This window comes from Aeromonas sp. S12(2024) (genome assembly GCF_041402305.1).
Classification (GTDB): Bacteria; Pseudomonadota; Gammaproteobacteria; order Enterobacterales; family Aeromonadaceae; genus Aeromonas; species Aeromonas veronii.
This window is the reverse complement of the sequence record NZ_JBGLRB010000003.1, coordinates 286,274-336,425: the sequence shown is the minus strand read 5'-3', so window position 1 is coordinate 336,425 and position 50,152 is coordinate 286,274. Positions and strand designations below refer to the sequence as shown.

The window sequence follows — 50,152 nt, the reverse complement described above, 5'->3', positions numbered from 1 at the left end:
GATTGCCACCCACCGCCTCGGTCCCCGCCGGCAGGTTGTCGAAGGTGTATACCAGGCTGGTCCAGGTCTCTGACCCGTCGCCATCGCTGATACTCACTGTGTTGGTCAGCAGCACCTGTACCGTGCCATCCGTTTCGGTCGCACCCGCATTCAGCGCCTCGACGTTGAAGTCGATGTCATGGTCGGCATTGATAGTTACGGTGAAGGGCTTGTTGTCTGCCCCACCCTCGTCCGTGGTCCCCGCCACGTTGCCACTCACGACCCCGCTCCAGTCCGCCGGCAAGCTAAAGCCCGGCACTCCCGCTGTGCTCGCACCGCTCCAGCTGTAGCTACCCGCCACCGCGCCAGCCACCCAGCCTGCCCCCATCAACGCACCTGCCGGCACACCGCTCAGGGTCACCGTCACGCCGGTCACCTGCTCCGAACCATCCGCGTCGGTCGCATTGACACTCAGCTGCGCCGCCAGCGATACCACTATCGGGTCGTCTGTTTCAGCTTCCACCAGGTCAGTCGCGCTGACGCTGATATCCCCTTCCACATTGATGGTGATGCTGCCACTGCTGCTCGCGCTACCTTCGTTGGTGGTCGCCACCACGGTGTAACTGATGGGCGCACCGGTGTTGTTCGCACTGCCCGACACCCCGGCCGTCGAATAGTCTGCAGGGAACACCAGCCCGAACGCAGGCAATACCCCGTTGACGGCCGTTACTGTCAGCACGTTACCCACCAGATTGCCACCCACCGCCTCGGTCCCCGCCGGCAGGTTGTCGAAGGTGTATACCAGGCTGGTCCAGGTCTCTGACCCGTCGCCATCGCTGATACTCACTGTGTTGGTCAGCAACACCTCCAACAGTGCATCGGTCTCGCTGGTCACCACGCTCAGTGCCTCAGCGTTGAAATCGATGTCACCTTGTGGAGTCACTATCAGCGTCAAGGTTGACGTGACGATATCAGTGCCATCGGTAACCACATAACTCACGGTAGGTACGGCTCCGGAATAATCAGGAGCCGGGGTAAAGGTGAAAGAACCATCACTATTGATGATCAGCGTGCCAATTCCTGTCAGAGTCGACGACACGCCGGCAGGTACGTCTATGTTGCTCCCCCAGCTGTAACTGATGATAGAGGCAGCCTGCGGACCATCGGGGTTGGAACTGTTTGCCAGTAGATTACCGCTTGTAGAGCTATCTTCATCAAGCGAAATGACCTCGCTTTCATCTAGCAGGATATTCTCCAGCGGCTCTGGCTCCAGCAGCGGTTCAGCTGCTTGTTCAGTGTTGATAAACGGCTCGGACTGATAGGTGGTATCAAACCCTGCAGCCGCTATCGTGGCATCACCAGTTCGATCAATTGTGACGAAACCACCATTACCACTGGTCCCCGCAACCCCACCAATACCGCCACCACCACCGGCCGCTGGTGCCCCACCAGCAGCAGAAGCCTCAAAGTTTTGAGTCGGGTCAACACCCTGCAGAATCGATTCTTGCAATGCGGCAATATCTGAAGGTGCGCCTTCCTGGCTGGCCGCCACTTGCGGTTGAGCAGGTTCAGCGGACTCGGAACCTGCCGGAACATCCGATGCTGGAGTATCGTCATAGGGGGAAAGAGCCAGCTTGGCGTCATCAGCTATGGCCAATTTGGCTCCGGGTTGGAGAATTTCCCCTTTTTGCAGAGGGCGGCTGCTTCCATCAGCCAGCACAATCTCCACATTGCCTTCGATAGCTGAGACAACCACGGACTTGTCGATGATTTGGGTACGCATATCCATTGCTCCAAGGTGACAGATCTTGATGTCTACACCGTAGAAGGAGATAGCGTGCTGTTCCGTTGCAAAAAAGCGTACGTTCGAGAGGAATTCAACAAATGGACGGAAAAAAATCGAAGAGTTGGAATTTCTTAATACAAATCAGAACCCTAGACACAGCCCCATTCAAGGCTGACCTTGAGTTGGTTATAGAAAAATGGCGAAAAGAGAAGTGACTGGTATAAAAAAGGCCCCTATCGGGGCCATTTTCAGCATTTAGTTCAAGACAATGGGAAGGCAGGATGAACAAATCCCTGGTAACCATCGATATGCAACTTGGAAAGCAGTTCCACTTGATGTTGATCCTCGACACGGGTCGCAATGGTGGTCACACCGGCATTGTGTGCGGCGCGACACACTGCAGCCAGGAATGAGGTGTCAGCCCCCGGCTCCATGACCTGACTGGTATAACCGTGATCGACCTTGACATAAGCCGGCGACAGCTCCTCCAGATAGCCCAGAGACTGGAAGTGACGACCATAGTGGTCAACCCCCCACTGGAAGCCATGAGCTTGCAAGGTGCCAACCAACGCAGCCACGTTGTCTTTATGTTTCATGATGGCAGCTTCAGGTATTTCAAATAACAACCGCTCTTTGAGCTCTGCATGCTCGGTCAGATAGCGCGTCAGCCAGGTTAAAAATTCATCCGAGCAGAGCGAGCCAGCAGTGATGTTGATCGCCAGTACCAGATCAGACTGTTTTTGCAGTAATGGAACGCAAGCATCAAGCACCGCTTGGTCAAACTCGCCACCCAATTTGAACTGTTCAATCGCGGGCAAGAACTGACCTGCAAAATAATCAGTGCCATCCCGAGAGATAGAAGCAAACAGCTCGGCATGCAACCTTGCTCCATTATCAAACCGGCAAGCTGGTTGGGCTTTGAAGCGCCAAAGTTGTCGTGAAATGGCATCTTGTACCAGATCTCGCCAGGCCAAACGCCCCATCAAACCTTGCTCGGCCCCCCCTTCCATCACCACAGCACCACGGCGTTCATTGCGCGCCTTGCCAAGCGCATTATCGGCTTTGGTCAACAAGGCAGAGAGATCATCATTACCATCACGACCGGCAATACCGATGACGGAGAGCGCATCCCCTTCGCCCATTGGATTCACCACCAGATCGGCAATGCGGCTATTAATCACTTCAGCCAGCTCTTTTAGCTGCGTCAGATCGTCAGTTGGACAGAGCAGCGCATATTCCGTCGCGGATATCCGTGCCAAGGCTGCGCCATCCCACCCTTTTAATTGCTCTTTCAAAGCCTGAGCTATCGATTTGACCATGTTGTCACGGGCAGCAAAGCCTTCATCGCGATAGATATCATCCAGCATGTCGACCGCAACCAGCATGACGCCACCTTGGCCAGCCTCCGCTATCCATGCGTTTACCTGACCCACAAAATAGGCTCGGTTGCCAAGCCCCGACACGGCATCGACATAAACCCGCTCACGCAATTTCTCGGCCTCATCGGCTTGCTCTTTGAACTGCAACGCCAACTTGCTTGAAAGGGTGTTGATCGCCTGAACGACCTGCTTCAATTCATGGGTTTTAGGCTCCGGGATCGTATGGCCGAAATGGTGCAGCTCAATCTCGACGGCTTGATCACAGATCTGTTTGAGTGGCTTGAGCAAGTAATTAAGTGCTCTCATCAACAAAATGGTGGTAATCAAGAAACCGACCAGAAACCAGCTCGCCAGTTCGCTCATTCCGCGCCACAACTCGTAATAAGCCTGGCCCGGATGGCCAACCACTTTTAATTTTCCAAGCTGCAGCCAGCCAGACGTCAGAATTGACTCGTTGGATACCTCTGGAAACAGCCCCAAATTGATAAACCACTGCGGCACACCCTGAATGGTGTTGGTATTTTCCTGCTCGATAACATCCTTTGATGCCAGCAGATCCAGGCGAACCAGTCGATAATAGCCACCATCAAAAATGGCCTGGATCACCGACTCGGCACCGACCTTGTCACCGTTTTCCAGATAGGGGGTGAGCGCAAGCCCCAGCGAGGTTGCCGTATTGATGACCGTTGTTTCCTGTTGCTGCGCCAGATAAGTGCGGGTTGAATTGAATTGCACCCAGTATGTGGCCGCAAATAACAATCCAAACAGCAGCAGCATGGTGGCTAATAACTGTCGATAGAGCGTCATAGGTTAATCATCCAAATTCACCACTGGCCGAGCCAATCGCCCCGAGGTCATGCGATTGCGTAAATCATTCCATAATCCCAAGCGGGATGATTGACCAGCCAGTTCCCCTTGGCCCCGTGCCTTCATCAACCACAAGTGACTACCGTTAAAACTGTAAATAGGCACCAGATCACGCCGCTGTGTGGCTGGGCGAATCGAGCCTATCAAATTATCCAAAATAACCGGAACGGAAGAGGGTGTCTCATAATATGCCACCACCATGTGAAACTGGTTGTAATCAAGAGCCTTAACGTACACCATCCGCATTTTATCATCCGGGATCCCAAGCTCGAGCAGCGTAGAGTATTTGGCGATACTGAAATCTTCACAGTCTCCCCCGGCGGCTCCCAAAAATTCTAGCGGGGTTGCCCAATAATCCTTTTTGCGCCACAACTTGATATCGTCAATAAAACGCATCCGATTGAAAAAATTATTTACCCGCTCAAGCTTTTTTTCTTCGCTTAGGGCCCTGCCCTTCGTCTCCATGACCAGCATACGCCAACTGGTTACACGCTTGCCGGCTCTGGCGCCATAGGTCTGCTCCGCTCGCTTGATCAAGTTGAGATCTTCCTGTGGCAGAGGCTGACTGGCACAGAGCAGAAGTGAGAAGGGTAACAGCAGGATCCATAAGGAGTGGCGAAGAGCGCGTAAGGATCGGTATCTCCATTCATTAAGAAGATAACCCCATCTGCCGCCGGTTCCGCGCTGGAGTGTCACGTCATATTCCTGCTGCATTATTGCTGCTGCACTCCTCAAAGCCCTTGCAACCATCTGCTTTAGCCAAACATGGTGACTGCCAGCAGCTGTCACCATGTTGGCGTTCATGATCCCTGCGGGATCATGAACAAACGGTTATTGCCTGGCCTGCCATTCAGCGGGTTGTTTGACGCTAAATGCATTGAGCAGACTGCCTGTCGCGTTGAGAATGCGATAGTCCGCCAGCAGTGCATCATACTCGGCAGTGATATAGCTGCGACGCGCCTCGAACAGTTCGTTCTCGGTGTTCAATACGTCCAGCAATGTCCGTTGACCCAACCCAAACTGCTTCTTGTACGCCTGTACGGTGTCATAGCTGGCGTCAACATGCTCTTTCAGGAAGGTCTTTTGCTTGGCCAGCGACTCTTTCGCGTTCCAGGCCAGACGAGTGCCTTCCTCTACTTGGCGGAACGCATTCAAATGAATGTCTTTCGCCTGAGAGTAGAGCGCCGATGTTGCATTGCTCTCTGCCACATCAGAACCGCCACGGAACAGGTTGTAACGCATGCGCACCATTGCGGTCAGATCATCGTTGCGCCCTTTGACCGCATCGATATCCTCATTCCAGTTCTGATCGACCTCGAATGTTACATTGGGGTAGAAACCGGATTTGGCACCTTCATGCTGATACTTGGCCGCTTCGATATCCTGCAAGGAGGAAAGCAGGGTCGGGTGGACTTCGGTCGCTGTTTTCAGCGCACTATCGAGGCTGGTCGGGATAAGCTCGGTATTGGGAACCGGCTGTACCAGATCTTTGGGAACCTCGTTCACGACACGAATAAATTCACTCTCTGCGTCGCGATAGTTGTTTTCAGCAGCGGCCTGATTTGAATAGGCCCGGGCAACACGACCTTCAATCTGGGTCTGATCCGCAGTAGAACCAAGCCCTGAATCAGTCCGCTTGCTGATGTCGCTGCGGATTTGTTCGTGGGTTTCCAGGTTCTGTTTGGAGAGTTCCAAAATCTCCTGCTGACGCAGCATATTGAGGTAGACCTCAGCTACTCGCAGCGCGGTATTTTCAGCTTCGGAGATCATCGCCAGACGCTGGGCATTGGCTTCAGCTTCGGTTCTGGAGACGTTGTTGCTGACATCAAAGCCATCAAACAACATTTGCCGCAGACTGAGTCCAGCCTCTTTGCGAGTCATGGAATCATCAATATTGCTGTTGGCGCTGGCAGCGCGGGTAGAAGGGCTGTCAGTTTTTTCATAGCCTACGCCGCCACGCAGATCGATCGTAGGATAATAGCCACCCTTGGCTCCATCATGCTGATAGAGTCGTGCCTGATACAGATCAAACGCTTCCTTTATCTTGGGATGCGTAGCAAGTGTCTGTGCCACCGAATCTTCCAGAGTCTGGGCCTGACCCAAACTCGGGATCAGGATGCAGCCACTGACCAGCATGGCAACAATCGTTTTTTTCATGTTATCTCCAGTCATGTTTTGTTTTTAGATTGTTGGCTTATCGTTCTCTCAGTGCCGACTGCTTTGCCCGTAAAATCGGCTTAAGCAAATAGTCTAGGACACTTTTTTTACCAGTAATGATATCAGCACTGGCTAACATACCGGGGATGATGGGAAGTGCGTTAAGCTCATCGCCCAAGTAACTCTTCTCTGTTCGAACCCGAACCAGATAAAAGGAGTTCCCCTCCTCATCCTGGATCGAATCCGCACTTATCTGTTCAACCTTGCCATGCAATCCTCCATAGATTGTAAAGTCGTAGGCAGTAATTTTGACGATGGCGTCCAGCCCCGGTCGCAGGAAGGCGATATCTTTCGGTGACACCTTGGCTTCTACCAGCAAGGTATCCTCCAGCGGCACAATCTCCATCAAATCCATGCCGGGCTGAACCACGCCGCCCAAGGTGTTGATCTTGAGTTTCTTGATGGTGCCCTTGAGCGGAGCAATCACGCTGGTCCGGTCAACCCTGTCTCGCAAGCCAACCTGCCCTTCTGACAACTGGCCAAGCCGCCCCTGTTTCTCATTCAGTTCAGTCTGGGAGTCTGCTCTGAACTTCAGCGCAATATCATTACGCTTGGAGATGGTCTCACGCAGTACCGAATTGAGTTTTGGTATCAGCAGACGGTTGCTCTCCAGCTCCCCCTGCATCTCGTTGACCTGCCGCTCAAGCTTGATTAGCTCCACTTGAGGCACTATACCCTCTTTCGCCAGCGGACGGCTAATATTCAGTTCCTGTCTGGCCAGATCCACACTGCGATTCACGGTGCGAATTTTGGCATTCAGTTCAATCAGCTCCTGCTCTTTCTGTTCGATTTGCTGACCAAGAATATAGAGCTGGTTCTTCAGGTTATTGAGGCGATCCCGCTGTACAGACCGCTCACGGTGTGCGTATTCGGCAAAGACGGTTTCATAACCATCGGGGAACTGGATTGGCGCTTCTCCTACCACAACCTGCTCACGCCACCCCAGTGCCGGGTCGTTTTTCACCTCGACGCTGGCCATCTCAGCGCGCAGACGGGCCACATCCCCCTTGAGGGTGACCACCTCTTGCTCCCGTTCTCTAAAGTCGGAGCGGAAACGGGTGTCATCAATGCGCAGCAGCGGCTGCCCCTTTTCAACGATATCCCCCTCTTTGACGAAGATCTCTTTGACGATCCCCCCTTCCAGGTTCTGGATCACCTGCAGCTGACGGGACGGAATAACTTTGCCCTGACCCACGGTGACTTCATCCAGTTCGGCCCAGGCCGCCCAGACGATGGCACTCATGAAAAAGAGGAAACAGCACCACAACAGGATGCGAGCTCCGGTCGGCGTGGTCAGCAGTACAGCTGCCGCGCCGTCATCGACAAACTCCAGATGCTCGGGTGCTGGCAATACCTCGCCTGAAGGCGTCTTTTTGCTGCGCTTGAACCAGTCCATGAGCCCCTTAACCATGGGACACCTCCTGCACGCGCACCTTGCCTTCCTTCAACTGCTGCAACACCACCTCTTTGGGGCCATCAGCAACGATCTGCCCCTGCTCGATAACGATCACTCGCGATGCCACATCCAGCATTGAGGTTTTGTGAGTGATGAGGATCAATGTGGTTTCCGGGCCCAGTCTGGCGAGCTCTTGCTTAACCTGCATCTCGGACTGGTTGTCCATGTTGGAGGTCGGCTCATCCATCACCAGAATGGGGGGATCATTGAGCAGGGCGCGTGCCAGCAGGATCGACTGACGCTGGCCACCGGAGAGCTGACGGCCACCCTCGCCTATCTGCCGATCCAGCCCGTTGGGATCCCGGTTGGTAAAGTTGGTGACACCCGCCCGCTTGGCGGCGCGTAAGACTCTCACATCATCCACCAGCGGATTACCCAGCATGATGTTGTCCCGCACCGAGCCAAAGAAAAGAATGACATCTTGTGGGACACAACCAATATTACGGCGGATCACCGCAGGGGGCAGTTGATCGAGTTCAAAACCGTCGATACGTACCGAGCCATCGGTCGGTCGATACAACCCCATCAACAGCTTCTCGAGGGTCGTTTTACCCGCCCCAATCCGGCCGATAATCGCCACCTTTTCGCCCGGCTGAATGCGCAAATTGATATTGTGCAGGGTGCTGGTTTCCATTCCCGGATATTTGAAGGAGACATTTTCAAATTCAATGCGACCGGCAATCACCGGATGATGGATATATTGCTTGCCCTCCTCCTGCTCTCCCGGGGTTTGCATGATTTTTTCCAGAATATCCAGTGCTGATTTGGCCTGGTTATAACGGGTCGACAACACGGAGAGTTGCACCATAGGCGCAATGGCGCGGCTGGAGAGCATCACGGCAGCAATCATCCCCCCCATGGTAACCAAACCTTCGGAGATCTGGTAAACACCGACGATCACCAGACCGACCGTCACCACCTGCTGGATATAACTGGCCAGTGAGGACATGGAGTTGGTAATGCGGCGGGTCTGTACGCCCCAGGTGGAAATATGGGAGACGGCCTGTTCCCAGCGATGCTGGAACATGCTCTCGGCGCCGAAAATCTTGACGGTTTCCAGCCCGGAAATACTTTCAATCAGGTTGGCGTTCTTCTGGGACGCAAGGCGTGACCCCTCTTCGATGGACTGCTTGAGAGGCTCCTGAATATAGAAGCTGTAGGCGATGAGGATCAGCATGGCGACGATGGGAACCACCACCATTACGCCTGCAAACATCCAGATAATAAAAAGGAAGAAGACCGCAAAGGGGAGATCGATAAGAGTAGAAACCGTTGCGGAGGTGAAAAACTCCCGCACCGATTCAAATTCCTGCAGATGTTTGGCAAACGCGCCGGTGGAAGCGGGACGAGACTCCATCCGCATGCCCATCACCTTGGCGAAGATCTTGGCGGACAGTAGCACATCAGACTTTTTGCCAGCGATATCGATAAAGTAACTGCGCAACTGCCGCATCACAAAATCGAAGGTAAAGACCACCATAGCCCCGACCGCCAACACCCAGAGTGAATCAAACGCCAGATTGGGCACAATCTTGTCATAGACGTTCATGGTGAAAAGAGGGCTGGCGATGGCAAACAGGTTGATCAGAATGGAGGCGATCAGCACATCGCGATAGATACCGCGGGATTCGAACAAGGTGCTCCAGAACCAGTGTCCATCACGGGTTTCCAGCACCTTGGGAGAGCGCTCGTCAAACTTGAACTGCTTCTTTACATAGAAGAGGCGCCCCAGATACTCATCACCCAACTGGGCTGCGGTCAGCCATTGCGCGGCATCACCAGCCTGCGGGAAAATCACTTTCCCCTGGCTGCGATCTTCGTTCCACTCCAGCAAAATGCAGGCGCCACCACTGCGCATCTGCAATACACAAGGCAGCAGCAAGGGAGAAATATCGGCCAGTGGCTGGATCACTTCACGGGCGGATAACCCGCCCCGCTCGGCAGCACGGCAAAAGAGTGCGGTTGTCAGGCGTCCGGAGACCAGTGGCAACCCGGTCGTCAGGGCATCCTGACTGTTGGGCACACCATAAAAACGGGTCAAGAAGACCAGGCACTCCAATAACTCATCAATACGACTTGTTTCTGCTTGCATAGCATCCTGTCACTGCATAAATGAGGTAGATAAGAGCGTTCATCGCTCATATTTCCCTGCTATAGCCACGCTAAAACCGAGTGGCCTTCCCGCTGATGAGACTGATCAGGGGATAAACCTGTCCAGATAGATCGCGACACTCATCCCCAATTTCCCGGCACAGCAGCAATGGCGGCATGATTCGTTATTGGTAAAAATAATCGGCTCATCAACACCATGCTAACACTGCAATCAGGGTGAATGTCGGAGTTAATTGATAATGACATTTATTATGGCGCACCACTATATCAACCGGCACGTACCAAAACTATAGTTTAGGGTATGAAGTTTTTTATATAACCCTATGTTTTACGTGAAAATAATAATCTGGCGCTCAATTATAGGTCAGGAAGTATGAAGGGTCTGCCCAACGCGTGACCTTGCGGGCCGCTCAATGAGAGTGCTTTGGCAATATCCGCCATGGCCGTCCAGCGATTTTCACACCAGGCTGGCGCCAACAGAGTTGGACGGCGCGCGGAGGCCGAAATCCGGTGATACACCACCTCGGGCGGCGTGTGCTGGATCATGGCAACGGCAGCTTCCACATACTGCTCCAGCGTCAATACCTCAAGGCGACCCGCCTGCCACGCTTTGCCGAGAGTACTGCCCTCTACCACATGAAGCGGATGCAGCTTGATCCCCTCAACACCGGTCTCAACGATGCGATGCAGGGTATCGAGGCTGTCCATCGGCACCTCCCCCGGCAGGCCGACGATCAGATGAGCACATACCTTGATGCCGCGCTGATGAGCACGTCTTACCGCATCCTCATAGGCGGCATAACTGTGGCCGCGGTTGATCCGTTGCAGGGTCTTGTCATTGGCACTTTGCAGCCCGAGCTCCAGCCACACCTCGTAACCCCGGGCCTGATAGCCCGCCAACAGATCCAGCACCGCATCCGGCACGCAATCGGGGCGAGTGCCCACACAGAGCCCCACCATATCGCTCACTGACAGCGCCTCTTCATACATCCGCTGCAGATATTCGACCTCGGCATAGGTACTGGTATAGGCCTGAAAGTAGGCAAGATAGCGCTTGGCACGGGTGACTTCGTCCCGGCGAGCCAGCAGTTGTTGCACCACTGAGAGTTGCTGAGCCGACTCGTCAGCAAAAGAGGATACGTTGCAGAAGGTGCAGCCACCACGGCCCAGGGTGCCGTCACGGTTCGGGCAGGTGAAGGCCCCGTGGATGGAGAGTTTGTGGATCTTCTGACCATGACGCTGCTTGAGATCCTGACCGAATGTATTGACGAGTTCGTGTAACTGCATGACACCTCCGCTAAAGGAGCGCCATTGTACGAGCTTGCGCAAAACAGGGGCTGAGCTGGATCAAGCTAGCGGAGAGGGTAAAACATATAAATACCCGACCAACTTTGAATAAATATAGAGAAAAAGCGCAAAAAAAGGATTTTTACAGTTCTTTGATGATTCAAACAGTAAACATCCATATGAAAATGAGACCTGATAACCCACTGTTGAACAATGAAAAATTCAAAAAGACCCGACAGCACACAATTGCAAGCATGGGATATTGAAAATGTGATCACTTCCGCTCTCGGTAGCATAGGGTTGGTAAAATTACTACATTCGCCCATCGTCGCCGAGCACACCATTGAGCCCGCCAATGGCGATATATTTAACCAACAAAATCAAACCACACAGAATAAAAACTCCATAACTGCGAGCGAATCCCCCTAACCCGACATTTTGTTATGCGAATGTAACCATGAAGACAAACCTGACCTGCGATTGACCTCGCCAGAAAATCCCATTAGTTTGGAGATTCGCCACGTCAGGCAGACGGAACCACAAGAGCCAATCGCAATTTATGCAGTCAGGTGATGACTGTGCGATACAAGGCCGAGCAAGGGAGAAATGCAATGTCACTATATGATCCAAAGCTGGAGAGGGATAACTGTGGCTTCGGCCTGTTGGCCCACATGGAAGGGGAAGCCAGCCACAAGCTTGTCCGTCTCGCGATGTCAGCATTGGCTCGCATGCAGCACCGCGGCGGGATCTCCGCCGATGGCAAGACCGGCGATGGTTGCGGTCTGCTGCTGCAAAAACCGGACAGCTTCTTCAGAGCTGTCGCCGAGGAGAAGGGATGGCACCTTGGCCGCAACTATGCGGTCGGCATGCTGTTTCTCAACCCTGACCCCGTATTGGCCCAGCAGACCCGCGACATCATCGACGAAGAGCTGGAAAAAGAGACCCTGAGTCTGGTCGGCTGGCGCAAGGTGCCCGTCGATACCAACGTACTCGGTACCATCGCCAAAGCCTCCCTGCCCAGCATTGAACAGGTCTTTGTCAACGCCCCGCCCGGCTGGGTCGACAAGGATCTCGAGCGCCGTCTCTATATCGTGCGCCGCCGCATCGAAAAGCGCGTCAACGACGACTACTTCTATGTGGTCAGCCTCTCCAACCTGGTCACCGTCTATAAAGGGCTGTGCATGCCGGTGGACTTGCCGCGCTTCTATCTGGATCTCGCCGACATCCGTATGCAGGCGGCCATCTGCGTCTTCCACCAGCGTTTCTCCACCAACACCAGCCCGCGCTGGCCGCTGGCCCAGCCGTTCCGCTATCTGGCCCACAACGGCGAGATCAACACCATCGCCGGCAACCGCCAGTGGGCCAAGGCACGCAGTTACAAGTTTGCGACGCCGCTCATTCCCGATTTGCAGGAAGCGGCTCCCTTCGTCAACACCACGGGGTCGGATTCCTCCAGTCTCGACAACATGCTGGATCTCTTCCTCGCCGGTGGCATGGACCTGTTCCGCGCCATGCGCCTGTTGATCCCGCCAGCATGGCAAAAACATCCGAACATGGATGACGACCTGCGCGCCTTCTACGACTTCAACTCCATGCACATGGAGCCGTGGGACGGCCCCGCCGGTATCGTCATGACCGACGGCCGCTACGCCACCTGCGCACTAGATCGCAACGGCCTGCGTCCGGCCCGCTACGTCATCACCAAGGACAAGTTCATCACCCTCGCCTCCGAAGTTGGCACCTGGGACTACACCCCGGACGAAGTGCTGGAGAAGGGCCGGGTCGGCCCGGGCGAGCTGTTCGTGGTGGATACCAGCAACGGCAAGGTGTGGACCAGCTTCGAGATCGATGACGATCTCAAGACCCGCCACACCTACAAACAGTGGATGGACAAACATTGCCGCCGACTGGTCCCCTTCGAGCAGATGGACGACAGCCAGACCGGTAGCCGCGAGTTCTCCGATGACCAGCTGAAAACCTATCAGAAGTTGTTTGGCTACTCCTTCGAGGAGCTGGATCAGATCATCCGGGTTCTCGGTGAAAATGGTCAGGAAGCGGTGGGCTCCATGGGGGATGATACCCCGATGGCGGTGCTCTCCTCCGGCCCGCGTACCCTCTATGACTACTTCCGCCAGATGTTTGCCCAGGTGACCAACCCGCCCATCGATCCGCTGCGGGAAAACCACGTGATGTCACTGGCCACCTGTATCGGTCGCGAGCAGAACGTCTTCAACGAGACCTTCGGCCACGCCCACCGGGTGCTGTTCCAGTCACCGATCCTGCTCTACTCCGATTTCCACCAGCTGCTGGCACTGGAGGGAGAGTACTACCGGCACAAGGTGATCAGCCTCAACTTCAAGCCCGAAGAGGGGCTGGAAGCGGCCATCGTGCGCATCTGCGAGGAGGCAAAAACCGCCGCAAAGAGTGGCACCGTGCTGCTGGTGCTGTCTGATCGCGATATCAGCGCCGACACCCTGCCGATCCCGGCCGCCATGGCGGTGGGTGCGGTGCAGCGTACTCTGGTGGACAACAACCTGCGCTGCGACGCCAACATTCTGGTGGAGACTGCAAGCTGCCGCGATCCGCACCACTTCTCGGTGCTGCTGGGCTTTGGCGCGACCGCCATCTACCCCTATCTCGCCTACGAAACCCTGGCCAAACAGGTTGAAGAGAGCGTGCTCACCATGTCCCTGCGCCAGGCCATGGTCAACTACCGCAACGGCATCAACAAGGGGCTCTACAAGGTGATGTCCAAGATGGGCATCAGCACGGTCGCCAGCTACCGCTGCTCCCAACTGTTCGAAGCGGTGGGTCTTGCCAAAGCCGTGGTCGATACCTGCTTCCGCGGCGTATCGAGCCGTATTCAGGGTGCCGATTTTGCCGATATCCAGCAGGATCAGCACAATCTGGCCCGTCAGGCCTGGCTGGTGCGCAAGCCCCTCCCCCATGGCGGCCTGCTCAAGTTCGTCCACGGCGGCGAGTACCACACCTACAACCCGGACGTGGTACAGACCCTGCAAACCGCGGTGCGCTCCGGCAACTATGCCGATTACAAAGAGTACGCCCGCCTGGTGAACGAGCGCCCGGTTGCCACCCTGCGCGATCTGCTTGCCCTGAAGAAGGTCGACAATCCGGTCGCGCTGGATCAGGTTGAGCCAGCCGACAAGCTGTTCCCCCGCTTCGACTCCGCCGCCATGTCCATCGGCGCCCTCGGCCCTGAGGCCCACGAGGCGCTGGCTGTTGCCATGAACCGCCTCGGCGGTCAAAGCAACTCCGGCGAAGGCGGCGAAGATCCCAAGCGCTTCGGTACCGAGAAAAACTCCCGTATCAAGCAGGTGGCTTCCGGCCGATTCGGTGTCACCCCCCACTACCTGATGAACGCCGATGTAGTGCAGATCAAGGTGGCGCAGGGTGCCAAGCCCGGCGAAGGTGGCCAACTGCCCGGTGACAAGGTCACCGCCCAGATCGCCCAGCTGCGTTATTCCGTGCCCGGCGTGACCCTGATCTCGCCGCCGCCGCACCACGACATCTACTCCATCGAGGATCTGGCCCAGCTCATCTTCGACATCAAGCAGATCAACCCGAGCTGTCTGGTGTCGGTGAAACTGGTCTCCGAGCCCGGCGTGGGCACCATCGCCTGCGGCGTGGCCAAGGCCTATGCCGACTTCATCACCATCTCCGGTTATGACGGCGGCACTGGCGCGAGCCCCCTCACCTCGGTCAAATATGCCGGCTCCCCGTGGGAACTGGGTCTGGCTGAAACCCAGCAGGCGCTGGTCGCCAACGGTCTGCGCCACAAGGTGCGGCTGCAGGTGGATGGCGGTCTCAAAACCGGCCTCGACATCATCAAGGCGGCCATCCTCGGCGCCGAGAGCTTCGGCTTTGGCACCGGCCCCATGGTGGCGCTCGGTTGCAAATACCTGCGTATTTGCCACCTGAACAACTGCGCCACCGGCGTTGCCACTCAGGATGAGAAGCTGCGTCGCGAGCACTTCACCGGCCTGCCGGAGATGGTGATGAACTACTTCAAGTTCATCGCCGAAGAGACCCGCGAGCTGATGGCCCAGCTCGGCGTCACCCAGCTGACCGACCTGATTGGCCGCACCGATCTGCTGGAAGCCCTGCCCGGCCTCACCGCCCGTCAGGCCAAGCTGGATCTCTCCGGTATTCTGGCCCGTCCGGTAGCACCGGCAGGCTCCAGCCTGTTCAGCCAGCAGCACAACCCCACCTTCGACAAGGGACCGCTCAACCTGAAAATGGTGGAAGATCTGCTGGAGGCGGTGGAAACCTCAAGCGGCGGCGAGTTCCGCTACGACATTCGCAACACCGACCGCTCGGTGGGTGCGCGCCTCTCGGGCGAGATCGTCAAACGTCACGGCAATCAGGGGATGGCGGCGGATCCGGTCAAGGTGCACTTCAACGGCACCGCAGGCCAGAGCTTCGGCGTCTGGAACGCCGGTGGCCTTGAGATGATCCTCACTGGCGATGCCAACGACTATGTGGGCAAGGGGATGACCGGCGGCAAGCTGGTGATCAAGCCCCATGTCGGTGTGGCGTTCAAATCCCATGAAGCGGCCATCATCGGCAACACCTGCCTCTACGGCGCCACCGGCGGCAAACTCTACGCCGCAGGCACTGCCGGCGAGCGTTTCGCGGTGCGCAATTCCGGCGCCCTGGCGGTAGTCGAGGGGATTGGCGACAACGGTTGTGAATACATGACCGGCGGCATCGTCACCGTGCTCGGTCAGACCGGCGTCAACTTCGCGGCGGGCATGACCGGCGGCTTTGCCTACGTGCTCGACGAATGCGGCAACTTCGCCAAGCGCACCAACCCCGAGCTGGTGGAACTGCTGGACGTGGCGGATCTCGCCATCCATCAGGAGCACCTGCGCGGCATCATCACGGCGCACCTCAATGAGACCGGCAGCTCGCGCGCCGAGGAGATCCTGGCCAACTTCGACTCCTATGTGCCCAAGTTCAGGCTGATCAAACCCAAGTCCAGCGACGTGAAATCGCTGCTGGGTCACACCAGCCGTTCCAGTGCAGAACTCAGAATCCAGGCGCAATAAGGAGGGAACCCTATGAGCCAGAACGTATTTCAGTTTATCGATGTCCAGCGGGTTGACCCGCCCAAGAAGCCGCTCAAGATCCGCAAAATCCAGTTTGTGGAGATCTACGAGTCCTTCAATCAGCCGCAGGTACAGATGCAGGCGGATCGCTGCCTCGAGTGCGGCAACCCCTACTGCGAGTGGAAGTGTCCGGTCCACAACTACATCCCCAACTGGCTGAAGCTGGCCAAAGAGGGGCGCATTCTGGAGGCGGTTGAGCTCTCCCACCAGACCAACAGCCTGCCGGAGGTGTGTGGCCGGGTCTGCCCGCAGGATCGCCTCTGTGAGGGCTCCTGCACCCTCAACGATCGCTTCGGCGCGGTGACCATCGGCAACATCGAAAAATACATCACCGACAAGGCGTTCGAGATGGGCTGGAAGCCCGATCTCTCGAACGTGGTCAAGACCGGCAAGCGGGTTGCCGTCATCGGCGCCGGCCCTGCGGGTCTTGCCTGCGCCGACGTGCTGGCACGCAATGGCGTTACCCCGGTGGTGTTTGACAAATATCCGGAGATCGGTGGCCTGCTCACCTTCGGCATCCCCTCCTTCAAGCTGGAAAAAGAGGTGATGCAGCGTCGCCGCGAGATCTTCCAGGGGATGGGCGTGGAGTTTCGTCTCGAAACCGAGGTGGGCAAGGACATCACTTTCGCCGATCTGCTCGGCGAGTTCGATGCGGTCTTCCTCGGGGTCGGCACTTACAAGTACATGAAGGGCGGCTTTGCCAACGAAGAGGCGCCGGGCGTCTATGACGCTCTGCCCTACCTCATCGCCAACGCCAACCGCTTGCTGGGGTTCGAGAAGGCGCAAGCCGACTATATCGACTTCGCTGGCAAGCAGGTGGTGGTGCTGGGCGGTGGTGATACCGCCATGGACTGCGTGCGTACCGCCATCCGTCAGGGGGCCGCCAAGGTGATCTGTGCCTATCGCCGCGACGAGGAGAACATGCCGGGCTCCAAGCGGGAGGTGAAAAACGCCCGCGAGGAGGGGGTTGAGTTCATGTTCAACCTGCAACCGGTGGCAGTCGAACTGGATGCCAACGGTCGCACCGTCGGCATCAAGGTGGTGAGCACCGAGCTGGGTGAACCCGATGCCAATGGTCGCCGCAATCCGGTGGTCATCGAGGGCTCCGAGCAGGTGCTGGCTGCCGATGCGGTGGTGATGGCGTTTGGCTTCCAGCCCAACCCCCAGCCCTGGATGGCGGAGTTCGGCATCGAGCTCGACAACCGGGATCGCATCAAGGCCCGCGAGCAGGCGGAGTATGCCTTCCAGACCAGCAACCCCAAGGTGTTCGCCGGTGGCGACGCGGTACGTGGCTCCGATCTGGTGGTGACCGCCATCTACGAAGGGCGCAAGGCGGCCGAAGGGATCATGGACTATCTGGCGGTCTGATCCGACCGGCCAAGACCGTGATGCACTTTCACTATCAGCCCCGCCAATGCGGGGCTGATTTTTTGTAGCTCCTCCCCCTACAAACGCACCACCAGCCACTCCCCCTTGCCGACCGGCACCAGCGAGGTGGCAAAGGCCGGATCCTGCCCGACCTCGTTCATCCACTCCACCATCTCGCTGCGATGGGAGATGGCGTTGTCGACCACCAGCAGGCCACGGGGTGCCAGCAGGCGGCGGATCTGCGGCCACCATGCCCGGTAGTGCTGACGCTCCGAATCGAGGAAGATGAGCTGATAGCCGGCTTGCGGCAAGGTCGGTAACAGCTCACTCGCATCCCCTGCCAGCAAGGTTACCCAGGGGGCCAACCCTGACCTCTGAAAGTTGTCATGGGCCAGCACGCGCTTATCCTCATCCCGCTCAATGGTGGTCACGTGCCCCTCCAGCCGACGCACCGCTTCTGCCAGCCAGAGTGTGGAGTAACCATTTGACGTGCCGATCTCCAGCACCGCCTGCGCCCCACGGGTCTGCACCAGCACTGACAGCAACTCCCCCGTGTCGCGGGTGATATTGAGCAGCTTGCGGTGTCGAGCCTGCTGCATGCTGTCATTGCGCTCGCCAAGCTGCTCCAGCTGGCGTTTTAACTGTTCCAGTTCCATCGATATCCCTTTCGTCCTTGTCCAAATCCGTTCACCCACTGCTCTTGGCTTGGTCTTTGGGAGTCAAATGATTGCTTTCAACCACCATTCACACCACAAAGGATGAGAAAAGGACAACCATTTGAGGCAGAATTTGTGACGTCTATCTGTTACACTTCGCGCCCGCCATTTTCCGGCTCACTCTCTGACTTGATGTCAGGCGCAGCCGTCGGTGGTTACAACCTCCGTCTCGCTCATGCCGAGCTAACCAAGCCAAACACAGCCCAGCTGGAACACAGGAACCCATTATGAGATTTGAATCGTTCGATTTTGCCCCCGAGATTTTGCGTGCTGTCTCAGATTGCGGTTATCAGGAGATGACCCCTGTGCAGCAACAGGCGATCCCGGCCATTCGCCGTGGCCGCGATGTGCTGGCCAGCGCCCAGACCGGTACCGGCAAGACCGCCGCCTTCGCCCTGCCCATCTTGCAACGTCTGGTAGACAATCCGGCGCCGGTCCAGCCTTCCAACGCCCGTGTGCTGATCCTGACCCCGACCCGCGAGCTGGCGGCTCAGGTGGCGAGCAACATCAATGACTTCGCCAAGTATCTCGATATCACCACCATCACCATCGTCGGCGGTGGCAAGCAGGACGTGCAGGCCAAGAAGCTCAAAGCGGGCGCTCACATCATTGTGGCCACCCCGGGCCGTCTGTTGGAGCACCTCACCGCCTGCAACCTCAGCCTCTCTGGCGTCGAGTGTCTGGTGATGGATGAAGCGGATCGCATCCTCGACATGGGCTTCAGTGCCGATGTGCAGAAGATCCTGCAAGCGGTCAACAAGACCCGTCAAAACCTGCTCTTCTCCGCCACCTTCTCCGATGCGGTGAAGAAGCTGGCCAACCTGATGCTGGACAGACCGCAGATCGTCAGCGTCAACAAGCAGAACTCCACCGCCGACACCGTCAGCCACACCGTCTATCCGGTCGAGCAGAAGCGCAAGCGCGAGCTGCTCTCAGAGCTGATTGGCAAGCAGAACTGGCAGCAGGTGCTGGTGTTCGCCAGTACCCGCGAGAGCTGTGATGTGCTGGTCGAGGAGCTGAACCTCGACGGCATCAAGTCCGCCGTTGTCCATGGCGAGAAGGCCCAGGGCAACCGTCGCCGCGCCCTGCGCGAATTCATGGAAGGCAAAGTACGGGTACTGGTCGCCACCGAAGTGGCCGCCCGTGGTCTGGACATTCCGGATCTGGAATACGTGGTCAACTATGATCTGCCGTTCCTGGCGGAAGATTACGTGCACCGCATCGGCCGTACCGGTCGTGCCGGCAAGCGCGGCATGGCCATCTCCTTCGTCAGCCGTGAAGAGGAGCGCACCCTGCTGGAGATCGAGGCCCTGATCGGCCAGAAGATCCGCCGCATCATGGTGCCTGGCTATGAGGTGAGCAGCCGTGACGAGCTGATCAAACAGCTGCAGGAGCGTCGCCGCTTCGGCAAGCGCCCGCAGCGTGAAGATAATGCCGTAGCCCAGGTGATGGCCGAAGCCAAGCTGCAGGGTCAGCGCCTCAAGCGTCTGGCCGCCGCCAAGAAGCCCCGTCAGCCGAAATAAGGCGGGCAGTTGCTCTATTGAACCGCAAAGGCGCCACTGGCGCCTTTGCCATCTCTGTCATCGGTGTTGGCCCCTGGTGGTCAACTCAAGGATTGCTTATGACCTCTCCGACCTACAATCAGGCCCTGCTCGAGATGGCCACCCAGAGCCTGGCCGAACTGGCCCGCACCGCCGAGCAAAAGGCGGGCAAGCGCACTCCGGCACAAGAGAGCCACTTTCTCTGCACCTGGATGGCCGACTCCCTAAAGGAGAAGCGCTTCTCCCGTCTGGTGATGGAAGATTTGAAAGCTTGGGTGCAGCTTGGCCGCACTCTGGGTGCGGGCGCCGATCTCAAGGGATTGCTGGAGCGCATCGCCTTCCAGTACCAGTGCGCCATGACCAACCCGCAACAACTGGGGTCCAAGCTGGCTGCCCTGCTGGAGGAGCTCTCAGCGGCAGGCTGGCTGGTGCTGACCGAGAGCGAAGTGAACGCCAAGCTGCGCCTGCAATCGGGCGGTCAGCCGAGTCTGGTGATCAGCCACTGCGAATATGAAGGGAATATTGAAGGCGGTGAGCTTGTCAAACCCCTCACCCTCTATGTGCGCGGTGACGAGAAGGTGCTGGCCGAGGCGGCCTTCAAGCACGGTCTGCTGCTGAGCCAGGGCAACAAGAAGACCACCCTGGTCAAACACCACAAGGCCTACCGGCTGATGCCAGACAACGCCCAACCGGCGCTGGCACTGCTGAGCGAGGCCCGCCAAGGCGCCTGATCCCGCCTGTTTTCAACAATAAAAACGGCAGACCCTCATTTAAAGCAGGGCCTGCCGTTTTTTATTGTTCGATGTTTGGTGATGAGATCTGGTAGTCGTTTAGCGGATCTTGATGCCAATCTGGCCCGCGTCACACCACTCGAACATCACCTCCTCGCTCTTGCCGCAGCAACTGCCACCACAGACCCGACTCTCGCGCTTGATGACCCGCCCCTTGCGCATCCAGACGCCGAGCATGGCCTCCACCGCATCTTCCGAGGTTTGGAAGTGGCGAGCCAGATCACGCCGGCTCACCTTCTGCTGCGCGGCGAGGTAATCCCCCAGCTCGCGCAGGATCATAAGGTCACCACCTTGCGGGCGACGATGTCACCGTGACGGCGCCCGGCCCACCAGAGCAGTACCAGAGAGAGGCCGTAGCTGACGATCCAGAACAGGCTCTGTTCCGGATGAGCGGCAAAGGTCGCGACCTGATAGAAGAGGGTCGCGCACATAAAGGCCATATAGTTGCACCATACCGCCGTCATCAGCGCCCACTGACGACCGGTTTCCCGCACCAGCGCGCCCATGGCGGCGGCGCAAGGCATGTAGAGCAGCACGAACAAGAGGTAGGCAAAGGCACCGGCCGCCCCGTCGAAGTGGGTCTGCATATTGCCGTAGGTGGAGACATCTACCTCCTGCGCCTCGGCGGCAGCTTTCTGGTCGTCAAGGTTGCCAACATCAAGCCCCATGGGGTCACTCGGGTTGATCTCCGCCAGATTGGCCGCCACGGCATCGATCGCCTCGTGGAAGCTGGCCACCAGCGAGAACTCGCTCTCCTCCTCTGCATCGCCACCACCGGCGTAGAGGCTGTTGAGGGTACCGACCACCGCCTCTTTGGCGAAGATACCGGTGACGATACCGACCGTGGCCTGCCAGTTGTCATCGCGTACACCGATGGGGTGCAGCACCGGGGTCACCGCCTGGCTGATCTTGCTCAGCACCGAACTCTCCTGCTCCTGATGGCCAAAGCTGCCATCGGTACCCAGCGAGTTAAGCACGCTCAGTACGGCGACCACCAGTACGATGGTTTTACCGGCGCCAAAGACGAAGGATTTGAGCTTCTGCCAGGTCTTGATGGCAACGTTGACCGGACGCGGCCACTCGTAATCCGGCATCTCCATCAGCATGGAGTCACTCTTGCCCGGCAGCAGGGTATTGCGCAGCAGCAGGCCAGTGAGCACCGCCACCAGAATGCCGATGAGGTAGAGACCGAACACCAGGTTCTGGCCTGACTCGGGGAAGAAAGCCACCGCAAACAGGGCGTAAACCGGCAGACGGGCACCGCACGACATGAAGGGGGCCATGGCGGAGGTCATCAACCGCTCCCGCTCGGAGTTGAGGGTACGGGTCGCCATCACTGAGGGGACGGTACAACCAAAGCCCATCAGCATCGGCACGAACGCCTTGCCCGGCAAGCCGAGGCGGCGCATCAGGGCATCCACCACGAAGGCGGCGCGGGCCAGATAGCCGGAGCTCTCCAGTACCGCGAGGAACAGATAGAGGCAACCAATCACCGGAATAAAGGTGGCCACGGTCTGCAAACCAACCCCGAAGCCGTCAGCCAGAATGGCGCCCAACCATTCGGGGGCATTGATCAGCCCCAGCAGGTGGTGCACCCCATCGACAAACAGGGCGCCGCCCATGATGTCGAAGAAGTCGATAAAGGCGCTGCCGACGTTGATGGCAAACATGAACATCAGGTACATGACAAACAGGAAGAAGGGGATGCCAATCCAGCGATTGAGCAGCACCCGATCCAGCCACTCACTCTGGGCCTCGGTGAGCTTGCCCTTCTGCTGGCGAGCCTGTTGTACCCACTGGTGGATATGGCCGTAGCGAATATCCGCCAGTTGCAGGTCGATATCCTGTCCTTGATGAGCGCGAGCTACCACATTGGCGGCGGCCGCCTGCTGACCGGGCAGCAGGGTCTCCTGCATCACCGCATCCTCTTCCAGCAGGCGCAGGGCGCGACCACGGGTAGTGAGGTGATGCGGGGCGAGCAGGGTCTCCAGCTCCGCCAGATCGGTTTCAAGCTCGTGACCGTAATCGAGCTGCAAGGCGGCTTGCGGCTGACCGATAAACTGCCGGATCTGCTGCTTGAAGGCGGCAACCTGCTTACTGTTGTGGGCAGAGAGGGCCACCACCGGGCAACCGAGGGATTTGCCGAGCTTGCTCTCGTCGATGACGATGCGGCGCTTTTGCAGGATATCCAGCTTGTTGAGCACCACCACCATGGGCAGGCCCAGTTCGCGCAGTTGCAGCGTGAGGTAGAGGGAGCGCTCCAGATTGGCGGCGTCGATGACGTTGAGCAGCAGGTCGGGTTGTTGGCCCTGGGCAAAGCGGCTGGCGATCTGCTCGTCCAGACTGCCATCCTGACCCGCCAGGCTATAGATGCCGGGCAGATCCATCAGCTTGAAGTGATGCTCACCCGCGCTGAACTCACCCATCTTCTTGTCGACGGTGACGCCACTCCAGTTGCCTACCTGCTGGCGGGCGCCGGTCAGGGCGTTGAACAGGGAGGTCTTGCCGCTATTGGGGTTACCTACCGTTACCAGGGAATAATTCATACCAGCTCTACCTCTATTTTCTTCTGAACCCGCCGCGTGCGTGTGGCAAGCTGCTTTGCAGGTTCGACTTCTTGTCTCTGAACCGCTCCCGGTGACTTTCTTGACCTGAGCGGCAGCCGAGCAGCGGGTTATACCGGCTCGACTTCTATTTGCTGGGCCAGACTCTTTTGCATGGAGAGACAGATCCCCTGGCACTGGATCTGGAGCGGGTCCCCCAGGGGGGCGGAGCGCAGATAGATGACTTCAGTCTGGGGCAACAGGCCCATCACCATCAGTTTGCGGCGCAGCGGCCGGGCGAGCTGATTCATATTCTTGATGCGAGCACTCTGTCCCGGTGACAACTGCGTGAGTACCATGACTGACTCCTGAAGTTAAACAATAATAATTCGCTTTTACTTGGGGCATTATAAGCTGTGTCTTCAACTTTTATTTGAGTAAAATCAAACTCCGCTTAGCTAACCCATAAAGTATTGCCATGAGTCACGACAACAACAGCCGCCTCGTTTACAGCACAGATGGCGGCATGATCAAGGAGCAGAGCGCTCCCCAATCCGCCTCCCCCTTCCCCACCGACGGCACCGTGCGCATTCGCCGCGAGACCAAGGGGCGCAAGGGTGCCGGGGTGATCACCATTCATGGCGTACCCGCCGATCAGCAAAAATCCCTGGCCACCCTGCTCAAGAAAAAGTGCGGCACCGGAGGCGGTATCAAGGAGGGAGTGATCGAGATCCAGGGGGATAAACGGGACCTGATCAAAACCGAGCTGGAGAAAGCCGGTTTCAGCGTCAAGCTGGTGGGTGGCTGATCCCCTTGTCACTCATGCGGTTTTTCCCTAGAATGCCCGCTCCCATCGAGGGGGAGTAGTCTCGCACACCGGTGCCATCCCATTGCATGAATACCGGTTTGCGACCCTGATCAACATACTTGGTGCCAAATCACCATGGTCAGGGTGATCCATGCCAGCCATGGATTTGACAAGACCTTTGACGGGCCAGTGCCAATACCGGGGACGGATGGCGCAGGCTTGTCTTTGGTTTATAACAATTCCGTCCCCCGGTCATTTTTATGGAAGCCTTGTTAACCTCAACCCTCAGCGTCGCTATTGCCGAGATCGGCGATAAAACCCAGCTGTTGGCGTTGCTGCTCATCTGCCGTTTTCGCAAGCCCTGGCCCATCATCGCCGGCATGCTGGCGGCTACCCTGCTCAACCATGCGGGAGCCGCCTGGATTGGCGAGTTCATCAGCCGCTGGCTCGATCCCAAGATAATGACCTGGCTGGTCGCCATCGCCTTTATCGCCATGGCTATCTGGATTTTGGTGCCGGACAAGATGGATGACGAGGAGAGCCCGCTGGATAAATACGGCCCCTTTATGGCCACCTTCGTGCTCTTCTTCATCGCCGAGATTGGTGACAAGACCCAGATCGCCACCGTATTGCTGGCCGCCAAGTATGACTCGCTGGTACAGGTCATTACCGGGACCACCCTCGGCATGATGCTGGCCAACGTGCCGGTGGTGCTGATCGGCAAGCTGGGGGCAGACAAGCTGCCGCTCAAGGGGATCCGCATCGCCTGCGCCATCCTCTTCGTCGGCCTTGGGGTGAGCACTCTGATCTTTGCCTGATCGCCTTTTCCGCTGACCAAGCCCTCCCCTGTGGAGGGCTTTTTTGTTTGCTGCTTTGTCTAGTGCGTAACCCGCTGTCGCAACCACCAGGCACAGAGCCAAGGGGCAGTGCACGGTTGCGGGTGCCTCATGCCATAATGGGGCAAACCTCGTGGAGTCCCCCCATGCACAACGTATCAAGAGAGACGCTTCTCGAATGGGTCAAACAGGGACGGCTGGCGCCAGAGAAGCTGGCGGACGCCCTGACCCTCGCCGATCTTCCTCCCCATCCGGCGCGCTGGCAGTGGCTGTTTGACCGGCTGCTGCTCTGGCTCGGCGCCCTCTGTATCGGGGCTGGCCTTATTTTCTTCGTCGCCTTCAACTGGCAAGAGCTGGGCCGGGTCTCCCGCCTCGCCCTGCTGGAGGCGCCGCTGCTCGCCATGCTGCTTCTGCTGTGGCGCAAACCACTGGGGGATACGCCCCGTCAGGCGCTGCTGCTCGCTATCGCCCTCAATATCGGCGCCCTGCTGGCGCTGGTGGGTCAGACCTACCAGACCGGCGCCGATCCCTGGCAGCTGTTCGCCACCTGGGCGCTGATGCTGGTTCCACTGGCGGTATTTGGCCAAAGTCCCCTGCTCTGGACCTTAAGCTGGCTGCTCGGCCAGCTGGCGCTGGTGCTCTACTGGCGGCTCGGTTTGTTCACGTTCTTCTTTACCTTCGATGAAGAGGGATTGGGCTGGTGCCTTACCCTGCTCAACGCCGCCCTCTGGGGTCTGCTTCTGCTGGCGCCAAACCGCTGGCGCCTGATGCCAAGCTGGCTGGCGGGCCTGGCCGCGGGTTTGGGGGCCACCCTGCTCACCCTGCTGGCGCTGTTTGATGCCGCCTCTACGCTGGTGTGGCCGCTCTGGCTTGGCTGGCTGGCCGCCGCCTATGCCCTTTGGCACCACAGATTTATCGCCGGACTCGCCATGGGGTGCCTCAGTCTGATTGCCGTCATCCTCGCGGCGCTGGGCAAGTGGATGGAGCCCGACATCAACGGCTTCTTGCTGCTGAGCCTGATCGCCATCGGCCTTTCTGTCACCGCCGCCCGCTGGCTGCAACAGCAACGGAGGTCTCATGAATAATCAAACCCTTTGGCACCCAGCGCAGGCTGATCTCGGACGCCATCCTCTCCGCATCTTGGTCACCACCGGTCGTGGGCTGCAACAACAACGGAGGTCTCATGAGTGATCTGACCCTTTGGCAAGCACTGCAACAGGCCAATCTGGTGGAAGGGGAGATGCCCCGTGATACCCAACCCCACTGGTCGAGCCGCTTTCTGCTGGGGCTGGTGGGCTGGATTGCCGCCCTGTTCCTGCTCTTTTTCCTGTTTCTCACCTTCGAGCAGCTGACCCGCGAGGCCAACAGCGCCCTGCTGCTGGGGGCCGTGTTGCTGGCGGGGGCCTACGCCCTTAATCGCAGCCAAAGCGGCGATCTCTGGGATCAGTTCGTGCTGGCCCTCACCCTGGCGGCCGATGCATGGCTGCTCTATGGCCTGCTCGATCAGCTTGATCTCCATCACGCCCTGCTCTGGTTTGGGTTGTGCCTGCTCTCCCTTGTCATCGCCGTGCTGTTCGATCACTGGCTGGTGCGGCTGTTTCACAGCGTGGCGGCGGCCCTGCTGCTCACCCTTGGTCTCGCCTGCCTCGGGTTGCAACTGCTGGCCCTGCCGCTGGTGATGGCGGCCATCACCTTCTGCTGGCTGCGGGCAGATAGGGATCCAGAGCGCCACCAGCTCTACCACTCCATCACGTTGGGGCTGGCCCTCTCGCTGCTGGTGCTGGGCCGTCTGCACCACCCGCTGTGGGATGGCGGCAGCAGCGTGCTGGACGAACTGGGGCTGTCTCGCCTGCCGATCTGGCTCAATCCCCTGATCTGCGCCGCCCTGCTGCTGGCGGTGATGGTGAAGCTGAGGCTCCCCCTGCTGTTTGGCCTGCCGCTGGTGCAGATCAGCGCCATCATCCCCGGCATGGGGGCGGGCGCACTGGTGCTGATCCTCGGCTTCTATGCCGGCAGTCTGGGGCTGATGACCCTCTCGGCCCTGCTGCTGCTCGGTTATGGCTCGCTCTATTACTACGATCTGGGGCTCACCCTGATGACCAAATCCTGGCTGCTGCTGGGCTCCGGTATCCTGCTGCTGGGTGCCCGCCAGCTGCTCACCACCTTCGCGGCAAGGAGCGATTCATGAAACCTGTGACCCGACAGCTCGCCCTGTTGCTGAGCGGCCTCGCCATCCTGGCGGGCATCAATGCCACCGTCTGGCGCTATGAGCACGCCATGAGCAGCGGCGAAGTGGTGCTGCTGCGGCTCGCCCCGGTCGATCCCCGCTCCCTGATGCAGGGGGATTACATGCGCCTCAACTACGAGATTGCCCGCGAGCTGACCAGCCACGACGCCCGTACTACTCAAAACAAGGGCAGCGACACCCTGGTGATCCGCCTCGATGCCCATCAGGTAGCCACTCTGGTGGCCGATGGCAAACCGGATCGGCTCGCCAGCGATGAGCGGCTACTGCAGGTGCGCCAGAGCGAGCGGCAGTGGCAGATCGGCCCCGATGCCTACTTCTTTGAAGAGGGCACCGGGGAGCAGTACGAAGCGGCCCGCTACGGCGAGTTCCGGCTGCAAGCGGATGGCAAGACCCTGCTGGTGGGGCTGCGGGACGAGGCCTACCAGCCCATCGGGCAGATCCGCGCCCGCTGGTAACGGCCGTGAGTGGCTATTTACTCTGTTCATGGTCACACTCAAGGGAAGGTTGATCGCTAAGGATGTTCCCAATGAGGATATGGCTGATCTGTCATCTGTTGCTGCTCTGCTGGGCCTCGACGGCCCGGGCTGATCTGGGCAAGCTCGAGTACCTCACCGAAGAGTACCCCCCCTACAACTTCAGCGATCCGCAAGGCCAGCCCACCGGCCTTGCGGTCGATCTGCTGCAGATGATCTGGCAACACAGCGGCGTGACGCCCCAGCCGGTGCGCATCCTGCCCTGGGCGCGAGGTTATTACTTGCTAACCCAGAAGCCCAACGTGGTGCTCTTCTCCACCGCCCGCACCCAGGCGCGGGAGGATCTCTTCAAGTGGGTCTGCCCCATCGGCTACTCGGAGTACATACTGCTGGGCCGCAAAGCGCAAAACATCACCCTGACCGCCTTCGATCAGATGAGCCAGTACAAGATCAGCGCGGTGCGCTCGGATGCCGCCGAGCAGCTGCTGCTCAACAACGGCATGGATGACAACAACATCATCCCGGCCAACCGCCTGTCGCAGGGGTTGAAGATGTTGCTCTCCGGCCGCGCCGACCTGCTAGCCACCAGCAAGCTGGCGGGATATGACGCCATCCGCGAATTGAAGCTGAGCAGCGACGACTTCAACGTGGCCATGGTGCTGAGCGCAGAGCAGCTCTGCTACGCCTTCAGCCGTCAGGTGCCCGACAGCGAGATCACCCTCTTTCAGCAGGGCCTGACCCGCGCCCTCGCCTCGGAAGAGTTTCGCAAATTGCAGGCCAAATACCTGCCGGTGCGCTGAGTACTCACTCACCCGCTGGGCAGCAGTTCGCTGCCCATTTTATTGATGAAAGATGCAATAGAGGTGGCTAGCTATTCCCGCCGCAAGCAGTCAAACTGGGCTACATTGTTGATTGCGAAGGATCTTTCCCGTGCGGACATGGCACCTACCTCATCTGCTACTGCTCTTGTGGGCCACCTTCGCGCAGGCCGATCCGGGCAAGCTCGAGTATCTGAGCGAAATCTCTCCCCCGTTTAATTTCAGCGACCAACAAGGGATGCCGACCGGATTGTCGGTGGAGCTGATGCAGCTTATCTGGAAAGCGCGAGGCGTGTCGCCCCAGCCCATCCGCATTCTGCCCTGGGCCCGGGGCTACAACCTGCTGCAACAAAAACCCAATGTGGTGCTGTTTGCCACCGCCCGCACCCCGCAGCGGGAAGCGCTCTTCAAGTGGGCCTGCCCCATCGATCACTCGGAGTTTGTGCTGCTGGGGCGCAAGGCGGACAACATCACTCTCGGCTCGGTGGCCGAGATCAGCCGCTACAAGGTCGGCGTGGTGCGCTCTACCGTCTCCAAACAGCTGCTGCTCGAACGCGGTATCGATGAGCGCCAGCTGATGCTGGCCAATCGCCTCACCCAGGCGGCCAAAATGCTCACCTCAGGTCGCGCCGATCTCTTTGCGACCAACAAGCTGGCGGGCTATCAAACCCTGCAACAACTGGGCTTCAAGCCGGATGACTTTCATGTCGCCTTCGTGCTGGATGCCAGACCGCTCTGCTACGCCTTCAGCCGTCAGGTGCCCGACAGCGAGGTCGCCCTCTTTCAGCAGGCGCTGACCCAGGTCGTCGCCTCGGCGGATTTCTCGGCCCTGCAAGCCAAATACCTGCCGCTGCGCTAACACCCTGATCGCTGCCGACATAGGGCGCGGGATGGCGGCAGCCCCTCGCGCTTTTTTGCCAAACATGCTCCGTCGCCTTGGCGAAATCGGCCAGCTTGGTCACACTTGAGCAGATATTCCCTTGATCAGGATGGCAAAAATGAAACCATGGATTGGATTGGCCGGGGCGCTGCTGGCCACCCTCGCACAGGCGAGTCCTGAGCTCGGCAAACTGCACTACATCACCGAAGAGTACAAACCCTACAACTACGCCGATGCCAGCGGCGCCCCCACCGGCCTCGCGGTCGAGCTGCTGCAACTGGTGTGGAAAAAGACCAACACGCCGGCGCAGCCCATCACCATCATGCCGTGGGCGCGCGGTTACTACCTGCTGACCCAAAAGCCCAATGCGGTGCTCTTCTCCACCGCCCGCACCCAGGCACGGGATCCCCTGTTCAAGTGGGCCTGCCCCATCGGGTATGCCGAGATCGTGCTGGTGGGGCTGGCCGATCGCAATATCACCATCACCAAGCTCGACGATGCCAAGGCGTTCAATATCGGGGCGGTGCGGGCCGATGTGGGGGAGCAACTGCTGCTCAACAACGGCTTCGACGAGACCAAACTGATGGCCGCCAACCGACTGGCACAGGCGCTCAAGATGCTCACCTCAGGCCGGGTCGATCTGGTCTCCACCAACAAGACCACCATGGAGCAGCTGATCGTCGAACAAAAACTCGATCCCGCCCGCTTCAAGGAGCAGTGGGTGCTGAGCTCGGAGCAGTTCTGCTTCGCCTTCAGCCATCCGGTGAGCGACGAGCTGGTCAAGGAGTTCCAGACCGGCTTGACCCAGGTGCTGGCGAGCAGCGAATACCCGTTGCTGCACAGCAAATACTTCCCAACCCCCGCCGCCAAATAGCGGCGCCGCGTCGAGCGCCAACAACAAGGGGCCCACCGCGGGCCCCTTCGCTTTTCACCGTTTGCACTCCTCTCGCGGCGTCACCCCACCGCCCTGCCACTGCCAAGCCCCGACAATCATTAACTAATCGCTAATTAATAAAAGTTTGTGCCAGCGCAAAAAATCACTCTTTTCTGATAGTTAGCTCATCAAAACCATAGATAAGACCACTCTGGCTCCGTAATATGGCGACGGGCGTCTGTTGACCCCTTTTCCGAGATCAATGGTCAACGGCGCAATCTGGTAGCGACAGTCAGGGGCGGTAGCGACTTTAGCGTAGGGTCGATTAGCGAAGCGTAATCGTCCGCGGTAACCGTCCCCTCTCCCCTTGCGGGAGAGGGCTAGGGTGAGGGGTCGGTAACGTCTCTGCCCTGCAACAGGGTATTGGCATGGCTTCGCCAGTAGGGTCGATTAGCGAAGCGTAATCGTCCGCGGTAACAGTCCCCTCTCCCCTTGCGGGAGAGGGCTAGGGTGAGGGGTTGGGTAACGTCTCTGCCCTGCAACAGGGTATTGGCACGGCTTCGCCAGTAGGGTCGATTAGCAAAGCGTAATCGTCCGCGGTAACCGTCCCCTCTCCCCTTGCGGGAGAGGGCTAGGGTGAGGGTCGGTAACGTCATTACATGGCGGAATATCGCCCCCCTAATTGGCATGGCTTCGCCATGCAGGACACGAGGACTCCGTCCTCGACGGGGTTTCGCCGCCGCTGCGCGGCTTGGCGAGTGACTTTGGAAAGACCCGCTCTCTTTAGCAAATAACACCAAAAGTCTTCTCCCCCACTTGTTCGCCCTCCTGCGTCGGGTTCCCTCGGTTCACCCGTTTGTCCCACGGCACGCGCCGATGGGCTTTGACCTCCACCATCCATGGTGTCGGCCAAAGTCCGCTGCGGACATCCATGTCCTTGCGCCAAACCGGGCCGAGCGTTGCTCGTCCAATACCGGTTTGGCCCATGACCCAGCGGCGCTCGCTCGGCGTCCTGCCTCGCGGCCTGGACAAACGGACTCACCTCGGCGAACAACAGGGGGCAACAGCCAACCCGCCGCACCGAGGTTGGTTAACAGCATCCGGTGTATTCGAGGCTGTGATCGGGAGAGACGTTATCTCTGATCCGGCCCCTCGCCCACCCCATGGCGAGATCAGATTGTCGCGCCTATGCAACAAGCACCATCAACATGGCTGCATAGGTGAAAAAATCATGGTGAGTAAAACAGCAAGCGGCAGATATACCTATCGGGAAATGGTTGTATATCGAAACCCCGATAATTTTCCGTAGTTATAATCTCCATTGAATCCAGATTATATATTACTAATAAAGCTCACTTTATAATTTTATTGATCTATAACGGTTATTCTCAAATGAAAAAAACAGGAAAGCATAAAAATAAAACCAAAAAAAACAAATCAATTATATGCCGGAGTATTAAAGCTCCATGCCCACTATGTAATGACATTTTATCTGGTGACCTGATATTTTTGATAAAGCACTTCAAAAACATTCATGCGCGAATGCCAACCCTAGGAGAGGCTAATAGATTTAGAGCTTTTACAAAAAAAGATTCCAGGAAAAGTAATTACACAATATCATTTTTTAAAGACCGTCGGGAAATTAGTGGTGGTCTACCTAGCTTAGGAAAGAAAAAATAATAAAACTATTAAGCCAATTTAGTATGTTCACGAGCAACTACCGATTAGTATAACTTTAAATAAACTAGATTTATCTGTGGGTTAAACTTAGGTAACTAGCTCATTATTTTAAATCGTCATTGAATATAAGTAATAGTAAATTTCATCATTCAAACTCTCTTTTAAATACATATGAGGAATAGAAAGGCATGAGTGGAGGACAAACCAAGAACGCTGCCTTAACAACAGCTTTAGCCTTTCATTACCAAGTACTGATTGGTTTAGATAAATGCTTTTCACTTGAAGAAAGTCAGTCAGTTTGGTTCGAGAAAGATGGGGATGTTAGTCTAATTACATCAGATGCTTTAGCATCTACTCAAACCGAAGTGAAAGACTACAGTTCACCACTCACTGACCACCATGAAAATCTGTGGAAAACTCTTAAGAACTGGTTAGCTCCCGAGTTTGACCATACACAATACGGTAGTTTAATATTGCACACCACCCAAAAATTTGGCGCAACAACTCGGCTGAATGACTGGAATACGAAAAACACAGAACAACGTTTGGCTATTCTAAAAGCCATATTTGCAGAGCGTACAGAAGAACAACTTAATGCTGAGAAGCCCTCCGAAGTAATTAAACTACAAAAAATAGTGATGGCTTATGATGAATTATTACTTAAGAGTGTCCTTGGAAAAGTCACCTTGTTTACACAAGCGGATAACGCAGAGAACCTAGAAAAGCGAATTTTATCAAAACCCGTTGGCATTCCAAGGAATAATCTAAGCAGTTACCTTCATGGTCTAGTTGGTTTTGTATATGCACAAGCAACACAACAATCATGGCAAATTAAGCACAGTGAATTTTCAGCTAAATGTGAAGAGTTAACATCCCTTCTATGCAAAAAAACGTTCACCTTTCCAACTTTTTCAGGTTACGAGGCATCCGATCTTGAGGTTGAGCTTCATCAAGACAGACCTTTTGTTCAAAAAATATCTGAAATTGAACACCATCAGATGATTCCTGATGCGGTAGGCAACTGGCTTGAGTTGCAAAACTCTCTGCTTGAACAGTTAGATGAATATCCCTTGTATAGGGATAAAACGGTCATGTATCAAAATCAGCTAGTAAGAAAATTTAAACTTGAACATTCAAGCGCACAACTTAAAGCAAGAGATGCGATTAGAAGCTCAAAGTTACTTTACAATAAAATCATAGGGGAGCAACCACTAAACATGGGGAATGACATCCCTCCAATAGAATACAAGAATGGTCTAATTCACGATGCGATGGATGATGAAGATCGTGATTTGAAATGGAAGGTTGAACCATGAGCAGCATTGTCGATGCCCTATATGAACTAAAGTACAACCCGTTTGTATATGGTCCTTATCTAGCATCATTTTATTCTGCCTTAGATGAGTCTGAGAGCAATATTTTACTTGCTCCGTTAGTTATCCCACTATGCAGCCATCCTATTTTCGGCAAAAAAATATATAACTCAAAAAAGAATAGTACCATTTGGACGGTTTTTGATAATCGAACCAAACTCTATGACCTGCAGGAACGAATTGATGGCTTTCAAGAGTTAACTGAAGAATGCCTACAGTATTGTTTAGTCAACGACTGGTTGTCGGTAAATGAACCAACTTTGTCCCTTCGGAAGGGAGATGATTCTGATGCATCGTATACAAATCAAAGAATTGCAGAGAAGTTAGGGAAATTATTAAGCGACCATACAGTTGTTGAAATTTATGCTTTTCTAGGAGTGAAACCAAGATGAAAACGCTCATTTATGAAATTGGCGTAATTGACAAACAAGGTAACAAGCATCCAGTTAATTTTAAACCTGGCCTTAATATCGTTACAGGCAAATCATCAACAGGCAAAAGTGCCTTAATTGAAATCTTTGATTATTGCTTTGGGAGTACGGAAAACACGATTCCAAAAGGCATTATCACGATGAATGCGGCTATTTATTATGTAGCGCTTGCAGTTAACGAACAAGATATTATTATTGCTCGTGATCCGGACATGACATCGAAAGCCTTTTTCCGTCGAGTCGAAAAATACAACCCAAACGATATTTGTCGAGATTATTTTAATAAAAACTATTTCCGTCCATTAAGCGAGTTTAAGAAGCATCTAAGAGACTTTTTTTTAGATATAGATGATGTAGATGAATCATTGGCCGTCAGAGCTCTTAGACGTCATAACGCCAAAGCCGCAACCCCATCTATACGCAGCTTTTCGTCATTCATGCTTCAACATCAAAATTTGATTGCCAATAAACACGCGCTTTTTTATCGTTTTGATGAAAAATCAAAACGTGACCAAGCTATTGAGCATATTAAAATTTTCTTAGGGCTGGTTGATCAACAGTTTTTTCATCTATCACAAGAGAAAGAGCGATTAACCGCAGATGTAAAACGCTTAGAACGCCAGAAGGACACAAATAAACGCACCTCCGAACAGTATAAGAAAAATATTGAACCTGTATTAAGACAGCTGTATTCATATATGGGGTTTGAGAATGACCCCATAACATTAGAAAAAATACTTCAGCATCCACAAGATGCCAAAGAAAGACTTGATCTAATTATTATCCCAGAGAAGATAAACCATACCTCCAATGCGACAACCAAGTATTACAATAACCTAAAGTTGATGCGCAATCACAAAACGGCAGAACTAAGACGGTTATATCGACAAGCTGCGTCAATCAACAAGCACATTCAAGAAGAAGAACGTTTTGTTGATAAAATAAAACAATTCAGTTCACCTGAGCATATTCATATTTCTTCTTCTATATGCCCTTTTTGCCATACAGAAAAAGACACTCTACGACAAAGTGCAGAAAAGCTCCATCAAGCAATTACTAAGGTATCAGGTAATCTCGCTCAAGCTCACCCAATGAAAGCAAAATTCGAATCATCCTTGATTGAAGTAAAGCGTGACATTGAGCTTGTTAGTTTTGAGCTGAAAAAGGCAAACAAACAAATAACTGAAGTAGAAAGGACAGAAAAACAGCTTGCAGAGCAAAAAAGTCTATATGAAAGCATACTAATACAGAAGGCTAAGTTATTTATGCTTCTCGACACTCTGAATATGGCTGATGATGCAGAACTTGAAAAGCAAATAACAGGAATCAACAAACAACTAAGAGAAATCAACAGATCCCTTATAAAATATGATATACAAAAAGGGTTGGAAAGCGCATCAACAACTGTAAATAAATACATGGCCGACATTGGCCAACATTTTGAATTTGAATCTAGCTATAAACCCATCAGCCTTCACTTTTCATTCGAAAACTTTGACTTATATCATTTAACTCCTCGCGGTGAAAAAATATATTTAAGATCAATGGGTAGTGGCGCAAACTGGCTGTATTGTCATGTGACACTTTTTTTAGCACTGCACAAATACTTTGCCACATTAGGAGATAAATGCGCCATCCCTTCAATATTATTTTTGGATCAACCAACTCAAGTGTACTTCCCAAACTTCAACCGCGATAGCTCTGATTCTTTTGAGGAACAAAAGGACAAGGAAGAAAAACAGAGAACAATAAATGATAGACCAGTAGATGAAGATATAAAAGCTGTGGAAAATTTATTCACCCAACTATCAACTTACTGTAATGAACTCTCTTTGAATAATGGCTTTAGCCCGCAAATAATTGTGACAGACCATGCAGACAATTTAACATTGTCTAATGGAATTTCATTTGACTCACTAGTAAATGGTAACAGATGGAGAGATCGCGGCTTGATTCACCCTGTTCAAGAATAATTCGGTATAGACCATCACTTTGGGCCAGTTATAAGAACCTAATCAGATTAATAAAATGCTCGCTCACACAATGATCGTAGAACAAGGGCTACGATTTTTAATTTGGTTAACCTCGTAGTTCTAACAGTTCAACTGGCCTTATGCCTGACACTATCAGCTCTTTCCAGTGCAATCCTTTCTACACAGACGGTCATAGATGGTATCTGGCAATCTGTTGAACAAGTAAAGCTTGCGGCCACAGACAGGCACGGTATTGGTTCCCCCTGTAAACCGCCGAGTCGAGTTCAACGGGTCAGGAGCGCCATCAGGGATGATGGCGCAGCCGCAACCGGCATAGGGGCCAAATCGGATCAGGGCGAGCACTGCTCGCCCCCGATTTGGCGCGAGAACAAGGATGTTCGAAGCGGGCTTTGGCCGAAGCCATGGATGGCGTAGGCCAAAGTGCCGTCTGCAGCGCTTCGTCCTATACGTTGGACGGCATTCCGCCGAGAAATGACGTTAGCCCCCCTCACCCTAGCCCTCTCCCGCAAGGGGAGAGGGGATCAGAGCGCAGGCCACCGAGGCTTAAGCAGATCGCAGAGGCTTAAGAGGTGTCGAGGGAAGAGACACAAACAAAAACCGCAGCCCAAGGGCTGCGGTTTTTTATTAGCTCAACCTGTTGGCACCAGACGCCAACAAGGCCAACCGGCCTTAGGCACGGCGCCAGCTGGTCTTGCCGGCGCTGTCTTCCAGCACGATACCCATCTCGGTGAGACGGTTGCGGGCGGCATCGGCAGCAGCCCAGTTCTTGTCGGCACGGGCCTGATTGCGCTCGGCGATCAGGCGCTCGATCTCGGCAACCTCTTCGTCCGCTTCGTCACCCTTGAGGAAAGCCTCGGGGTCTTGCTGCAGGATGCCGAGCACGGCGCCCAGCTCGCGCAGACGGGCGCCCAGCGCGGCGGCAACAGCCATGTCTTCGGCCTTCTGGCGGTTGATCTCGCGCACCAGATCGAACAGGGCGGAGTAGGCTTCCGGGGTGTTGAAGTCATCGTCCATGGCCTCCTTGAAGCGAGCCACCTGCTCGTCGCCACCGGCAGCGGCCGCCACCGGCAGATCGCGCAGGGCGGTGTACATGCGCTCCAGCGCGGCGCGGGCTTGCTTGAGGTTATCTTCCGAGTAGTTGAGCTGGCTGCGGTAGTGGCCAGACATCAGGAAGTAACGGACGGTTTCGGCATCAAAATGGGCCAAAACGTCGCGGATGGTGAAGAAGTTGCCAAGGGATTTGGACATCTTCTCTTTATCCACCATCACCATGCCGCTGTGCATCCAGGTGTTGACGTAGTCGCCACCGTGGGCGCAGCAGGACTGGGCGATCTCGTTCTCGTGGTGCGGGAACTGCAGATCGGAGCCGCCGCCGTGGATGTCGAAGTGGTTGCCAAGGTGCTTGGAGTTCATGGCGGAGCACTCGATGTGCCAGCCAGGACGGCCCGGACCCCAGGGGCTTTCCCAGGTCGGCTCGCCGGGCTTCGACATCTTCCACAGCACGAAGTCGAGCGGGTTGCGCTTGGCATCCACCACGTCAACGCGGGCACCGGCTTGCAACTGCTCCAGATCCTGACCGGAGAGCTTGCCGTAGTCGGCATAGGATTCGACGATAAACATCACATCGCCGTTATCCGCCACATAGGCGTGCTCTTTTTCCAGCAGGGATTGCACCAGCTCGATGATCTCTTCGATGTGCTGGGTGGCGCGCGGTTCGATATCCGGGCGCACCATACCGAGGGCATCGAAGTCGGCGTGCATGTCGCCAATCAGACGCTCGGTCAGCTCGTCGCAGGTCACTTGGGTCTCGGCGGCACGCTTGATGATCTTGTCATCCACGTCGGTGATGTTGCGCACGTAAGTGAGGTCATAACCGGCGTAACGCAGGTAGCGAGCCACCACATCAAAGGCGACGAAGGTGCGGCCGTGGCCGATATGACAGTGATCGTAGATGGTGACACCACACACATACATGCCCACCTTGCCCGGGTGGATAGGTTTGAATTCTTCTTTTTGACGAGTGAGTGTGTTGTATATCTTCAGCATCTTCTAACCACTGCCTGTGAGTAAAATGGTTGGTCATAATACCCCGTTCAGGGGCAGAAAACGAGGCAGAAAAGAGGGCCAATCCCGCCTGCCAGCACGGTTACGGCGCCTGAGAGACTATGCCGCCAGCCCCTGATGGGCTAGAATTGCCACCACTTTATGCCATACACCTGCGGGCACTTCGTCGCCCGCATCAAATGAAAGGACATATCATGGTCACTCTGCACACCAATCACGGCGACATCACCCTCACCCTGAACGCTGAAAAAGCCCCGGAAACCGTGGCCAACTTCCTGCAATACTGCCGTGACGGTCACTACGACAACACCATTTTCCACCGCGTCATCGACGGCTTCATGATCCAGGGCGGCGGCTATGCCCCGGGCTTTGAAGAGAAAGACACCCGCGCTCCCATCAAGAACGAAGCGGCCAACGGTCTGTCCAACAAAATCGGCACCATCGCCATGGCTCGCACCATGGAGCCGCACTCTGCCAGCGCCCAGTTCTTCATCAACGTGAACAACAACGACTTCCTCGACTTCAAATCCGCCACCACTCAGGGCTTCGGCTACTGCGTATTCGGTGAAGTGACTGCCGGTATGGACGTGGTCAACAAGATCAAGGGCGTCAAGACCGGTAACTACGGCCGCATCCATCAGGACGTGCCGGTAGAAGACGTAGTGATCACCAAGGTGACCCTTGCTGACTGATCTCTGCCGACTCGGCACTGACAAAACTGCGGCCCCGGCCGCAGTTTTTCCATCTGCCTCCCCCACTGCCAGCCCAAACTGGCGCCGCCTTGACTATCTGGCCCACGGCAACCCGCGCCAGCGCTCGGCCCATGCCCTGCTCACCGCCGGTGTGTGGGATGAGCTGGCCACGCAGTGCGCCGATATGGCGCTGGTGAGCACGCTGGCCATCGGGCTGGATCGGCCGGGCAGCGATCTCGATATTCTCTGCCAGCATGCTGATCCGGCGGCGTTTGCCGCTACTTTTGCAGAGCAAGGCTGGCAGGCGAGCCACAAAGGCGACAATATCTGGCTGCTGGAGCGCACCTTTTCCTGCCTCGACCAGCACTGTGCTGTTGGCGGTTGCGTTGAGAGCGAGGCCAGCTGGCCGCTGGAGCTCTATGTCACCCCCGCCCCCATCGAGACGCTGAACGGCTGGCGCCACCTCACCCTGATGGCCGCGTTGCTCGAGCGGTTTGGTGATGCCTTCTACCGCGAAGTGCTGCGCCTGCGCCTTGAAGAGGGATTGAAAGGGGAAGCGGCCATGTGCCGGTTGCTGGGTCTGGCGGGCGATCCTTATGAAGCGCTACTGACGCTGGAGGGACGCAATCTGGCCGAGCTGTCATGGCAGGCGCCATCCCGTGACGATATCCATACCGCAACTGGCGCGATGGCGCCCGCAGTGCACTATTCGTCCGCTGTTGTTTCTACTACCTCTGCCACCCCCGTTTGCCCTGTTTCGACCGAGAGCCCGACCCCCACATCATGAGCACCCTCTTTATCAGTGACATTCACCTCTCTGCCCAGCGGCCCGATATGACCGCGGCACTGGTGCGCTTTCTCGAGCACGACGCCCCCGGCGCCGATGCCCTCTATGTGCTGGGGGATCTCTTCGAATTCTGGATTGGCGACGATGACCCCAATCCGCTCCATCAGCAGATGGCCGATGCCTTTTTGGCCCTGAGCCAGCAGAACGTGCCCATCTACTTTATCCACGGCAACCGTGACTTTCTGCTGGGGCAGCAGTTCGCCAAGCGCGCGGGGATGACATTGCTGGGTGACCCTTGCGTCATCGACCTCTATGGGGAGCGGGTAGTGCTGAGCCACGGCGATCTGCTCTGCACCCTGGATGAGGGGTATCAGAAGTTTCGCCGCATCACCCAGCTCAAGTGGCTGCGCTGGCTCTTTTTGCGACTGCCGCTCGCCCGCCGTCAGGCCATCGCCTGCAAGATGCGCGGCCAAAGCCAGATGGAGAATGCCCACAAGAGCCAGACCATCATGGATGTGACGCCCGCGGCGGTGGACGACACCCTGCGTGCTCACGACTGCCGGATGATGATCCACGGCCACACCCACAGACCCGCCATCCACGACTTCACCCTCGATGGCCACCCCGCCCGCCGCATCGTGCTGGGAGACTGGTTCGAGCAAGGCTCGGTGCTGGTCTGCCGCCCCGGCGAGCAGCGGCTGGAAATGCGGGCGCTGGCAACGATCGACCCCGCCGCTTATCCATCCGTCTGACATCCCCCCTGTGCGGGTTGCAGGTAAAACCTGCGGCCCGGCGCCCCCCTGTAAACCCGGTGAACCGACGTATCACGATGAGCTCAGGCTGGTATGGCCTGTGCCGATGGGGTGCTCGCCCCATCCCTATCGGTTCTGCTGCGCCAGAAACACTAAATACGGCAAAAGCCGGTCAAAAAAACATCCAAGATGCTGAAAATAAAGCAAAATGACCATTCAATCAGCGTTGAAATAAGCAAGGCGGCTCATTAGACTACCGACTCCCCTACCCGTCGTAACACAAGGAACGTATCAAACAATGAAAAAGACGGTTCTCACTCCCTTACTGGCGCTGTTGATCACAGGCTGTGGCGGCGGTGATGGCGAACAGGAAGAGACCCCTATCCGCCCCCCTGTCACCCCCAACTATTTCGAGGCATCCAGCCAGAGCAGCGCGGGCGGACAGTTGAACCCCACCAGCCTGCGGTTGGCGGCGGGTGAACAGGGGCGCTTCTCGGTACAGGCTGACAGCGGTTACCTCCTGACCGAGATAAGCGGATGTGATGGCTCCCTGGACGGCCTCACCTATACCACTGGCCCTATGAGCAGCGATTGCCAGATCTCGGCCAGCTTCACGCAGGAGAGTGCCGCCGTCTATTTCCATGCCACCACCCAAGCTTCTCAGGGGGGCGCACTCAGTCCCGACGCACTGCGTCTGAACGTCGGTGAACAGGGCCGTTTCACCGTGCAGCCCGAGAGTGGCTTCGTGCTGGCGCAGGTCACTGGGTGTGAGGGCACCCTGACGGGTAATACCTACACCACAGCCCCCATGCGCGCCGATTGTCAGATCTCGGCCCGCTTTATCAGCGATGCCACCAATGCGATTGCCCTGGAAGATCATACCCTTGCCAGCGAGCAATCCCTGATCGCCCATGCCCGTGCGGCGATTGCCGACAGTGAGGCGCACCGCACCGAGCTGGTTCGCAGCCTCTATCAGGGAATGGCACAGATCAGCTGGAACCCGAGCCACGACTCCATCACCTTTTCCAGCTTCCAGCCGGAGAGCACGGTGACCCTGCTCCCCTCCAACATCAATGGCAAGGGGGAGAACGAGATCCGGGGTCTGGTGATGGTCTCCGAGCAAGCCGATTACCGTCAGGCCGCCATGGGGGCGAACCTGTTTTCCGTTGACCGCACAGCGCAGAGCGAGGCGCTGCTCAAGGGGCTGATTGGCTGGCTGACCCGGGGCAAGGATAGCGATGGCCTGCGCATCCTCACCACCCAGATGCCTAGTCGCGCCGATAGCGTCTATTTTCCCCATAACGAAGGCGTGCGTGACTGGCTCAAGGCGATCTATCCCGACAAGCACAACATCAACCCGGCCAATACCTGCGATTATCAGGCGCTGAGCGACTGTATCGACACCATGGCGCCGGAGCTTATCGTGATCAGTGATATCGACCGCCAGGGGCTGGGGTATCAGGGGATCGCACAGGGGATCGCCAAGGCCAAAGCGGCCGGGATCCCGCTGCTGCTCTCCAACTATCGGCGCGATGCCAGCCCGCTGCTAAGCCCTCTCTATCTCGATATGGGGCTGGTCACCTGGGGCAACTACTGGTCAAAACTCAGAGCCAGCGATCTGGCAGTGAACACCATCATGGCACCCGACACCCAGCTGATGGCGGTCGATACCCTGCTTGGCAACCTTCTGGATCGCAACTTCACGACCCAGTGGCTCGATAGCTGCGGCGGCAACTTTATCAATTGCGGTGGCTCGGAGAGCTTCAACCAGCAGTTCAAGCTGGGGGCCGACTGGCTGAGAAATGCGGCCATCACCCTCGACAAGGCCGGGATCAGTCCCTTTGCCCGTGACGGCGTGACACTGTTGCCCGCCACCCTGCTGCTGGCCGACAAATACCGTGCCGCCATCGACTACCCGATTGCCTGGGATGAACATCAATCCTGGCAGCAGGCGATGTTTGCCGACTGGCTGGTGAGCTATGCCCGCACCCGTACCCCGGCCCAGCCCGATCTGGGGGAGTACGTCACCGATCGCAACAAGGTGGTGAAGGGACAAGCAGCTCACTACGCCTATCCCGCGACACTCACCGACAGTCGGCGCATTGCGGTTCCCTACAGCGGGCAGTGGACCACCACCGGCTGGTATGCCCTGCCGGGACAAACCATCACCCTGAGACGCACCGATAACGCCGATGTGTCCGCTACCGTCCGACTCAACTACCACAGGCCCAACACCAATCGCGCCTATGAGCAGAAGATCTATCGAGCCCCGCTGGAGCTGACCACCGGGCGACTGCTCTTGGCCAAGGGGGGCAGCATCACCTTCACCTCTCCTTATGGCGGCCCTATCTACCTCTATCTGGAAGGGGGGGCAGCATCGCTGGCCGTCCAGGTAAGCGCCACGGGCGTCACCCGTCATCCGGCCATCATGGATTTCAGTGATGAGCAGCAGATACGCGAGTTCAACGAGCGGCTGGAACAGACCGAGCTGCCCCATATCGATCTGCGGGCCGATGGCGCCGAACAGCATCTGCGCCGGGATCGCTTCACCAAGGCGGTGGGTGGCGTCATCCCCGACACCAATGCCCTGCTCGACAGCATCGCCCGGGATCACATCAATGGCGTCTACACCCTGGCGGGCCTGAAAATTCAGGGCAAGGGGCTCGAAGAGTCGCTGCCGGCAGATGTTAAAAACGCCTGCGTGGCACTGCTGGGGGAGGGTTGTCTCGATGAGTCGATTCATACCCGCACCATCATCCAGCATGCCAACTATGACCAGAATGCCCATTGCGGCAGCGGTTGCAGTGGCAACCCGTGGGACTCTTCCGGCAGCATCAGCCCGACCGGCTGGCTCGACAATCACGAACTGGGCCACAACCTGCAGACCAACCGGTTGAACGTGCAGTACGCTGCGGCAGGCGATGCCGACAACTGGAGTGGCTATGGCAGCCGGGCGGGGGAAAACTCCAACAACATCTTCCCTTATGTGGTGAAGTGGCGCGCCCATTATCTGAGGGATGGCAACACGGCCCCCATCAAGGATGGGCACATGAATCACAAGGATCTCTTCTATGTGTTCATGTCTGATGCGGCACAGGTACGGGACAGGAGTGGCAACCGCGTCGTGCTCGGGGCCAACTGCCAGGTGCTCGATACCGGCGAGAGTCGCTACGAAGCCCCCTGGAAGAGCAATGCCTACGCCGTCCACAACGGCTATCGCATGGCGTTTTATATCCAGATGGCATTACGCGCCCACCGTATGCTCCTGACTGATGGCACCCGGCTGAACGATGGCTTCACTATCTTCACTCTGCTCTATCAGCATTCACGGATCTTCGGCGCGGCAGCCGACAGTGAAGCGCAGTGGAATGCCAACAAGGATACGCTCGGCTTTAGCCTGTTCCCCTACTCGGGGCATGCGGTCTATGGCGGCAAACGGGTGCGCGACATACCGGGCAATGACTTTATGCTGGTTGCACTCAGTCGGCTCACCGGTTGGGACTGGCGCAATCATTTCGATCTGCTTGGCCTGCGTTACTCCAGCCTCGCGGTCGCTCAGGTGCAGGCCAACCAGCGTTATGGCAGCCTGCCGATGGGGATGTATGTGCTGGAGGATGACCTGCCCCCAGCCACCATGAGCGAAGGTGTCACATTCCTGCCGCTCTCCGAAAGCGACGGATCCACCCTCTGGCCCCGTAACAGTGGCTCGCCAAGCGCCTGCCCAACACCCTGAATCCGGTCATCACGATAACCACAACAAGCGCCCGGCAGGGCGCTTGTTGCTTATCCAGCCTCTGGCCCCGTTGTTGATGATGTGAAGAGGGTGGAATAAGTGGTGATCGCTCACCGATCAGCAAAGCAAACCTGCACTCCTCCTTCCGTCCCCGGGTTGTGTGAACCCCGTCACCTTGCCCCTTGCCAATTGAGAGGATGATGGCGCTCAGGCAGAAACATCTTTCTCGCCAGCTATTTCAACAAGTTGAGGTTTATATGCCTGACAGCAATGCGGTCGCTCACCCGTTCGATGCCAAGAAGATCAATGTCAACGATCCCTATGAGATGAAGCAGTGGATCAAAATGTTCGAGTGCACCGAAGTCCAGCTGAAACGGGCGGTCAAGGCAGTCGGCACCTCAGGCAAGGCGATCAGAAAACACCTCAAGAAGTGAGGGTGCAACCCCGTCACAAACCCGGCCCCGCTCGCGGGGCTTTTCTCATCTTGGCCTTTACGTGGGCCCGTCCTGCCTCCGGTTTGGCTGCGCACATACCGCCTTTCAACCGCTCATAACCGGACTGTGCAGCCCGACCAGCACTGGCCGCCGTCCGACAGCTTGTGACCAGCCAGCGCCGTCCGGCCCTTCGCATCCCGGCATCCCTGCCTATAATGCAGGCTCAAACACACAGAGAGGATTAATCCATGGGCTTTATCAGCTGGATCGTATTGGGACTGTTGGTGGGTATTCTGGCGAAGTGGATCATGCCGGGCCGCGATGGCGGCGGCTTCTTTATGACTGCCCTGCTGGGGATTGTCGGCGCCATGGTTGGCGGCTATGTGGGTACCCTGCTGGGGCTGGGCTCGGTGACCGGTTTCAATATCCCGAGCATCGCGCTGGCGACCGTGGGTGCCCTTATCGTCCTGTTTGTCTTCAACAAGATCCGCAGCTGACCCCCAACGCCATCTATGTGTAGATAAACAGGGCACCGCGAGGTGCCCTCTCTTTTTTATCGCCCTCACGATGTTGCAAGCGGCAAGATCAACCTCACCAGCAAGCCCCCCAGCTGGGTGGCCGGCAGCAGCACCACTTCGCCGTGGTGGTAGTGGGCGATATCGCGCACCAGCGCCAGACCCAGCCCCGCTCCCGGCTGTTCACTCCCCTGCTCGAGGCGCTGGAACGGCTGCCAGACCCGCTCCGCCAGTTCGGGGGCGATGCCGGGGCCGCTATCCTCCACCTCCAGCCAGATCTGCCCGTTGCTGCGCACCACCCGCGCCGTCACGGTGCCGTGGGGCGGGGTGTATTTGATGGCGTTGTCGAGCAGGTTGGCACAGAGTTCCCCGAGCAGCAGCGGCTCCCCCGCCACCATGATGGCGGACTCCTCCCCCTCGTAACCGAGATCGATCCCCTTGCTGCGGGCCTGCGCCAGCCGTGACAGACAGGCCTGCTGCACCAGCGCCGTCAACTCCATGGGCTCACGCTGGCGCAGCCCGGAGCACTCGTCCGATTTGAGCCGGGCCAGCAGCAGTAACCGCTCGGTCAGGGCGATGGTGTGATCGAGCCGCACGGCCATGGCATCGAGACTTTCGCTCATCAGGGCCGGATCGCCACTGCCGCGCGCCACTTCCACCTGGGTTTTCAGGATGGTGAGCGGGGTGCGCAGCTGATGGGCCGCATCGGCGCTAAAGCGCTCCTGCCGGGCCACCAGCTGGCGCAATCGGGCCAGCTGGCGGTTGAACGCCAGCACCAGCGGCCGGGTCTCCTGCCAGGGGAGCAAATCCGGCAAGGGGGCGAGATTGGCGGCATCGCGGCGCAGGATCTCCCGCGACAGGCGGCGCATCGGGGTGAGCAGCCGTTTGAGCAACAGATAAGCGAGCAGCAGAGTGAGCACCACCAGCGCCCCCTGGGTCAACAGGGCCGACCAGAGCAACTGCTCCGCCAACTGCTGGCGGCCGAGCAGGGTTTCCGCCACCGTGATGCGGGCCATACCGTTGACGCCCCCCTCGCCTACCGGTTGCAGCAGCATCACGGCACGGATCGGCGCCTCCTGATAGAGCCCGTCATAGAAGTAGGCAAGCGCCGGATAGCGGTCGGTCAGCGGCGTGCCGTCCGGCATGGGAGGCAGATCATCAAAGCCGGAGATGACCCTATCGTCGATGCCGCGCACCTGATAGAAGAGGCGATCGCGCATGTTGCGCTCGAAGCTGTCGAGCACCACGTAGGGCACATCCACCCTGAGGCTGCCCTCGGCTGCCGTCAGCCGCTCGGCAACGGTACGGGCCGAGGCGAGCAGAGTGCGATCATAGGCCGAGGTGGCCGCCGCCAACGCGCCGTAGTAGCTGTACCAGGCCGAGGCGGCCCAGAGGATCAGCAGGGGGCCCCCCAGAAACAGCAGCAGTTGATGGAGCAGGGAGCGGCTAATGGGAGGCCTCCGGCGCCGCTTCCAGCAGATAGCCGAGACCGCGCAGGGTGGTGATCACCACCCCGCTGCCCACCAGCTTTTTGCGCAGCCGGTGGATATAGAGATCGATGCTGTCGAGCCCTACCTCGTCATCGAGGTTGAACACCTGCTCGAACAGCTGCCCCTTGGCGACGGGCCGCCCGTGGCGGTACATCAGCGCGGTCAGCAGCGCCTGCTCACGCGGAGTCAGGGCAAGGCGGGCATCGGCCAGCAGAAAATAGCCGTCGGAGTGCAGGGTCAGGCGCCCCAGCCGCAGCTCGGCACCACCACTTTCGCTGCGCCGCAGCAGGGCTCGCAACCGAGCATCCAGCTCCCCCAGATCGAACGGCTTGGCCAGATAGTCATCGGCACCGGCATTGAGGCCACAGATCCGCTCCTCCACCGCGCCGCGGGCGGTGAGCAGCAGCACCGGCACCCCCTGCCCCCTACTGCGCAACCGGCCGAGTACCGCCAGCCCGTCGAGCTTGGGCATCTCGATATCGAGCACCGCCAGCGCGTACTGTTCGTGGCGCAGCAGGTGATCAGCCTGAGCCCCGTCAGCTACCCAATCCACCGCGAAACCGGCGCTGGTGAGTGCCCGCGACAGCCAGTGGGCCAGTTCGTGATTATCCTCTGCCAACAGCAAGCGCATCCCTCTCCCCTTGTTCCTAACCGCAGCATTCAGCCGCACTGCTTCAACTGCATCCCTTCGTCACTGCCATTGCGGGAGAAGGTGCGATCAGAGTCACACTCCCGGCTCTTGGTCAGCGATTGAAAGGTGAATGAAAGGTTGTTGTTTTAACAATTTCGCATCACTTCGTCTATCGACGGAGTCACACCCAGGAAAAACAACGACAAGATGGAGCACACAACCATGAAGCAACGCACACGTCATGCCCTCGCCCTGCTAACCCTGCTCGGCGCCCTGCCACTGCAGGCGGCTGAAAGTGCCACGACCCCGAGCCGTACCGAATGTATCGCACCGGCCAAACCGGGCGGTGGTTTCGATCTCACCTGCAAGCTGCTGCAGGTGAGCCTGCAGGAGACCGGCACCATCGACAAGCCGATGCGGGTCACCTATATGCCGGGCGGGGTCGGCGCCGTTGCCTACAACGCCATCGTGGCCCAGCGCCCTGCCGAGGCGGGGACCGTGGTCGCCTTCTCCGGTGGCTCCCTGCTCAACCTCTCACAGGGGAAATTTGGCCGTTACGGGGTGGACGATGTGCGCTGGCTGGCGGCGGTGGGCACCGATTACGGCATGATTGCGGTGCGCCACGATGCTCCCTATCAGAACCTCAAGGAGCTGGTGAGCGCCATGGAACGCGATCCCAACAGCGTGGTGATCGGCGCGGGTGCCTCCATCGGCAGTCAGGACTGGATGAAGACGGCGCTGCTGGCCAAACAAGCCGGGGTTGACCCCCACAAGATGCGCTACGTCGCCTTTGAAGGGGGTGGCGAGCCGGTCACCGCGCTGCTGGGCAACCATGTGCAGGCGGTCTCCGGTGATTTGAGCGAGATGGTGCCCTATATCGGTGGCGACAAACTGCGGGTGCTGGCGGTGTTCTCTGCCGAGCGGCTGCCCGGCAAGCTGGCCACCATCCCCACCGCCAAGGAGCAGGGTTATGACCTGGTGTGGCCGGTGATCCGCGGCTTCTATGTCGGCCCCAAGGTGAGCGACAGCGAATACCAGTGGTGGAAGCAGACCTTCGATCAGCTGGTAAAGACCGACACCTTCAAGGCGCAGCGGGATCTGCGCGGCCTGTTCGAGTTTGACCTCACCGGCGAGGCGCTCGACAGCTACGTCAAGGAGCAGGTGGCGCAATATCGCGAGCAGGCCAAAGCCTTCGGTCTGGCCAAATAGGAGCCGCAGCCATGAGCGATCGCATCTTCGCCGCCATCTGGCTGCTGCTCTGTCTGGCAGGCGCCGCTATCGCCTGGCAGATCCAGAGCGAATACAGCTATGAGCCGCTGGGGCCGCGCCCCTTCCCCCTCGGCATCATCGGCCTGATGGCGCTCTGCGCCCTGTTGCTGCTGCGCCGCCAGCCGGACACCGTCAGCTGGCCGCCGCTGCGTACCCTGCGCCACCTCGCCATCATGGTGGTGGCGTTGGCCGGGTACGGTGCCAGCTTCGAGTGGCTGGGCTTTCCGCTGGCCACTACCCTGCTCACCTTTGTTCTGGGGCGCCTGTTTGGCGCCTCTGCCAAAGCCGCCCTGCTCTCCGGCGTCGTCGGCGGTCTGGTGCTCTATCTCGCCTTCGACCGGCTGCTGGATGTCACCCTGCCCCTCGGCGTCTGGTTCTCTTAAGGAGTCAATATGGATACCTGGATGTACCTATCCCAGGGCTTTGCGGTGGCACTCACCCCGGAGAATCTGGTGATTGCCCTGATCGGCTGCTTTGTCGGCACCGTAGTCGGCCTGCTGCCGGGCCTTGGCCCCATCAACGGGGTCGCCATCCTGTTGCCGCTGGCTTTTGCCCTGAAACTGCCCCCCGAATCGGCGCTCATTCTGCTCGCCACCGTCTACATAGGTTGCGAGTATGGCGGGCGGATCTCCTCGATCCTGCTCAACGTGCCGGGGGATGCCGCCGCCATCATGACCGCGCTGGATGGCTACCCCATGGCCCAGCAGGGCAAGGCGGGAGTGGCCCTCTCCATCTCGGCGGTCAGCTCCTTTGTCGGCTCCATGCTCGCCATCGGCGGGATCATTCTGTTCGCCCCGGCGCTGGCGCGCTGGTCCCTCGCCTTCGGCCCGGCGGAGTATTTCGCCCTGATGCTGTTCGCCATCGCCTGCCTTGGCAGCATGATGAGCCAGAACCCGCTCAAGTCCTTTATGGCGGCGCTGATTGGGCTGGGGCTCGCCACCGTCGGGGTGGATGCCAACACCGGCGTCTATCGCTTCACCTTCGACAGCGTTCACCTCTCGGACGGGGTGCAGTTTATCGTGGTGGTGATCGGCCTCTTCTCGGTGAGCGAAATCCTGCTGATGCTGGAGCACACCAGTGGCGGCGGCAAGCTGGTGCGCACCACCGGACGGATGCTGTTCAACTTCAAGGAGCTGGTCCATTGCACCGGCACCATGTTGCGCTCATCCACCATCGGCTTCTTCGTCGGCATTCTGCCCGGCGCCGGTGCCACCATTGCCAGCGCCATCACCTACATGAGCGAGAAGCGACTGGCGGGGCCCAATGCCAAATTCGGCGAAGGGGACATTCGCGGCGTGGCCGCACCGGAGGCGGCCAACAACGCATCGGCCTGCGGCTCCTTTATCCCCATGCTGACACTGGGAGTGCCGGGTTCGGGCACTACGGCGGTGATGATGGGGGCGCTGACCCTCTACAACATCACCCCCGGCCCCACCATGTTCACCGAACAGCCCGATGTGGTGTGGGGACTGATCGCCGCCCTCTTGCTGGCCAACGTCATGCTGCTGGTGATGAACATCCCCATGGTGGGGCTCTTTACCCGCATGCTCTCCATCCCGCTCTGGTTTTTGGTGCCCGCCATCGCCAGCGTCTCGGCGGTGGGGGTCTATGCGGTGCACAGCACCACCTTCGACCTGTTGCTGATGGTGGCCCTCGGGGTCTTTGGCTACCTGCTGCGCAAGATGCACTTCCCCATGTCACCGCTCATTCTGGGCTTCGTGCTGGGTGAAATGCTGGAGCAGAACCTGCGCCGCGCCCTCTCCATCAGCAATGGCGATACCGCCATCCTGTGGAGCAGCGGCATCAGCCAGACCCTGCTGGTACTGGCCATCGTGGTGATCACCCTGCCCCCGCTAGTACGCCTGCTGCGCCGCCGCAAAGTCGATCCGCTGATCCCGGAGGCCCGTCCGGAGCAGGGAGCCTGATCCCCCTGAACAGAAAGAGGCACGCCAGCAAACTGGAGTGCCGTTAACGAACAAGGGCCCCACACAGTGGGGCCCTTGTTTATGAATGGCGTGTTGATGCCATCCCGCGATTCAAGTCAGTAGGTCACTGCGCATCCGGCTGGTTGGCGGGGGCCGCCTTGATAAAGGCTTGCAACTGTTCGCAGTTGGCGACGATGCGGCGGATGGTGGGGTAATCGCCCAGGGTCATGTCGTAGCGGCGGGCGTTGTAGACCTGGGGCACCAGCATGCAGTC

39 protein-coding genes (1 of these 39 only partly in view) are annotated in these 50,152 nt (G+C 57.5%); 24 read left to right on the top strand and 15 right to left on the bottom strand.

The window, feature by feature from the left end:
* The 7 genes from ACB035_RS05085 to ACB035_RS05055 all read right to left on the bottom strand — a co-directional run.
* On the bottom strand, nt 1-1,762 hold a 1,762-nt coding region (locus ACB035_RS05085), incomplete at its 3' end, for a retention module-containing protein (RefSeq protein ID WP_371166820.1).
* 263 nt (nt 1,763-2,025) lie between these two features.
* Complete coding sequence (locus ACB035_RS05080) at nt 2,026-3,951, bottom strand: EAL domain-containing protein (protein ID WP_335818293.1); 1,926 nt, start codon at nt 3,949-3,951, stop codon at nt 2,026-2,028.
* 3 nt (nt 3,952-3,954) lie between these two features.
* Nucleotides 3,955-4,707, bottom strand: coding sequence for a transglutaminase-like cysteine peptidase (locus tag ACB035_RS05075; protein ID WP_235671900.1), 753 nt, complete (start codon nt 4,705-4,707; stop codon nt 3,955-3,957).
* Between the two features lie 135 nt (nt 4,708-4,842).
* Nucleotides 4,843-6,168: a TolC family outer membrane protein gene (locus tag ACB035_RS05070; protein ID WP_371166819.1), complete on the bottom strand. Its 1,326-nt coding sequence runs from the start codon at nt 6,166-6,168 to the stop codon at nt 4,843-4,845.
* 37 nt (nt 6,169-6,205) lie between these two features.
* Complete coding sequence (locus ACB035_RS05065) at nt 6,206-7,639, bottom strand: HlyD family type I secretion periplasmic adaptor subunit (RefSeq protein ID WP_005350982.1); 1,434 nt, start codon at nt 7,637-7,639, stop codon at nt 6,206-6,208.
* Nucleotides 7,632-9,776, bottom strand: a complete 2,145-nt coding sequence (locus ACB035_RS05060; RefSeq protein ID WP_005350980.1) for a type I secretion system permease/ATPase — start codon at nt 9,774-9,776, stop codon at nt 7,632-7,634. Before ACB035_RS05060 ends, ACB035_RS05065 begins: the two co-directional genes overlap by 8 nt.
* Before the next feature lie 377 nt (nt 9,777-10,153).
* Nucleotides 10,154-11,083, bottom strand: coding sequence for a TIGR01212 family radical SAM protein (locus tag ACB035_RS05055; RefSeq protein WP_371166818.1), 930 nt, complete (start codon nt 11,081-11,083; stop codon nt 10,154-10,156).
* A 611-nt stretch (nt 11,084-11,694) separates the two neighbouring features.
* Here ACB035_RS05055 and gltB point away from each other — a divergent pair.
* Nucleotides 11,695-16,152, top strand: a complete 4,458-nt coding sequence (gltB, locus tag ACB035_RS05050) for a glutamate synthase large subunit (RefSeq protein WP_371166817.1) — start codon at nt 11,695-11,697, stop codon at nt 16,150-16,152.
* A 12-nt stretch (nt 16,153-16,164) separates the two neighbouring features.
* Nucleotides 16,165-17,580, top strand: a complete 1,416-nt coding sequence (locus ACB035_RS05045; protein WP_021229438.1) for an FAD-dependent oxidoreductase — start codon at nt 16,165-16,167, stop codon at nt 17,578-17,580.
* Between the two features lie 77 nt (nt 17,581-17,657).
* Here ACB035_RS05045 and ACB035_RS05040 read toward each other — a convergent pair whose 3' ends face one another.
* The gene (locus ACB035_RS05040) at nt 17,658-18,236 is read right to left on the bottom strand and encodes an O-methyltransferase (RefSeq protein ID WP_371166816.1); all 579 of its coding nucleotides are present in this window, start codon (nt 18,234-18,236) and stop codon (nt 17,658-17,660) included.
* 287 nt (nt 18,237-18,523) lie between these two features.
* Here ACB035_RS05040 and ACB035_RS05035 point away from each other — a divergent pair, with 287 nt between their 5' ends.
* Nucleotides 18,524-19,819 carry a DEAD/DEAH box helicase gene (locus ACB035_RS05035; RefSeq protein ID WP_005337380.1) on the top strand — a complete coding sequence of 432 codons (1,296 nt, stop codon included), beginning with the start codon at nt 18,524-18,526 and terminating at the stop codon, nt 19,817-19,819.
* Nucleotides 19,820-19,917: 98 nt separating this feature from the next.
* Nucleotides 19,918-20,568 carry a DUF2913 family protein gene (locus tag ACB035_RS05030; protein WP_201906378.1) on the top strand — a complete coding sequence of 217 codons (651 nt, stop codon included), beginning with the start codon at nt 19,918-19,920 and terminating at the stop codon, nt 20,566-20,568.
* Nucleotides 20,569-20,667: 99 nt separating this feature from the next.
* On the opposite strand, the gene ACB035_RS05025 is transcribed toward ACB035_RS05030, so the two are convergent.
* The 3 genes from ACB035_RS05025 to ACB035_RS05015 all read right to left on the bottom strand — a co-directional run bounded on the left by ACB035_RS05025 (nt 20,668) and on the right by ACB035_RS05015 (nt 23,530).
* Nucleotides 20,668-20,907, bottom strand: coding sequence for a FeoC-like transcriptional regulator (locus ACB035_RS05025; protein ID WP_371166815.1), 240 nt, complete (start codon nt 20,905-20,907; stop codon nt 20,668-20,670).
* Nucleotides 20,904-23,174, bottom strand: coding sequence for a Fe(2+) transporter permease subunit FeoB (gene feoB / locus ACB035_RS05020; RefSeq protein WP_371166814.1), 2,271 nt, complete (start codon nt 23,172-23,174; stop codon nt 20,904-20,906). Before feoB ends, ACB035_RS05025 begins: the two co-directional genes overlap by 4 nt.
* Nucleotides 23,175-23,302: 128 nt before the next feature.
* Complete coding sequence (locus tag ACB035_RS05015) at nt 23,303-23,530, bottom strand: FeoA family protein (RefSeq protein ID WP_005337384.1); 228 nt, start codon at nt 23,528-23,530, stop codon at nt 23,303-23,305.
* A gap of 119 nt (nt 23,531-23,649) precedes the next feature.
* On the opposite strand from ACB035_RS05015, the gene ACB035_RS05010 reads away from it, so the two are divergent.
* From ACB035_RS05010 to ACB035_RS04960, 11 genes are all read left to right on the top strand, one after another.
* A complete protein-coding gene (locus tag ACB035_RS05010) occupies nt 23,650-23,979 on the top strand; it encodes a translation initiation factor (RefSeq protein ID WP_005337385.1) in 330 nt (109 codons plus the stop codon).
* 260 nt (nt 23,980-24,239) lie between these two features.
* The gene (locus ACB035_RS05005; RefSeq protein WP_005346773.1) at nt 24,240-24,797 is read left to right on the top strand and encodes a TMEM165/GDT1 family protein; all 558 of its coding nucleotides are present in this window, start codon (nt 24,240-24,242) and stop codon (nt 24,795-24,797) included.
* Between the two features lie 164 nt (nt 24,798-24,961).
* Nucleotides 24,962-25,900 (top strand): DUF2157 domain-containing protein, encoded by a 939-nt coding sequence (locus tag ACB035_RS05000; RefSeq protein ID WP_371166813.1) that lies wholly within the window; start codon nt 24,962-24,964, stop codon nt 25,898-25,900.
* Between the two features lie 98 nt (nt 25,901-25,998).
* Nucleotides 25,999-27,003 carry a DUF4401 domain-containing protein gene (locus ACB035_RS04995; protein WP_371166812.1) on the top strand — a complete coding sequence of 335 codons (1,005 nt, stop codon included), beginning with the start codon at nt 25,999-26,001 and terminating at the stop codon, nt 27,001-27,003.
* Nucleotides 27,000-27,518: a GDYXXLXY domain-containing protein gene (locus ACB035_RS04990; protein WP_371166811.1), complete on the top strand. Its 519-nt coding sequence runs from the start codon at nt 27,000-27,002 to the stop codon at nt 27,516-27,518. Before ACB035_RS04995 ends, ACB035_RS04990 begins: the two co-directional genes overlap by 4 nt.
* A 71-nt stretch (nt 27,519-27,589) precedes the next feature.
* Complete coding sequence (locus tag ACB035_RS04985) at nt 27,590-28,336, top strand: ABC transporter substrate-binding protein (RefSeq protein WP_005359739.1); 747 nt, start codon at nt 27,590-27,592, stop codon at nt 28,334-28,336.
* Between the two features lie 130 nt (nt 28,337-28,466).
* Nucleotides 28,467-29,213: an ABC transporter substrate-binding protein gene (locus ACB035_RS04980; protein ID WP_103251035.1), complete on the top strand. Its 747-nt coding sequence runs from the start codon at nt 28,467-28,469 to the stop codon at nt 29,211-29,213.
* 139 nt (nt 29,214-29,352) lie between these two features.
* Complete coding sequence (locus ACB035_RS04975; protein ID WP_042056222.1) at nt 29,353-30,108, top strand: ABC transporter substrate-binding protein; 756 nt, start codon at nt 29,353-29,355, stop codon at nt 30,106-30,108.
* Nucleotides 30,109-31,976: 1,868 nt separating this feature from the next.
* Nucleotides 31,977-33,104 (top strand): hypothetical protein, encoded by a 1,128-nt coding sequence (locus ACB035_RS04970; RefSeq protein WP_371166810.1) that lies wholly within the window; start codon nt 31,977-31,979, stop codon nt 33,102-33,104.
* Nucleotides 33,101-33,553 carry a three component ABC system middle component gene (locus ACB035_RS04965; protein ID WP_322863967.1) on the top strand — a complete coding sequence of 151 codons (453 nt, stop codon included), beginning with the start codon at nt 33,101-33,103 and terminating at the stop codon, nt 33,551-33,553. Before ACB035_RS04970 ends, ACB035_RS04965 begins: the two co-directional genes overlap by 4 nt.
* Nucleotides 33,550-35,565, top strand: a complete 2,016-nt coding sequence (locus ACB035_RS04960) for a DUF3732 domain-containing protein (RefSeq protein ID WP_371166809.1) — start codon at nt 33,550-33,552, stop codon at nt 35,563-35,565. Before ACB035_RS04965 ends, ACB035_RS04960 begins: the two co-directional genes overlap by 4 nt.
* 690 nt (nt 35,566-36,255) lie before the next feature.
* Here ACB035_RS04960 and cysS read toward each other — a convergent pair.
* Nucleotides 36,256-37,632 (bottom strand): cysteine--tRNA ligase, encoded by a 1,377-nt coding sequence (gene cysS / locus ACB035_RS04955; protein WP_371166808.1) that lies wholly within the window; start codon nt 37,630-37,632, stop codon nt 36,256-36,258.
* Nucleotides 37,633-37,844: 212 nt separating this feature from the next.
* On the opposite strand from cysS, the gene ACB035_RS04950 reads away from it, so the two are divergent.
* From ACB035_RS04950 to ACB035_RS04925, 6 genes are all read left to right on the top strand, one after another.
* Nucleotides 37,845-38,342 (top strand): peptidylprolyl isomerase, encoded by a 498-nt coding sequence (locus ACB035_RS04950; RefSeq protein ID WP_005337417.1) that lies wholly within the window; start codon nt 37,845-37,847, stop codon nt 38,340-38,342.
* Nucleotides 38,332-39,129 (top strand): DUF4269 domain-containing protein, encoded by a 798-nt coding sequence (locus ACB035_RS04945; protein WP_371166807.1) that lies wholly within the window; start codon nt 38,332-38,334, stop codon nt 39,127-39,129. Before ACB035_RS04950 ends, ACB035_RS04945 begins: the two co-directional genes overlap by 11 nt.
* On the top strand, nt 39,126-39,881 hold the full coding sequence (gene lpxH / locus ACB035_RS04940; protein ID WP_371166806.1) for a UDP-2,3-diacylglucosamine diphosphatase: 756 nt from the start codon (nt 39,126-39,128) through the stop codon (nt 39,879-39,881). The genes ACB035_RS04945 and lpxH overlap by 4 nt, the downstream gene beginning before the upstream one ends.
* 298 nt (nt 39,882-40,179) lie before the next feature.
* Nucleotides 40,180-43,614, top strand: coding sequence for an ImpA family metalloprotease (locus ACB035_RS04935; protein WP_371166805.1), 3,435 nt, complete (start codon nt 40,180-40,182; stop codon nt 43,612-43,614).
* Between the two features lie 257 nt (nt 43,615-43,871).
* A complete protein-coding gene (locus ACB035_RS04930; protein WP_019445078.1) occupies nt 43,872-44,048 on the top strand; it encodes a DUF3606 domain-containing protein in 177 nt (58 codons plus the stop codon).
* 248 nt (nt 44,049-44,296) lie between these two features.
* Entirely contained in the window at nt 44,297-44,545 is a 249-nt protein-coding gene (locus tag ACB035_RS04925; protein WP_005350930.1) for a GlsB/YeaQ/YmgE family stress response membrane protein, read from the top strand.
* A 65-nt stretch (nt 44,546-44,610) separates the two neighbouring features.
* Here the strand turns inward: ACB035_RS04925 and ACB035_RS04920 are convergent, their stop codons facing one another.
* Nucleotides 44,611-45,960, bottom strand: coding sequence for a sensor histidine kinase (locus ACB035_RS04920; RefSeq protein ID WP_371166826.1), 1,350 nt, complete (start codon nt 45,958-45,960; stop codon nt 44,611-44,613).
* Between the two features lie 49 nt (nt 45,961-46,009).
* Nucleotides 46,010-46,684: a transcriptional regulator TctD gene (gene tctD / locus ACB035_RS04915; RefSeq protein ID WP_371166804.1), complete on the bottom strand. Its 675-nt coding sequence runs from the start codon at nt 46,682-46,684 to the stop codon at nt 46,010-46,012.
* A gap of 222 nt (nt 46,685-46,906) precedes the next feature.
* Between tctD and ACB035_RS04910 the strand changes: the two genes are divergently transcribed.
* Genes ACB035_RS04910 through ACB035_RS04900 form a run of 3 tightly spaced genes read left to right on the top strand, consistent with a single transcriptional unit; the run spans nt 46,907 to nt 49,878 of the window.
* Nucleotides 46,907-47,893 (top strand): tripartite tricarboxylate transporter substrate binding protein, encoded by a 987-nt coding sequence (locus ACB035_RS04910; RefSeq protein ID WP_005350924.1) that lies wholly within the window; start codon nt 46,907-46,909, stop codon nt 47,891-47,893.
* 11 nt (nt 47,894-47,904) lie between these two features.
* Nucleotides 47,905-48,336, top strand: a complete 432-nt coding sequence (locus ACB035_RS04905) for a tripartite tricarboxylate transporter TctB family protein (protein ID WP_005350923.1) — start codon at nt 47,905-47,907, stop codon at nt 48,334-48,336.
* 9 nt (nt 48,337-48,345) lie between these two features.
* Nucleotides 48,346-49,878 carry a tripartite tricarboxylate transporter permease gene (locus ACB035_RS04900; RefSeq protein WP_371166803.1) on the top strand — a complete coding sequence of 511 codons (1,533 nt, stop codon included), beginning with the start codon at nt 48,346-48,348 and terminating at the stop codon, nt 49,876-49,878.
* Nucleotides 49,879-50,002: 124 nt separating this feature from the next.
* Here ACB035_RS04900 and maiA read toward each other — a convergent pair whose 3' ends face one another.
* Nucleotides 50,003-50,152, bottom strand: partial view of a maleylacetoacetate isomerase gene (maiA, locus tag ACB035_RS04895; protein WP_371166802.1) — the 3' end only. It continues 486 nt past the right edge of the window; only the last 150 of its 636 coding nucleotides appear in the window; its start codon lies off the right edge, out of view; it ends in the stop codon at nt 50,003-50,005.

Bases quoted from the DNA above. Each gene is read 5' to 3' on its own strand.
- ACB035_RS04960 (WP_371166809.1), top strand. From the start codon at position 33,550: ATGAAAACGCTCATTTATGAAATTGGCGTAATTGACAAACAAGGTAAC.
- ACB035_RS05010 (WP_005337385.1), top strand. From the start codon at position 23,650: ATGAGTCACGACAACAACAGCCGCCTCGTTTACAGCACAGATGGCGGC.
- ACB035_RS04990 (WP_371166811.1), top strand. From the start codon at position 27,000: ATGAAACCTGTGACCCGACAGCTCGCCCTGTTGCTGAGCGGCCTCGCC.
- ACB035_RS05045 (WP_021229438.1), top strand. From the start codon at position 16,165: ATGAGCCAGAACGTATTTCAGTTTATCGATGTCCAGCGGGTTGACCCG.
- gltB (WP_371166817.1), top strand. From the start codon at position 11,695: ATGTCACTATATGATCCAAAGCTGGAGAGGGATAACTGTGGCTTCGGC.
- ACB035_RS04950 (WP_005337417.1), top strand. From the start codon at position 37,845: ATGGTCACTCTGCACACCAATCACGGCGACATCACCCTCACCCTGAAC.
- ACB035_RS04930 (WP_019445078.1), top strand. From the start codon at position 43,872: ATGCCTGACAGCAATGCGGTCGCTCACCCGTTCGATGCCAAGAAGATC.
- ACB035_RS04910 (WP_005350924.1), top strand. From the start codon at position 46,907: ATGAAGCAACGCACACGTCATGCCCTCGCCCTGCTAACCCTGCTCGGC.
- ACB035_RS05060 (WP_005350980.1), bottom strand. From the start codon at position 9,776: ATGCAAGCAGAAACAAGTCGTATTGATGAGTTATTGGAGTGCCTGGTC.
- ACB035_RS04965 (WP_322863967.1), top strand. From the start codon at position 33,101: ATGAGCAGCATTGTCGATGCCCTATATGAACTAAAGTACAACCCGTTT.
- ACB035_RS05005 (WP_005346773.1), top strand. From the start codon at position 24,240: ATGGAAGCCTTGTTAACCTCAACCCTCAGCGTCGCTATTGCCGAGATC.
- feoB (WP_371166814.1), bottom strand. From the start codon at position 23,174: ATGAATTATTCCCTGGTAACGGTAGGTAACCCCAATAGCGGCAAGACC.
- ACB035_RS05025 (WP_371166815.1), bottom strand. From the start codon at position 20,907: ATGATCCTGCGCGAGCTGGGGGATTACCTCGCCGCGCAGCAGAAGGTG.
- ACB035_RS05030 (WP_201906378.1), top strand. From the start codon at position 19,918: ATGACCTCTCCGACCTACAATCAGGCCCTGCTCGAGATGGCCACCCAG.
- ACB035_RS04925 (WP_005350930.1), top strand. From the start codon at position 44,297: ATGGGCTTTATCAGCTGGATCGTATTGGGACTGTTGGTGGGTATTCTG.
- ACB035_RS05080 (WP_335818293.1), bottom strand. From the start codon at position 3,951: ATGACGCTCTATCGACAGTTATTAGCCACCATGCTGCTGCTGTTTGGA.
- ACB035_RS04970 (WP_371166810.1), top strand. From the start codon at position 31,977: ATGAGTGGAGGACAAACCAAGAACGCTGCCTTAACAACAGCTTTAGCC.
- ACB035_RS04905 (WP_005350923.1), top strand. From the start codon at position 47,905: ATGAGCGATCGCATCTTCGCCGCCATCTGGCTGCTGCTCTGTCTGGCA.
- ACB035_RS05070 (WP_371166819.1), bottom strand. From the start codon at position 6,168: ATGAAAAAAACGATTGTTGCCATGCTGGTCAGTGGCTGCATCCTGATC.
- ACB035_RS04975 (WP_042056222.1), top strand. From the start codon at position 29,353: ATGAAACCATGGATTGGATTGGCCGGGGCGCTGCTGGCCACCCTCGCA.
- tctD (WP_371166804.1), bottom strand. From the start codon at position 46,684: ATGCGCTTGCTGTTGGCAGAGGATAATCACGAACTGGCCCACTGGCTG.
- ACB035_RS05015 (WP_005337384.1), bottom strand. From the start codon at position 23,530: ATGGTACTCACGCAGTTGTCACCGGGACAGAGTGCTCGCATCAAGAAT.
- ACB035_RS04935 (WP_371166805.1), top strand. From the start codon at position 40,180: ATGAAAAAGACGGTTCTCACTCCCTTACTGGCGCTGTTGATCACAGGC.
- ACB035_RS05065 (WP_005350982.1), bottom strand. From the start codon at position 7,639: ATGGTTAAGGGGCTCATGGACTGGTTCAAGCGCAGCAAAAAGACGCCT.
- ACB035_RS04900 (WP_371166803.1), top strand. From the start codon at position 48,346: ATGGATACCTGGATGTACCTATCCCAGGGCTTTGCGGTGGCACTCACC.
- lpxH (WP_371166806.1), top strand. From the start codon at position 39,126: ATGAGCACCCTCTTTATCAGTGACATTCACCTCTCTGCCCAGCGGCCC.
- cysS (WP_371166808.1), bottom strand. From the start codon at position 37,632: ATGCTGAAGATATACAACACACTCACTCGTCAAAAAGAAGAATTCAAA.
- ACB035_RS05040 (WP_371166816.1), bottom strand. From the start codon at position 18,236: ATGGAACTGGAACAGTTAAAACGCCAGCTGGAGCAGCTTGGCGAGCGC.
- ACB035_RS05000 (WP_371166813.1), top strand. From the start codon at position 24,962: ATGCACAACGTATCAAGAGAGACGCTTCTCGAATGGGTCAAACAGGGA.
- ACB035_RS05055 (WP_371166818.1), bottom strand. From the start codon at position 11,083: ATGCAGTTACACGAACTCGTCAATACATTCGGTCAGGATCTCAAGCAG.
- ACB035_RS05035 (WP_005337380.1), top strand. From the start codon at position 18,524: ATGAGATTTGAATCGTTCGATTTTGCCCCCGAGATTTTGCGTGCTGTC.
- ACB035_RS04995 (WP_371166812.1), top strand. From the start codon at position 25,999: ATGAGTGATCTGACCCTTTGGCAAGCACTGCAACAGGCCAATCTGGTG.
- ACB035_RS04985 (WP_005359739.1), top strand. From the start codon at position 27,590: ATGAGGATATGGCTGATCTGTCATCTGTTGCTGCTCTGCTGGGCCTCG.